The following is a 57671-nucleotide window of genomic DNA, read 5'->3' on the forward strand; positions in this document are numbered from 1 at the left end:
CGTGACACCCTGCGCTGACGTCGCCGTCGTCGGGGCCGGGCCCGCCGGGCTCGCCGCCGCCGTCACCGCCGCCGACCTCGGCCTGCGCGTCACCCTGCTCGACGCGGGCGAACGGCCGGGCGGCCAGTACTACCGCCACCCCGCGCCCGGCCTCGGCGCCACCCGCCCGCAGGCCCTCCACCACGGCTGGCGCCGCTTCGCCACCCTGGCCCGCCGCCTGGACGCCCACCGCAGGACCGGCCGCGTCGCCTGGCTCGCCGCCCACCACGTGTGGACGGCCCTACGCGACGCCGACACCACCTGGCGGCTGCACGCCGTCGCCGGACCCGAGGGCGCGCCGGCCACGGTGACCGCCCGCGCGCTCCTCCTCGCCACCGGCGCGTACGAGCGCCAACTGCCCTTCCCGGGCTGGACCCTGCCCGGCGTCGTGGGCGCGGGCGGCGCCCAGGCCATGCTCAAGTCCGGCCTCGTCCTGCCCGGCACGGGGGGTTCCCCCGCGCGAGCCGAGCCGGGAGCTCGGGTACGGGTCGTCGTCGCCGGCAGCGGGCCCCTGCTGCTCGCCGTCGCCGGGTCGCTCGCCGCCGCCGGCGCCCGCGTCCCGGCCGTCGTCGAGGCCGCCGACTACACCGCGTACGCCCGCGACCTGCCCGCCCTGCTGCGCAACCCGGGGAAGCTCGCCGAGGGCGCCCGCCACGGCGGCGCCCTCCTGCGCGGCGCGACCCGCCTGCTCACCCGGCACGCCGTCACCGCGGCCCACGGCACCGACCGCGTCGAGGCCGTCACCCTCACCCGCCTCGACCACGCGTGGCGGCCCGTGCCCGGCACCGCCCGCCGCGTCCCGTGCGACGCGCTCGCCGTCGGCCACGGCCTCGTCCCCCAACTGGAACTCGCCACCGGCCTCGGCTGCGCCACCCGCCGCACCCCCGACGGCACGCCCGCCCTCGACCTCGACGCCGACCAGGCCACGTCCGTGCCCGGCGTCTGGGCCGCGGGGGAGACCGGCGGCGTCGGCGGCGCGGACCTCGCCCTCACCGAGGGCGAGATCGCCGCCGCGGCCCTCGCCCGCGCGCTGCGCGGCACCCCCGCCGACCCGCGCCGCACCGCCGTCCTCACCCGCCGCCGGGCCCGCCTGCGCGCCTTCGCCGACGCGATGGCCGCCGCCCACCGCCCCGGCCCCGGCTGGGCCGACTGGCTCGACGGGGCCACCGAGGTCTGCCGCTGCGAGGAGGTGACGGCCGCGCAGGTCCGCGAGGCCGTCACCGACCTCGGCGCCCGCGACGCCCGCACCGTCAAGCTGCTCACCCGCGCCGGGATGGGCTGGTGCCAGGGCCGCGTCTGCGGCCAGGCCGTCGCCCTCCTCGCCGGGGAGGCGCCGGCACCCGACCGGCGCCCGCTCTCCTGCCCCGTACCCCTCGGCCACCTGGCCGCCCTGCCCGATCCGACCGCGCCCACCACCCTGCCCGACCGGTGCGACCCGTCCCCGCCGGGGCCGGCCGCCGAGCACCCCACCACCTGACGAGGAGCCTTTCCATGACCCGCACCAAGCCCTGGCACGGCATCATGGTCGCCACCGCGCTGCCCCTGCGCGACGACCTCTCCGTCGACTACGACGCCTACGCCGCGCACGTCGCCCGCCTGATCGCCGACGGCTGCGACGGCGTCGTCCCCAACGGCTCGCTCGGCGAGTACCAGACCCTCACCGACGAGGAGCGTGACCGCGTGGTCCGCGTCGCCGTCGAGGCGGCCGGCGACGGCGCGCGCGTCATGCCCGGCGTCTCCGCCTACGGCGCCGCCGAGGCCCGCCGCTGGGCCGAGCACGCCGCCGAGCAGGGCTGCGGCTCCGTCCTCCTCCTGCCGCCCAACGCCTACCGGGCCGACGACGCGACCGTCCGCGCCCACTACGCCGAGGCGGCCCGCGCCGGCGTCCCCGTCGTCGCGTACAACAACCCCCACGACACCAAGGTCGACCTCACCCCCGGACTGCTCGCCCGGATGCACGCCGACGGGCACGTCGTCGCCGTCAAGGAGTTCAGCGGCGACGTCCGCCGCGCCTACGAACTGGCCGAGCTCGCCCCCGACCTCGACCTCCTCGTCGGCGCCGACGACGTCCTCCTCGAACTCGCCCTCGCCGGCGCCGTCGGCTGGATCGCCGGCTACCCCAACGCCCTGCCCGGCGCCTGCGCCGCCCTCTACCGGGCGGCCGTCGCCCAGGACCTGGACCTCGCCCTGCCGCTCTACCGGGCCCTGCACCCGCTGCTGCGCTGGGACTCCAGGACCGAGTTCGTCCAGGCCATCAAGTTGTCGATGGACATCGCCGGCCGCCCCGGCGGCCCCACCCGCCCGCCGCGCTTCCCGCTCACCGAGGCGCAGACGGCCGCCGTCCGCGCCGCCACCGAGAAGGCCCTCGCCGAGGGCCTCGACTGACCGCCGGAGGACCCGCTGCGATGCGTACCCGACACGTCTTCCACGCCGTCGACTCGCACACCGAGGGCATGCCCACCCGGGTGGTCACCGGCGGGGTCGGGGTCCTCCCCGGCGCCACCATGGCCGAGCGCCGCCGCCACCTCGTCGAGGAGCTCGACCACCTGCGCACCCTCCTGATGTACGAACCGCGCGGCCACGCCGCGATGAGCGGCGCCCTCCTGCAACCGCCCACCCGCCCCGACGCCGACTACGGGGTGCTGTACATCGAGGTGTCGGGGGCCCTGCCCATGTGCGGCCACGGCACGATCGGCGTCGCCACCGTCCTGGTCGAGACCGGCATGGTGACCGTCACCGAACCCGTCACCACCGTCCGACTCGACACCCCCGCCGGGCTGGTCACGGTGGACGTCCGGGTGGAGGACGGCGCCGCGAAGGCCGTCACCCTCACCAACGTCCCCGCGTTCGCCGTCGCCCTCGACCGCGAGGTGGAGGTGCCCGGCCACGGCACGGTCCGCTACGACCTGGCGTACGGCGGCAACTTCTACGCCTTCGTCGACCTCGACCGTCTCGGCCTGCCCTTCGACCGGGCCCGCCGCGACGACCTCCTCGCGGCCGGACTCGCCGTGATGCGCGCCGTGAACGCCACGGACCGCCCCGTCCACCCGGAGGACCCGGCCATCGGCGGCCTCAAGCACGTGTACCTGGCCGCCCCCGGCTCCGACGCGGCGCACTCGCGGCACGCGATGGCGATCCACCCGGGCTGGTTCGACCGCTCGCCCTGCGGCACCGGCACGTCCGCGCGCATGGCCCAGCTCCACGCGCGCGGCGCGCTGCCGCTCGGCCGGGACTTCGTCAACGAGTCGTTCATCGGCACCCGGTTCACCGGCAGGCTCGTCGGGGAGACCACCGTCGGCGGCCTGCCCGCCGTCGTCCCCACCGTCACGGGGCGGGCGTGGATCACCGGCACGGCCCAGTACTACCTGGACCCCGACGATCCCTTCCCGGCGGGTTTCCTACTCTGAGGTGCCCGCGAAACGAACCCACGCACCACAGCAGCCCCGGAGGTAGTCCCATGGGTGGCCATCTGAAGCAACCCCACCTCATCACCGCGCAGGAGCGCCTGCGCGACCAGGTGGCCCACGCCCTGCGCGCCGCCCTCATCTCCGGTGAGCTCCAGCCGGGTCTCGTCTACTCGGCCCCGGCCCTCGCGGCGGACTTCGGCATCTCCGCCACCCCCGTGCGCGAGGCGATGCTCGACCTGGCCCGCGAGGGCCTGGTCGAGCCCGTCCGCAACAAGGGCTTCCGCGTCACCGAGGTCAGCGAGCACGACCTCGACCAGTACACCGAGCTGCGCGCGCTGATCGAGGTGCCGACCGTCGGCGCGGTGACGCGCTCCGCCGCCCCCGAGCAGCTGGAGGCGCTGCGTCCGGTCGCCGAGGAGATCGTGGCCTCCGCCCGCGACCACGACCTCATCGGCTACCTCGACGCCGACCGCCGCTTCCACCTCTCCCTGCTGGCGCTGCACGGCAACGACCGGCTGGTGGAGACCGTCGGCGAGCTGCGCAAGCGGGCCCGGCTGTACGGCCTGACCGCGCTGGACGAGCGAGGCATGCTCGTCGCCTCCGCCCGGGAGCACCTGGAGCTGCTCGACCTGATGCTCGCCGGGGACGCCCCGGCGGCGGAGGAGTGCATGGCCCGCCACCTCGGCCACGTGCGGTCCCTGTGGGCGGCCGAGGACCGCTGACCCGCCCGGTTCCCGGACGGGCCGGCGGGGGGCCCGGCCCGGCGGTGACGGCCGCTAGGGGGCGTCTCGCCGATCATGCCGGGCTCCCGGCGTCCGGTGCCGCGCCCCGCCGCGTTGTCGTCGGTCGCCGATGCTGCGCATCGGCTCCCTCCTCCGCCTTGCGATGCACGGCACCGGACGCCGCTCGCTGACCCGGCCTGATCGACGAGACACCCCCTAACCGTGGAGCGCGCCGATACCCGGCAGGAACGTGACGAGCAGCGGCACCGCGGGGACGAGCGCGCCGGTGACCGTGAGCCGCAGCCGCTGCCAGGGGGTGAGCCTCGGTGCCGCGGCCAGCAGCCGGTCGACGCGCTGCCGCGCCGGCGACAGAGGGGCCGGGCAGGGCCCGAACACGCCGCGGTGCTCGTTCAGTTCGACCAGGGCCAGGGCGATGGCGAGCCGGCCGTGGCGGCGGGACGCGCTGTCGTCGGCGGCCAGTTCCACCAGCCGGTGCACCTCGTCGCGGAAGGTGGCGAAGACCCGTACGCCCGGGAAGCCGTTGGCGAGCGCCGCCGAGCAGTGCAGCAGCCAGTCGTGGCGGGCCCGGGCGTGGCCCCGCTCGTGGGCGAGGACGGCGTCCAGCCGGTCGCCGCCCAGCCGCCGCAGGGCGGCGGTGGTGACGAGCAGCCGGGGCCGGCCGCCGGGGAGCCACGCGGCGTGCGGACGCGGGTCCTCCAGCACGGTGAGCGGCGCTCCGCCCGCCTCCGCCTCGCCGGGCAGCAGCGGCGCGCGGTGCGTCAGCCCGGCCCGCAGGTGCCGGCGGCGGGCGCGGGCCCCGAGGACCTCCCGGGCGAGCATGGCGGCCGTCCAGACGCCGCCGACGGCGAGCACCCCGGCCGTCGCGGCCGCCCACGCGTCACCGGCGCCCAGGCCGTACGCCGCCACCGCCGCGGGGGCGGGGGAGAAGAGGGGGCCGCGGACCGCGTGCCAGGCGGCCGCCGCGCTCAGCGCCATCGACAGGGCGCAGCACAGCAGCACCGCCCCCACCACGCACTGCCACACCCACAGCGCGACGACGGGTTCGCGGTCCAGCCACCGGGCGCGGGCGAGCGCGCGGGGCCCGGCGGCGGCGATCAGCACGCCGAGCGCGAGCAGGGCGACGGCGACGGTCATGGTTCAGCGGCCCCGTTCCGTCAGCCCGTACAGGTGTCCGTCGGTGCCGACGAGCTGCGCCCACCGGCTGCCCGCCCGCCAGGGCGCCTCCTGCGGCTCCACCAGGAACCGCACGCCGCGGGCGCGGAGTTCGGCGTGGGTCGCGTCGAGGTCTTCGCAGTCGAACCAGCCGTGCGCCATCCGCCCCGCCCGTTCGTGCAGCGCCTCCAGCAGGGCCGGCTCGACGGCGGCGAGCGCCACGCACGTGTGCGCGTGCGGCGGCCGGACCTCGACCCAGCGCCGGCCGTCGCCGTACGGGACGTCCGCGGCGAGCTCGAAGCCGAGCGTCCCCGTGAGGAAGTCCCGGGTCCGCTCCACGTCGGTGACGTAGAGCACGGACAGGCGCGGGTTGGTGATCAATGCGGGCCCTTTCCTCGGCGCCGGCGCCTGACTCAGCGGCCGGACAGGTGCGTGGGGGAGGAGCCGGGGACCCGGCTCCGCGGTGCGTCGGCGGTGGACGCGCCGACCGAGGGCGCGGCGGCCAGCGGGGGCCGCCGCCGTCGCACCCCCCGTCCGTGCGTGGTGCTGGGCGCGTCGAACGCCGCGGGACGCCCGCCCCGCAGCGCCGCCGCGACGACCCGCGGGCGCAGGCACGCCGCCGGGGTGGCGCTCAGGTGGGCCACTTCGAGGGTGGCGGTGGCGGCGGCCGGGCTGACGGAGGCGGCCAGGGCCACCCGGTCGAGGTAGCGCCGGGCGAGCCGCGCGGCCGGGCCCGGCGGGTCGACGTCGGCGACCGCGCAGGGGAACGCGAGGTCCGCGGCGGTCGCCGTCCGCCAGGCCCCGTCCACCTGCCGGGCCAGCGCGTGACGGAGCCGGTAGGCGACGCCGACCGTGCTGCCGTGGCTGCGCAGCATGGCGTCGAGGAGGACGGCGCACTGCGCGGCGACGGTCAACCCGTGCCCGTGGACGGGGTGGAACACCGCGAGCGCGTCGCCCATGACGAGGAACTGGTCGGGCAGGCGGCGGGTCCACTCGTAGCGCCGCCACCGGTTCTCGGTGCGGTTCGAGCGGTAGACCGGCCCGAGGGGCGTGGCGCTCTCCACGACCTCCCGCAGCAGCGGGTGGCGCAGCCGGCCGAGGGCGAGCAGGAGGTCGGCGTGCCCGGCCGGGGCGTGGGCCGACCCGTTCTCCGCGTACGAGACCATCCACTTCCCCCGGGCCAGCGGGGTGAGCGCCCCGTGCCGCGGGTTGTCCGGTGTGGCGGTGAGCAGCAGGCCCTTCCAGTCGACGACGTGGCCGACGGGCGGGGCGTAGACGGCGGTGGAGTAGCTCGCGCCCGCGTCGACGACGGACTCCCGGGGCGGTTCGTACCCCAGCTCGCGCAGCCACTGGGGCGCGGCGGAGGCGTAGCCGGAGGCGTCCACCACGAACTCGGCGCGCAGCAGCCGCGGTACGCCGGTGGGGCCGGTGTCGTCGCCGGCCCGGCGCAGGACCACGCCGGTGACGGTGTCGTTGCGGCCGCCCTCCAGGCCGACCACCTCGTGCTGCTGGAGGAAGCGGACCTTCCGGTCGGCGTGCAGCCGGTTGCGGACCACCGTGTCGAGGACGTCGCGGGAGCCGGCCAGGACGGCCAGGCCGCTGTCGAAGCGGGGCAGCCAGCCGCCCGGCCCGTACAGCAGGACGTCCCTCGGGACGTGGACGAGGCTCATGCCCGCGGCGAGGAGCTCCCCGGTGACGCCGGGGAAGAGCTGTTCCAGGGCGCGCAGCCCGGTGCCGGTCAGGGTGTGGGTGTGGCGGGACTGGGACACGCCGGGGCGCCACCTGGGGCCGCGCGGCAGCCGGTCGCGTTCGATGACCGTGACGCGGTCCATGTGGTCCACGAGCGCCCGCGCCGCGGTCAGTCCGGCGAAACCGGACCCGATCACGACGGCGTGGCCGTCACCGGTGTCGGGGCCGCGCGAAGTGGGGTCGAGGCTCATGTGCTGGCCCTCCTGGGTGCGTGGGAAGCATCGGGGCTCCGCTCGCGGAAGTGGTCCGGCGCCCGCGCGGGGCGCCGGCGCCGGCCGGCGGCAGCGGTCGCGGCCCCGCCGGGCCGGCGGCACGTCAGGCGTCCCGCCGGTCCGGTCGGCGGGACGGGTCCGGACCGGCGGGAGGGGTGACGCTAGTGGTGGCCGTGGCCGCTGGTGAGTTCCCGGTACTCCTCCGCGGTCACCTTCGGGATCTGGTTGCCCTCGCCGAAGTAGCCCTTGGAGAGCCTGGCCCGCAGCTTCTCCTTGCGGGTGGGCTTGCGCTCCACGCCGTTCTCGTCGACCGCCGGGGCGAGCGCCGCGACCGTGTACTGCTCGTGCGCGGTGAGCCGGTGCAGCTGGGCCTGGCTGAGCGCCTCGTGGACCTCGACGAACTCGCCGTGCGGCAGCCGCTTGATGATGCCCGTCTCCCGGCCGTGCAGCACCTTGTCGCGGTCGCGGCGCTGGAGGCCCAGGCAGATCCGTTTCGTGACGATGAAGACCAGGGGCGGCACCACGAAGAAGCCGATCCGCACGAACCAGGTGATCGCGTTGATGGAGAGGTGGAAGTACGTGGCGACGATGTCGTTGCCGCCGCCGATCATCAGCACGAAGTACCAGCTGATCCAGGCCGCGCCGAACGCCGTCCGCGTCGGGACGTTGCGGGGCCGGTCCAGGAGGTGGTGTTCGCGCTTGTCGCCGGTGAGCCACGACTCGAAGAACGGGTACACCGCGAGGACGCCCGGCACGATCACGAGCAGCAGCATCGGGACGAGCACGCCGAAGTTGAGGGTGTGCCCGGTCGGCAGCACCCACTCCCAGGCGGGCATGGCCCGGACCGCTCCCTCGGTGAAGCCCATGTACCAGTCGGGTTGCGCGCCGGTGGAGACGTGGTCCGGCCGGTAGGGGCCCACCGCCCACACGGGGTTGATGGTGAACGCGCCGGCGATGACCGCGATGACGCCGAAGACCAGGAAGAAGAAGCCGCCGGCCTTCGCCATGTACACCGGCATGAACGGCATGCCCACGACGTTGTTGTTGGTGCGCCCCGCCCCCGCGTACTGGGTGTGCTTGTGGTGGAAGACGAGGATCAGGTGGGCGACCACGAGGGCGAGCATGATGCCCGGCAGCAGCAGGATGTGGATGGCGTAGAAGCGGGGGATGATGTCGGTCCCCGGGAACTCCCCGCCGAAGACGAACATCTGGAGGTACGTCCCGACCACCGGCACGGCGAGGATCGCGCCCTCGACGAACCGCACGCCGGTGCCGGAGAGCAGGTCGTCGGGGAGCGAGTAGCCGGTGAACCCGGTGAACATGCCCAGGATGAACAGCAGGAAGCCGAAGAGCCAGTTGACCTCGCGCGGCTTGCGGAACGCGCCGGTGAAGAAGACGCGCATCATGTGCACGAACATGCCGGCCAGGAAGATCAGGGCCGCCCAGTGGTGGATCTGCCGGATCAGCAGACCGCCGCGGACGTCGAAGCTGATGTCCAGGGTCGAGGCGTACGCCTCGGTCATCCGCACGCCCTGCATCGGCACGTACGAGCCGTGGTAGACGACCTCGTTCATGCTCGGGTGGAAGAAGAGCGTCAGGTAGACGCCCGTCAGGATGATGATGATGAAGCTGTAGAGGCAGACCTCGCCCAGCATGAAGGACCAGTGGTCCGGGAAGATCTTGCGCATGTTGGTCTTGGCCAGGGAGTAGATCCCGAGCCGGCCGTCCGCCCAGTCGGCGACCCGCTCACCGGCGGGCGCCTTCCCCCGGCGGGGTTGTTCCGTGGTGGTACTCATCCGCGCTCCCAGAAGGTTGTCGACACCGGTCCGCGGCGGGCACCGCGGGGCCGGCAGGGCCGAAGTACCCGGGTCAACCGGGGGTGTTCCGCCGTTCCACCGTCGCCCGGTAGCGGGTCGTCACCGCCGCGAGCGTCGCGGTCTTGTCCCGGTCGGGACGTCTCACCATGGCCCGTTCGGCCCGGTCCATGTCCCGGTTGGCCTGCACGATCGCCGTGGTGGCGGGACGCCGCGCCGCCTCGTAGCGGTCCAGCGCGGTGACCGGGTCACCGTGCGCGGCGAGTTCCGCGGCGAGCGCCGCGGCGTCGAGGATCGCCTGCGAGGCGCCGTTCGCACCGATGGGGTACATCGGGTGGGCGGCGTCGCCGAGCAGCGTCACCCGGCCCTCGCCCCACCGCGGCAGCGGGTCCCGGTCCACCATCGGGTAGCGCAGGATGTGCTCGCTGCGGGCGAGCACCTGGCGCAGGTCGAGCCAGGGGAAGTCCCAGTGCGCCAGGTGGGGCAGGACGTCGTCGGCACCGCCCGGCCGGGTCGGGGAGCCGTCGCCGGCCGGGTCGCCGCCCGTCGGGTCGCCGCCCTTCGGGTCCTGCACCAGGCACACCCAGTTGAGCAGGGCCTTCCCGCGCCGGGCGTGCCGTGCCGAGACCGGGTAGGCGACCAGCCGGGTGGCCTGCTCGTCGGAGGCCACGATCATGGTGCGGCCGTCGAGGAAGCCGTCCAGTTCGGCCAGGCCGCGCCACATCTGCACCCCGCCGGTGGACAGGGGCGGCCCGTCGGGGTGGAGCCCGGCGCGCACCGCGGAGTGCAGCCCGTCGGCGCCCACGAGCACCCGCGCCTCCAGCTCCGGTCCGGTGGCGCCGCCCCGGCCCCGCACGCGGGCGAGGACGCCGCCGTCGACCTGCTCGAACCCGGCGAGCCTGCCGCCGGTGCGCACGGCGTCGTCGCCGAGCCGGTCGCGCACCGCGGCGAGCAGCATCATCTGCAGGTCGCCGCGGTGGATGGAGTACTGCGGGCACGGGTGCCCGGCGGCCACGCCGCGCGGCTCGTTCCACAGGGTCGCGCCGAGCTGGTCGACGTAGAGGTGCTCGCGGGTGGCGATGCCGGTGTCCGCCAGCTCCCCGCCCAGACCGAGGGCGGTGAGTTCGGCGATGGCGGCGGGCTGGATGTTGATGCCGACGCCGAGCGGCCGGATCTCCTCGGCGGCCTCCAGCACGGTCGCGCGGATGCCCCGCGCGTGCAGCGCCAGGGCGGCCGTGAGCCCTCCGATGCCGGCCCCGGCGATCAGTATGTCTGCGGTGGGGTTCGCCATGGTGACGTGTGCGCTCCCTGCGGTTCGGTTCGTGGAACGTGGGGACGGCGGTGCGTCGACATGGGTACGCCCCGCTGACCGGGATCAGCGGGGCGTACCCATGTCGTCCCGTGGCCCTGTGCCCTGGTGAGCCCGGAGTGCCGGAAGAAGGGAAGAAGGAGGTCGTGGTGCGGGCGTGACGGGTGATCCAGGCTAGCAGCGGGGACACACTCGGCGAGGGCGTGCAGAACGCGTAACTCTGCACACCAACAAGGGTGTTGCATGTCACGCGGGACCGCAGGACAGTGTCCGGGGCGGCGCCGGGCGGTGGTCACGGCGCGGTCCGTTCCCGCCCCGGCGCGCCCGCGCCGGGCTCGCCCGGCAGCAGTGCGGGGCGGACGGGCGGAAGCGGCGCGGTCACCCGGTCGAGCCCCGGCGGGGTCTCCCGGCCGGCGTTGGCCACCACCACCGCGACGTACGGCAGGACCACGCTCAACACCAGTGCCACCACGGCGACATGCCGCTCCGTGTTCCACAGGGCGGCCGCCACGACGACGGAGACCGTGCGCAGTGACATCGAGATCACGTAACGGCGTTGCCTGCCGCGTACGTCCTCCGCGAGGCCCTGGCGGGCCTGCGTGATCCGAAACACCTCTTGCTGCTTGCCGTTCCGCTTCCGCAACGCGGTCTCCCCCGCCCCCAGTCGTGCGCCGGGGCCGATTCCCCCGGACCGGATCTCCACGCCACGCTACGCCCGCGGGTCCTCGTGTTCGAGGGTCGGCGGGGGGCGTGCAAGTGAGGAAAGTGCTCAGTTGCACACCTCCGGCGCCACGCGGCGGAACGCCGTCTCCACGATCCCGGCGAGGTCGTCGGCGCGGATGCCCCAGACGGCCTGGCTGACGGCGCCCCAGGCCCGGCAGCTGCGCAGCGCGTACTCGCGGATCTGCGGCGCGTCCTCGCGCCGCACCGCTTCGACGTCCCGGCCCTGGAGGTGCTGGCCCAGCCCGAGGAGCGTCAGGTCCCAGCCCGCGCCGTTCGCGACCGCGCCGGCCGGTCCGCGGGTGCGCAGCAGTTCGTCGGCGACGTCGGCGCGCGAGGCGTGCCGCAGCTCCAGCAGCGTGCCGCCCGCCGGGTCCTCGGTGAGCCGCACCGCGACCTCCGTGACGGCCCCCTGCCCGTACTCCCACGTCGCCCTCAGGAGCCGCGGCCGGTCGCAGTGCAGCACCCGGCCCCGGGTGTGCCCGGCGACCTGGAAGACACCGCCGACCCGGAGGTCCCCGCTGACCGGGGCGAGCCAGCGGCGGATCCTGGCCGGATCCGTACACGCGCTCCACACCTCGTCGACCGGGGCGTCGTAGCTCCTGCGGAGGACCAGCGAGCGCCCCTCGCCCGCTCCCACCGGACCGTCGCTGATCTCCCGGTGGGCGGCGTTGATCTGGTCGAGGATTCCGCTCACAGCTCTTTCCCGTCGTCCGTCCGCGGCCCGCCACCCGGCGCCGCGGCTCCGTCCCCGTCGAGGCCCTCGCGCCGGCCCCGGACGAGTTCGGTACCGAGCGCGTCGAGGCGCTGCTCCCAGAACCGGCGGAAGTGGCCGAGCCAGTCGTCGATCTCCCGCAGGCGGTCGGGGGACACGGCGTAACGGCGGCGCGTCCCCTCGGGGTTGACGGTGGCGAAGCCGGTCTCCCGCAGGACCCGCAGGTGGTGGGAGACGGCGGGCTGGGAGATGCCGAACTCCCCGCGGATGGCCGTGCCGAGCTCGCCGGCCGACTGCTCGTCCCAGGCCAGCAGCTCCAGGATGCGCCGTCGCACCGGGTCGGCGAGGACCTCGAAGGCGTGCACGGCCCCAAAATATAGGCGGGCACTTATGTAAGAGAAGGTTGAATCAAGACACGTCCCGACCACCGGGGCGGACCCCGGCGGATCGGGCCTCGGGCCGACCGCCCCGGCCGGCGCCCCGGCGTTCCCGGGCCGCCCCGACGGCCCGACGGCCCGGCGAGCGGGAACGTCCGGGCCGCCCGGGAACGTCCGGTGATCGACGGGTTCACCGCCGGTCCCCCGGCCTCCCCACCAGCGCGGGCCGGTCGACCGGACGGGAGGAGGAGGGATTGTGACCGCGAAGGTCCTTGACTAGCGTTCTCGCGTGAAGTCAACGACGTGACCGACGAGTTCGACGAGACCGACGAGCCCACGGGGGGGCGACGCGTGCCGACCGTCGGTCGACGCACGCGGCTTCGGCGACGGTTCACCACCCGGTACACCCGCCGGCAGGAGCGGGGTCCGGGCGCCTTGCCGCCGGCGACGCGCGCACACCTCCGTGGAACAGAGCGCCCCACCGTCCGAGCCGCTCAGGCCAAGCCTGGGCGCGCAGTCGAGGGACCCACCGAGGAAGTTGCCGCCCGTGACACTCCACCCCGCACTCCCGCCGGACCGGATCGCGGAGAACCCCCTCCTCGACGCGCCCGACCGGCTCCGCGACCTGCCGTGCGAGATCGTCTCCATCGACGAGCTCATGCCCTCGCTCGCCCCGCGCGAACAGCGCGAGGACCCCTCCCACGTCCGCCTCCTCGCCGAGACCGGCGGCACCTGCGACCCCCTGCTCGTGCACCGGGCCACCATGCGGGTCATCGACGGCGCGCACCGGTTGAGGGCCGCCGTCATGCGGGGCCGCACCGCGGTCGAGGTCCAGTTCTTCGACGGCAGCGAGGAGGACGCCTTCGTCCTCGCCGTCCAACTCAACGTCCGGCACGGGCTGCCGCTGACCTTGGACGAGCGCCGGGCCGCCGCGGCCCGCGTCATCCGCAGCCACCCGCACTGGTCGGACCGCGTGGTGGCGCAGCGCACCGGCCTCAGCCCCAAGACCGTCGGCAAGGTCCGCGCGCGGGCCGGGGAGTACGCCGACGGGCCCGCCCGGCGCGTCGGCGGCGACGGGCGGGTGCGGCCGCTCAGCAGCGTCGAGGGCCGGCGCAGCGCCGCCGTCCTGCTCGCCGAGCACCCGGGGATGTCCCTCCGCGAGGTGGCCCGCAGGACGGGCCTGGCGGTGGGGACCGTACGGGACGTCAGGGACCGCCTGAACAAGGGCCGCGACGTCGTGCCCGACCGGTTGCGCGGCCCGGAGGACCGGCGCGGCGCCGACACGTGGCCGCCCGCAGCGGCGCCGCCCGGCGGCGCGCCGGCGTCCGGGGGTGCGTCCGGGGGTGCGGCCGGCGGGGCCCCGGCGCCCTCCGTACCGAGGGCCGGCGCCCGCCCGGTGGCGGCGCGGCCGCCGGCCGACCAGGCGGGCCGGGCGCGGGGCGAGGCCCGCGGGGCCCCGTTCGACCCCGCGACCGCCGTGCGCAGGCTCGCCCGGGACCCCGCGCTGCGCGCGACCGAGTCCGGCCGGCAGCTGCTGCGGATGCTCCTGGCGACCGAGCTGGCCCAGCCGCGGTGGGAGGAGATCGCCGAGGCGGTCCCCGCCCACTGCGTGCCGCTCGTCCGCGAGGTGCTCCTCAGGCGCTGCGAAGACCTGAGGAAACTCGCCGATTCGGTCCCGGGCGGCCCGGATTTCCCCCGATGAACACCCTTCTGACCCCTGGGCAATTCCACGCGGCAGTTGAACTCGGAGATTCCGGTTCATGTGCGCAGCCACAGCCTTGACACGCACGGGGTGGTCGTAAAAGCTAAGGATCGTCGCGGCTCGGGAAGTCGCCTCGGGGGATCGAAGAAAAGCGTCGACGCTCTGGTCGACGGGTCGGCCGGACAACGGACGGCCGCCATTCCTGCCGCCGGACGCGGCCGTATGCCGGATGGCCGCAGGCCGTGTTCCGCGTGCCGTCGGCGCACCCCCGCGAGGCGTTCCCGCCCGGCCGTGCCCCTTTCCGCCCCACCCGCCACGCGCAGTCGGAGGCCAGTCGTGTCCAACAGTGCCAACTTCCCGGGGACCGCCGAGGACGCTGAGCTCAGGAAGGTCAACCGGGCCACGGTCGAGACCTACATGAACACCCGCGGCGAGGACCGGCTGCGGCGCCACCTGCTCTTCACCGAGGACGGCGTCGGCGGCCTGTGGACCAACGACACCGGAGCGCCGATCGCCATCCGCGGCCGTGACCGCCTCGGCGAGCACGCGGTCTGGTCGCTGAAGTGCTTCCCCGACTGGGAATGGACGAACATCGAGATCTTCGAGACGCAGGACCCGAACTTCTTCTGGGTCGAGTGCGACGGCGCCGGCGCCATTCGCTTCCCCGGATATCCAGAGGGCCGGTACGAGAACCATTTCCTGCACTCCTTCCGCTTGGAGAACGGGAAGATCAAGCTGCAGCGGGAGTTCATGAACCCGTTCGAGCAGCTGCGTGCCCTCGGAATTCCCGTACCCGAGATCAAGCGTGAGGGAATTCCGACCTGACGGCGGTACGACCCGCCCACCACGCCCCGCCCCGCCGAGCCCCGCCACCGCCACCGCCGACGAGAACCGGCGCGCCAGTCGCCCTCGACCGATGGAGAACCGTGGACCACGTCATGCCCGAGATCGGGACGGCCACCGCGCCGCAGCAGCCCGAGTGGAGCGACACCGGCCAGGTCGAGCGCGTCGGCGAGGTGCTGGCGTCCCGCCCGCCGCTCGTCCGCGAGGCGGACGTGCGCACACTGCGCGCGCTCCTCGCGGAGGTGGCGGAGGGCCGGGCCCTCGTCGTGCAGGCCGGCGACTGCGCCGAGGACCCCGAGGAGTGCACCCCGGGCCACGTCGCCCGCAAGAGCGCCGCGCTCGACATCATGGCCGGAGCGCTGCGGATGCGCGCCCACGCGCCGGTGCTCCGGGTGGGCCGCATCGGCGGCCAGTTCGCCAAGCCCCGCTCCCGCGGCACGGAACGCGTCGGCGGGCTCACCCTGCCGGTCTTCCGCGGCCACATGGTGAACGGCCCGGAGCCGACGGCGGACAGCAGGCGGCCCGACCCGCTGCGCGTCCTCACCGGGTACATGGCGGCGAGCGACATCATGGACCACCTCGGCTGGCGCGGCCCGGCCCGCCGACCGGCCGCCGACCCGCCCGTGTGGACCAGCCACGAGGCGCTGCTCCTCGCGTACGAGATGCCCATGCTGCGCCGCGGCGCCGCGGGCGCGCTGTACCTCGGTTCCACGCACTGGCCCTGGATCGGGGAGCGGACCCGCCGCGCCGACGGCCCGCACGTCGCGCTCCTCGCCGCGGTGGCCAACCCCGTCGCGTGCAAGGTCGGCCCGACGACGTCGCCGGAGGAACTCGCCGCCCTCTGCGACCGGCTGGACCCGCAGCGGGAGCCGGGCCGCCTCACCCTCATCGCCCGGATGGGCGCCGACCTCGCCGCGGACCGGCTGCCGCGGCTAGTCGAGACGGCCAGGGCGGCGGGGCACCCGGCACTGTGGCTCTGCGACCCGATGCACGGCAACACCGTCACCACGCCGCAGGGCCGAAAGACCCGCCTGGTCGAGACCCTCCGGCGGGAGGTGCGCGCGTTCGTCGACGCGGTACGGGCGGCCGGGGGCGTCCCCGCGGGGCTGCACCTGGAGACGACGCCCGACGACGTCACCGAGTGCGCGGCCGACGCGGCGGACCTCGACCGGGTCGGCGACCGGTACACCTCCCACTGCGACCCGCGGCTCACGGTCGCGCAGGCGGCCTCGGTGATCTCGGCCTGGGACGCCGCCTGACGCCGCCTGACGCCGTCCGAGGCCGCCGGCGGGCCGCAGCCGACCCGACGACCGGGGGGCACGGCCCGGTGTGACGCGTCGGGCGACCCGCCCCGGACCGGCGCGACCGGCCCTCGTCCCCGCGCGGCCCGCGCGGCCCGCTCCCCGCGCGGCCCGCTCCCCGTCCCCGCTCGCCCCGGCCCCGGCCACCCCGGACCCGCCCGCCCAGCCAAGCGACCCCTCGCGCCCCGACCAGGCGACCCCTCCGCGCGATCCGACCAGGAGAGAAGACCATGCCCGGTATCCCGGCCATCGAGCCCTACCCCCTGCCCACGGCGGGCGACCTCCCGGCCAACACCGCCCGTTGGACCCTCGACCCCGACCGCGCCGTCGTCCTCGTCCACGACATGCAGCGCTACTTCCTCGCGCCCCTGCCGGCCACCCTGCGCGCCGAGGTCGTGGCGAACGCCGCCCAGGTCCGCGAACGCGCCGCCGCCCTCGGCGTCCCCGTCGCCTACACCGCCCAGCGCGGCGACATGAGCGACGAGGTGCGCGGCCTGCTCAAGGACTTCTGGGGGCCCGGCATGCGCGGCACCCCCGAGGACCGCCAGGTCGTCGACGCGCTCGCGCCCGCGCCCGGCGACTGGATGCTCGACAAGCTCCGCTACAGCGCCTTCTTCCGCTCCGGCCTGCTGGAGCGCATGCGCGCGGAGGGCCGCGACCAGCTCGTCCTGTGCGGTGTGTACGCGCACGTCGGCGTTCTCATGACGGCCGTCGACGCCTTCACCCGCGACATCCGCGCCTTCCTCGTCGGGGACGCCGTCGCCGACTTCGACGCCGCCCACCACCGCATGGCGCTCGACTACGCCGCCGGCCGGTGCGCGGTCGTCCTGTCCTCGAAGGAGGTGTTCGCGTGACCGGCCCGCACGCCGCGCCGCCACCGCGACCGACCACCGCCGAACTGCTCGACGCCGTCCTCGGCGAGAAGCCCCCCGCCTTCGCCCTGCTGCACCGGCCGGAGGCGAACGGCCCCGGGACGCTGGACGTCCTCGTCGGCGACGTGGCCCCCGTCGCCGACCTGGCCCGCATCCCGCTCCCCGACACCGACCTCGGCCCCGACACCGCCGAAGGCGCCCCCGGCCCCGGCGGCACGGGGGCACACGCCGGGCCGCGCCACGACGTGCTCGTCCTCGTCCCGTACCGGCAGATCCGCGAGCGCGGCTTCGACTGCGTCGACGACGGCGCGCCGCTGCTCGCGATGACGGTCCGCGACCAGCGGACGTCACCGGTCGCCGAGGTCCTCGACCGGATCCCGGACGGGCCCGTGACGGTCTCCGGCGGCCACTTCGACGTGGCCGACGACGACTACGCCGAGACCGTCCGCCGGGTCGTCAAGGAGGAGATCGGCGAGGGCGAGGGCGCCAACTTCGTCATCAAGCGGTCCTTCGTCACCGACATCGACGACTACACACCCCGCAGCGCCCTGGCGTTCTTCCGGCGGCTCCTGGAGGTGGAGTCCAACGCGTACTGGACGTTCGTCGTCCACACCGGCACGCGGACCTTCGTCGGCGCCACCCCGGAACGCCACCTCACCCTGTCCGGCGGCGTGGCCACGATGAACCCCATCAGCGGCACCTACCGCTACCCGCCGTCCGGGCCGACCCTGCCCGGGGTGCTGGACTTCCTCGCCGACCGCAAGGAGTCCGACGAGCTCTACATGGTCCTCGACGAGGAGCTCAAGATGATGTCACGCATCTGCGAGCCGGGGGTCCGCGTGGTCGGGCCGCGGCTCAAGGAGATGGCGCGCCTCGCCCACACCGAGTACGTCATCGAGGGCGCCTGCGACGGCGACGTGCGCGACGCGCTCCGCGAGACGATGTTCGCGCCGACCGTCACGGGCAGCCCCCTGGAGAGCGCCTGCCGGGTCATCGGGCGGCACGAGCCGGGCGGACGCGGCTACTACAGCGGGGTCCTCGCCCTCGTGGGCCGCGACGCGGCGGGCCGGCGGACGCTCGACTCGGCGATCCTCATCCGCACCGCCGACATCGACGCTGCGGGCCGGGCCCGCATCGGTGTCGGCGCCACCCTGGTACGCCACTCGGACCCGCTCTCGGAGGTCGCCGAGACCCGCGCCAAGGTGTCCGGGCTCCTCTCGGCGCTGTCCAGCGCCGGCCGGGTCCCGCTCGACGGCCACCCGGAGGTGCGGGGCGCGCTGGAGCGGCGCAACGCGACCATCGCCGCGTTCTGGCTCGGCACGGAGCCGGCCGCTGGCACGGCCCCGGGGGAGGACACCGCGCCCGCCACGGCCTCCGGCGTCACCGCACCCGCCACGGCCTCCGGCGGTACCGCACCCGCCACGGCGACGGCTTCCACCCTCACCGCCGTACACCGTCCGGCCCGCCTCGTCGGCCGCAAGACGCTCGTCGTCGACGCCGAGGACACCTTCACCTCGATGCTCGACCACCAACTGCGCACCCTGGGAACGGCGGTGACGGTGTGCCGCTGGGACGATGTCCCGCCGCTCGACGGGTACGACCTCGTCGTCCTCGGCCCCGGACCGGGCGACCCGCGCGCCGCCGACCACCCCAAGATCGCCGCCCTGGACGCCGCGGCCGGCGCGCTGCTCGCGGCACGGCGCCCGTTCCTGGCGGTCTGCCTCAGCCACCAGGTCCTCGCCACCCGCCTGGGCTTCCCGATCCGCCGCCGCGACACGCCCAACCAGGGCCTCCAGAAGCGGATCGACCTGTTCGGCACGGCCGAACGCGTGGGGTTCTACAACACCTTCGCCGCCCGCGCCGACACGGACGTCCGGCAGGTCGACGGCGTCGGCGCCGTACGGATCAGCCGCGACCCGGAGACCGGCGAGGTCCACGCGCTGCGCGGACCGCGCTTCTCCTCCCTCCAGTTCCACGCCGAGTCGGTACTCACCCAGAACGGGCCGCGCATCCTCGGCTCCCTCATCGAAAGGGCGATGTCGTGATGCCCGCTGCCGCCGCCGGCACCCTCGGCGCGACCCACCGCTACGTGGTGATCGACGCGTTCACCGACACCCCCCTGCGGGGCAACCCCGTCGCCGTCTTCTTCGACGCCGACGACCTCCCCGCCGCGCGGATGCAGAGCATCGCCCAGGAGATGAACCTCTCCGAGGTGACGTTCGTCCTCGCGCCGAAACGGGGCGGCGACGCCCACATCCGCATCTTCACCCCCGTCAACGAGCTGCCGTTCGCCGGCCACCCCCTCCTCGGCACGGCCGTCGCGCTCGGCGAGACGCATCCGGGGGACCGGCTGCGGTTGGAGACGGCCATGGGCGTCATCGCCTTCGAGTTGGAGCGGCCCGCCGGGGGAGCGCTGACGGCGCGGATGGAGCAGCCGATCCCCACCTGGCGGGAGTTCGACCGCACCGACGAGCTGCTGGCCGCCCTCGGCGTGCCCGCACCGGAGCTGCCCGTCGAGATCTACACCAACGGCCCGCGGCACGTCTTCGTCGGGCTGGAGAGCGTCGAGGCGCTGTCGCGGGTCGACCCCGACCACCGGGCGCTGGCCGCGTTCCCGGACATGGCGACCAACTGCTTCGCCGGCTCGGGGACGACCTGGCGCACCCGGATGTTCTCCCCGGCCTACGGCGTCACCGAGGACGCCGCGACCGGTTCGGCGGCGGGCCCGCTCGCCGTCCACCTCGCCCGCCACGGCCGCGCCGGGTACGGCCGCTGGATCGACGTCCACCAGGGCGTCGAGATGGGCCGGCACGCGCTGATGCGCGCCTTCGCGGAGGGCGCGGGCGACCGCGTGACCTCGGTGCGCGTCGCCGGGGCCGGCGTGCCCTTCGCACGCGGCACGATCCACGTCTGACCGGCCACCCGACCGACCGTCCGACCGACCGCCGTCGCCCTGGGGGAGAAGTGAGCAGCCAGTTCGAGAGCCTGACCGGAGCGGTCGACGACCCGTTCCCGGAGTACGACGCGCCGCCCGGCGAACCGATGGGGCTGGTGCGGGCCTGGGTGTCCGGCGCCGTCGAGGCGGGGGTGCGCGAGCCGCTCGCCCTGGCGCTCGCCACGGCGGACGCCCGGGGCCGCCCCTCCAACCGGACCGTCGCCGTCCTGGACGTGTCCACCGAGGGCCTGCTCTTCACCAGCCACAGCACCAGCCGCAAGGGCCGCGAGATCGCCGAGACGGGGTGGGCGTCGGGGCTCTTCTACTGGCGCGAGACGGGCCGGCAGTTGACCGTCTCCGGGCCGGTGGCGGTGCTGGACGGCGAGGAGGCGGACCGGCTGTGGGCGGCGCGGGCCGTGCCGCTGCACGCGATGACGACGGCGTCCCGGCAGAGCGACCCGCTCACCGACGTGGACGGCCTGCGCCGGGAGGCCGACCGGCTGGCCGAGGGCGGCGTGCCGCTGCCGCGGCCCGAGCGGTTCGTCGGGTACCGGCTGCGGCCGGACGCGGTCGAGTTCTGGTGCGCCGCCGCCGACCGGCTGCACCGGCGGCTGCGCTACGACACCACCCCGGCGGGCTGGCGGGCCGTACGGCTCCAGCCGTGACCACCCCCGCCCCGCGACCGACCGCCCGGCGACCGACCGACCCGCGACCCACCGGCGAGCCGACCCGCGAACTGACCCGCGAACGACCGGCCGACGGGCGACGCACGCCCGCACCGGCCTGACACACACATGGAGGCTGACGCATGACCGACACCACCGGGACGGACTTCGACGCGATCGTCGTGGGGGCCGGATTCGCGGGCATCTACATGACCCACAAGCTGCGTGACGGACTGGGTCTGCGGGTCCGCACGTTCGAGAAGGGCAGCGGCGTCGGAGGCACCTGGCACTGGAACCGCTACCCGGGGGCGATGGCGGACGTCGAGGCGTTCGTCTACCGCTACTCCTTCGACAAGGAGATGCTCCAGGAGTGGGACTGGAAGACCCGCTACATCCCCCAGGCGGAGATCCTCGCCTACCTGGAGGCCGTGGTGGAGCGCCACGACCTCGCCCGGGACATCCGGCTGGAGACCGGCGTCACGTCCGCCGTCTACGACGAGGACCGCGACATGTGGACCGTCACCACGACGGACGGCGCCAGCCACACCGCCCGCTACCTGGTCACCGCGCTGGGCCCCCTGTCGAAGACGAACCTCCCCGACATACCCGGCCGCGACACCTTCCGGGGCGCCATGGTGCACACCGGGGCGTGGCCGGAGGACCTGAGCGTCGACGGCAAGCGGGTCGGCGTCGTCGGCACGGGCTCGACCGGCACCCAGTTCGTCTGCGCCGCGGCGAAGACCGCCGGGCACCTGACGGTCTTCCAGCGCACCCCGCAGTACGTCGTCCCCTCCGGCAACGGCCCGGTGACCGAGGAGTACGTGGCCGGCGTCAAGGCCGACTACGACCGGATCTGGGAGCAGGTCCGCCAGTCCCGGGTGGGCTGCGGCTTCGAGGAGAGCCAGACGCCCGCCATGAGCGTCTCGGAGGAGGAGCGCCGCCGCGTGTTCGAGGAGGGCTGGCGCGTCGGCAACGGGTTCCGCTTCATGTTCGGCACCTTCGGTGACATCGCGGTCGACCCGGCCGCGAACGAGGCGGCGGCCGCGTTCATCCGGTCGAAGATCCAGGAGATCGTGAAGGACCCGGAGACCGCCCGGAAGCTGACGCCGACCGACTTCTACGCCCGTCGGCCCATCTGCAACGAGGGGTACTACGAGACCTTCAACCGGGAGAACGTCACCCTGGTCAGCGTCCGCGAGAACCCGATCAGGGAGATCACCGCGAACGGCGTGGTCACCGAGGACGGCGTCGAGCACGAGCTGGACGTCCTCGTCTTCGCGACGGGCTTCGAGGCGATGGACGGCGGCTACCAGGTCATCGACATCCGCGGCCGCGGCGGCGTGCCGATCCGCGACCACTGGGCGGAGGGCCCCAGCAGCTACCTGGGGGTCGCGGTCTCCGGCTTCCCGAACATGTTCATGGTGTACGGCCCCAACAGCGCCTTCAGCAACCTGCCGCCCGGCATCGAGACCCACGTCGAGTGGATCGCGGAGCTGATCGGGCTCGTCGAGAGCGGCGACGCCACCGCCATCGAGGCGACCGCGGCGGCCGAGGCGGGCTGGACGGCCACCTGCGAGGAGACGGCCGCCTACTCCCTCTTCTCCCGGGTCGACTCGTGGATCTTCGGGACGAACATCCCCGGCAAGAAGCGGTCGGTGATGTTCTACTTCGGCGGCCTGGCGGAGTACCGCCGGCGCCTGCGAGAGATCGCCGCCGCCGACTACGACGGCTTCACCCTCCACACCCCCCGCGCCCTCCCGATCCCGGCCTGACCCGCGACGCCACCGCCCGCCCCCACTGCCCCGAGGCGGGGGAGGGGGCGGGCGGTGGGCGCGCGCACTACTTCGGGTCGCGGGCGAAGAGGGACCTGGACCAGGCGTAGCCGAGCGCGGCCAGGCCCAGGGACCAGGCGACGGCCAGCCAGCCGTTGTGGCCGATCCCGCTGCCGAGCAGCAGCCCGCGCAGGGTCTCGATGGCCGGGGTGAAGGGCTGGTACTGGGCGATCGGCTGGAACCAGCCGGGCATCGAGTCGACCGGGACGAAGGCGCTGGAGATGAACGGCAGGAAGATCAGCGGCATGGCGTTGTTGCCGGCCGCCTCGGCGTTGGGGCTGGCCAGGCCCATCCCGACCGCGATCCAGGTGAGCGCCAGGGCGAACAGCGTGAGCAGCCCGAACGCCGCCGCCCACTCCAGCGCGGTGGCGTTCGTGGCCCGGAAGCCGATGGCCACCGCGACGGCCCCGACGAGGAGCACGCTCAGGACGCACTGCAGCACGCTGCCGACGACGTGCCCGACGAGCACCGACCCGCGGTGGACGGCCATCGTGCGGAAGCGGGCGATGATGCCCTCGTTCATGTCGGTGGCGACGGACACCGCGCTGCCGATCGTGGTGCCGCCGATGGTCAGCAGCAGGATGCCCGGCACGAGGTACGCGACGTACCGGGAGCGGTCCACCCCGCCGCCCATGCCGGCGCTCATCACGTCGCCGAAGACGTAGACGAAGAGCAGCAGCATGACGACCGGCGTGAGCAGCAGGTTCAGCGTCAGCGACGGGTAGCGGCGGGCGTGCAGCAGGTTGCGCCGCAGCATGGTGGAGGAGTCGCGCACGGCGAGGGTGAGGGAGCTCATCGCAGGTCCTTGCGGGGCTGGTGGGGGACGGTGGAGCCGGTCAGGGCGAAGAACACGTCGTCGAGGTCGGGGGTGTGCACGGTCAGCTCGTCCGCCTCGACGCCGGTGGCGTCCAGCCAGTCGAGGAGGGAGCGCAGTTCGCGCTGGCTGCCGTCGCTGGGGATGTGCAGCGCGAGTGCCTCGTCGTCGGCGGCGGCGCCCGGGACCGGGCCGAGGGCCGCCCCGGAGGTCGCCCCGCGCAGCGCGCCGGCGGCGTGCCGGTACGCGGACGGGTCGGAGAAGCGGAGCTTTACGTGCCGGCCCGGGACGAGCCGCTTCAGCTCCTCGGCGCTGCCCTCGGCGGCGATCCTGCCGCCGTTCAGTACCGCGATGCGGTCGGCGAGCTGGTCGGCCTCCTCCAGGTACTGCGTGGTGAGGAAGACGGTGACGCCGTCGGAGACGAGTTCGCGGATGATCTGCCACATGTTGTGGCGGCTGCGCGGGTCGAGGCCGGTGGTCGGCTCGTCGAGGAAGATGACCCGCGGGCCGCCGACGAGGGTCATGGCGATGTCGAGCCGGCGCTTCATGCCACCGGAGTAGCTCTGGGCGGGCTTCCGGGCGGCGTCGACGAGGTCGAACCGCTCCAGCAGCTCGGCGGAGATCCGGCGTCCCTCGCGCTTGGGCAGGTGGTGCAGGTCCGCCATGAGGAGCATGTTCTCCTCACCGGTGATCAGCCCGTCGACGGCGGAGAACTGCCCGGTGACGCCGATGGCGGCACGGACCCCGTCCGGTGAGGTGGCGACGTCGTGTCCGGCGACCTCGGCCCGCCCGCCGTCGGCGGTGACGAGCGTGGAGAGGATCTTCACGGCGGTGGTCTTGCCGGCGCCGTTCGGCCCGAGCAGCGCGAACACGGACCCGGCGGGCACGTGCAGGTCGATGCCGTCGAGGACGGTCCTTTCGCCGTACGCCTTGCGCAGGCCGACGGCGTGGACCGCGGCGGGGGCGGCGGACGGCGACGGGCGACCGGCGCCGGTTGTTGAGGTGGGCATGACAGAAGAAGGCATGGGCCCTCCCGTTCGGAGGTCGAGGTGTTCTCGGCGGTCGGGGCGTTCTCGGGTGCGGAGGCGTTCCCGGGTGTCCGGGTGTGACCGGTGACCGGTGACCGGTGACCGGTGACCGGGCGGCCGGGGCGGCCGGGGCGGCCGGGGCGGCCGGGGTGTCGTACGGAGGAGCCGGTCCGCCGGGGTGTCGTACGGCGGAGCCGGTCCGCCGGGGTGTCGTACGGCGGAGCCGGTCCGCCGGGGTCAGGGCCTGGCGCGGCGGACGTCGATGTTGCCGTACCGCGTACGGGCGCGGATCGTGACGGTGTCCTCGCCCTCCTGCGGGGCCCCGGACGAGGCGAGCGTGTTGCGGACCTGCCCGGAGGTCGAGCTGACGTCGAGCCAGGCGGCGCTGCCCTCGCGGACGCCGACCTCGATGGCGCCGTAGGAGGTCTCCAACCGGGCGGTGCCGCGCGCCACCTCCCCCACGCGCAGGGTGCCGTGGGCGGTGGTGGCGGTGACGGAGTCCTCGGCGCGGCCGATCTCGATGTCGCCGTTCGCGCCGCTCACCCGCAGTTCGCCGGTCGCGGCGCCGACGGTGGTGGTGCCGTGCGAGTTCTTCAGGACGGCGGGGCCGCCGACGAACCCGACGCGCATGCTGCCGGAGCTCGTGGTGATCTCGGCCGCGCCCTCCACCCGGTCGACGGCGATGGACCCGTGCGACGCGGTCAGCCGCAGCGGCCCGGTCGTGTCGAGGCGGACGTCACCGGACGAGGTCTTCACGTGGACCTCGCCGAGCCGCCCCTCGCCCAGCATCTGGGTCCAGGCGCCGGACATGTCGACGTGCGAGCCGGTGGGCAGTCCGACCGCCACGTCGACGACGCCGGTGCGGCCGAGGGGGTTGGACTTGGGCGTCCTGACGGTCAGTACGCCGTTCGCGTACGAGACTTCCGTCCGGTCGGCCACCCGCACGTCCGGCTCGCGCTTCGGGTCGCGGGGCCGGACCTCGACGACGGTGTCGAGCCGGTCGCCCGCGGTGAACGTGAGGGAACCGGCCTCCACGTGCGCCGTGGCCTTGATCGCTTCAGGGGTGTCGAAAGAAGGCATGACTGTCCCGTCCTCCTGGGTCTGCGGAACATCCGCGCTGGTGGGGCGCGTGTGAGTGAAGTGGTGCGGGCTGGGTGCGGTCAGCGCACCCAGCCCGTGAAGCTCTGTCCGTGGCTCCGGGCCCGCTGCGCCGTGCGCGGCCCGGCACCCCCGTCGACCGCGGCCGACACGGCGCGCACCAGCCACGCGTTGAGGGACAGCCCCTCGCGTGTCGCGGCCTCCTCGGCGCGCGCCTTGAGGGGCGCGGGCAGCCGCAGGTTGACGCGTGCGGTACCGCCCTCCTCGCCGTCGGCGGGGGTGGGCGTGTCGGCTTCGAGCGGCGGGGCCGGCTCCGCGGGGACACCGCCGTCGGTGGGCGGCGGCGTCACCACGAAGTCGGGGTCGAGCCCGCGCAGCCGCACGTCGACCGAGCCGGGCGCCAGCTCGCGGGTGATCTCGTCCATCGCGGCGGAGAGCACGTTGAGCAGCGTCAGCCGGGCCGCCGACTCCAGGGGGGCGGTAAGCCGCTCCGCCAGCTCGCGCGCTTCGCCCCCGCCGGCTTCGGCGGCCACCGCGAGTTCCCGGCGGAGGGTGTCGACATACGGGGTGAGGTCCATAGCGCCATCATGGCACCATATTGGCACCACGTGCAAGGCGGGTGGGCCAGCCGATCGAAGGGTGCGACGTGTGTACGCTGCTGACCTGGGTAAACGCACTGACGTCACGCTCGAAATCGGTGGCACCACAGACGCCAGGGCGCTCGCCGCGCCGCAGAGTGGCGCCGCGAAGTGCCACAGTGGCGCCATCGAAGGCGCAGCCGTCCGCCTGTGACGCCCCTGTGACGTGAACTGTGGCCCCCGTCACCCACCTCCGGTCGACGCCCTGATGGGATGACCGGATGAGCAGACCATCTCCCCTCCGCCGGGTCCTCGCGCCGACCGCGCCCCTCCCCGTCGTGTCACTCGCCACCGCCGCCCTGCTGCTCACCGCCTGCGGGACGGAGCGCACGGACGCGGGGCGCCCCGGCGCGAGTACGGCCGTGCCGCCGTCGTCGATGAGGGTCGACGACCCGGGCAAGGACGGCGTACGCGTCACCTCGCTGACCCTCGCACCTCCCTCCCCGTCCCCCTCGCCGAGCGCCGACTTCACCGTCTCCGCCGAAAGCCTCGACTCGGGCGTCTCCGCCACCTTCGAGGTGACCAACGACGGCACCGAGGCCCTCACCTACTCGATCGTCTTCACCTTCATGAGCGGCGACGGCGGCGCCATGGCCAATCCGACCGCGACCGTGCGCGACGTCGCACCCGGGAAGACCGCGTCAGCCACGGTCCGGGTCGGCGCGCTGCCCCCCACCACGCCGAGGATCACCCAGGTCAAGGTGGCGAAGGTGACCAAGGTGCCCGCGGCCGAGGCGCCGGCCGAGGCGGGCTCGTGCCCCTCCTCCGGCATCCGCGTCAGCGTCGACCAGGGCGACGCGGCGATGGGGCTGCGCGTCGTGGGCCTGCACCTCGACAACTGCGGCACGCGCCCCTACACCGTCGAGGGCTACCCGCTGCTGGAACTCCTGGGCGAGGACCGCGAACCCGTCGACGGCGTCACGATCCTCGACGGCAGCGGCGAGATCACCACCGGAGCCGGCCCCGACGAACGGCCCCGCCCCGTCACGCTCGCCCCCGGCGAGTCGGCGACCGCCGGCCTGGTCTGGCGCAACACCGTCGAGTCCGGCACACCGGTGGACGTCCCCTACGTCCGGGTCCGGGCGAAGGCGGGCGCCGACCCCGTGACGGTGACCCCGAACCTCGACCTCGGCACCACCGGGAAGCTCGGCGTCCGACCGTGGAAGAAGACGCAGCGCTGAGGCTGTCAGCCCATGGAACCGGGCCGGGAGAAGCGGCCACTCTCCGGAGACCGGCCGGCGCGGCGCAGGGTCGCGGGTGTGGTGCCGTACCAGCGGTGGACGGCGCGGCGCAGGGCGCGGGCGTCGGCGTAGCCGGTTCTGGCGGCTATCGCGTCGACGGTGAGGTCGGTGTCGTGGAGCATCCGTGTGATGTCGGCTCGGCGCAGGGCCTCGACCTCGTTCCTCCATGTGGTCCCGTGTGCGTCGAGGCGGCGCTGGAGGGTTCTGGTGCTGACGCCCATGCGCCGGGAGACGGTGGCCGGCTTGGGCGTTCCCTCGTGGTGGACGGAGGCGAGGGCGGCGCGGAAGAGGTCCAGCCAGTCGTGCAGGGGAACCGCGGTGGCCAGGCTCTGTTCGGCGTGCCTTCGCAGCACGCCCGACAGGCCGGGTTGGGCGTGGGGTGTCGGGGCCTTCAGGTCGGTGGCGAGGAAGGTGATCGAGCTGGTCGGTGCCTCGAAGTCGACGGCGCGGGTGCCGTACAGCTCGGTCAGGGCGCCGTGCCGGCGGGGAGCGCCGGCGGCCAGGGTGACGCGGAGGGGCACGAGACCGCGTCGTGCGGCCTCGCTGAGACGCCGCTGGTACAGGCCGAGTGCGTAGGCGCTGACGGCGCAGGCCGCCTCGTGGGTCAGATCGGCCTGGTTGACGTGGCTGACGGTGACGTGCTCGCCGTCCTCCGCGACTTCGAGGGTGTCCGTGCCGGTGTCGGCGACGGTGGCGAAGTAGGTGGAGGCGTCTCGGATCCCTTCCAGCGGGGTGGCCGCGGAGGTGATCAGGTAGTCCCAGACCCCGAGCGTGCCGATCCTCGACTGCTGTGCCAGCACCAAGGACAGCTCCGGCCACGGGGTGCGGACGGTGGTCAGTTCCGCGATGCGGTTGGCCGTGGCCGCGGGAATCCGGCACAGATCGTCGTTGAGGTGCTCGGAGGCCAGGCCCAGCAGGTGCGCGTATCCGGCCGGGGGCGTGTCGAGCAGACGTGCCGCCTTGACACTCAGACGGGTGAGGGCGGAGGACATCGTGCCCTGGTGCGCGGGTGGTACCACGGGGACGGAGCATAGCTTCCCGCGCTGTGGCGCCCGAGGTCCCCTCTGTGGCGCATGGTGTCCCGCTCGACGGACTGCCGGGCTTGTAGCGTCGACGACTGTCCGCATCCGACGCTTCCTCAGCCGGGCACGCCTCTCACGTGCTCCTCGGCTCGGGTGCGCATGTCCGTGGCGCCACGGGGGGCGCCACGGGATGGCCGTCGGGTGCACGGCCTGCCTGCAGTCTCGACAACGGGAGAAACGTTCAAGTGAATCTGTTCCACAAGCGCTCGGCGAAGGCCCTCGGCGTCGGTCTCGCCGCGGTCGCCCTGATGGTCGGCACGGCGACGAGTGCGGCGGCGGGGACGACCGTGCACGCCTACACCACCGACGACAACCCCGGTGGCCACGCGTGGCTGCGCCATGACGGCGAGCGGTTCTACGTCCAGGACGACGACGCGGACGGCTACCGTGCCTCGGGGTACCTGCGTTTCAACGGGACCACCCACCGCCTCGACGACGCCAACGGCGCCTCCACCGGTTCCAGCGCCGGGTGGGTGAGCAAGGACTTCGAGATCGCGGAGGACACCAAGTACGAGATCAGGGTCTGCCTGCGCGACGGCGCCGATGGTGCGGCGAAGTTCTGCAGCGCCTGGAAGGCCGGCTTGGCCTGAGGCCGTTCGCGGTTCCCGACGCCCGACGCCCGACGCCCGACGCCCGGAATCCGGAATCCGGAATCCGGGATCCGACTGGGGTGGCGTGGTGGCAGGACGGTGAAGTCCGCGGCCATCGTGCCGCAGCCCACCGAGGACCGACATCGGCGTGACGGCCCGCCGGGTCGGCCTCTGGTCACCCCGCCTGACTCACGCGTCCCCGGCGGGCGACCGCGTGCCCCTCCACGCGGCGCGCACGGGCCGGCGTCCGGATCCGCAGGCGGGACCGCCGGTGTCCGGGTCCGGCGACGACGGACCCGGATCGGCGGGTGACAGGGGCCGTTACCCGGCGTAGGTCTCGTACTCGGCGACCTTCGGCGTACCGGTGGACCCGGTGATCTCGAAGGTGATCTTCTGCAGCGACGTCCGCGCGAAGGAGATGACGCCCGCTCCGCTGCCGGAGGTCAGGACGGCGCCGGTGTCGGCGTTGACGAGCCTCCAGGAGCCGATGCTGCCGGCGGATCCGGCCGCCTCCCGTATGTGCACACGGGAGACCGCGGTGGGGGAGCTCCACTTGATCGAGACGGAACCGGTCGAGCCGGTCGGCGACCAGTAGGTGCTCAGGTCGCCGTCCCGTACGTTGCCGTAGCTGGTGCCGTCAGCCTTGCTGGAACCGTCGGAGCCGGCCCCGATGCTGAGATTGGTGCCGCTGGGGGGCGTGGGCGTCGGCGTGGGTGTGGGCGTCGGGGTCGGTGTAGGGGTCGGCGTGGGGGTCGGGGTCGGCGTCTGGGGTGAGCAGTTGCCGTCCGACACCCGCAGGCCCTTGTCGGCGCCTGCCGTACGGCTCACGACGTCCGGTACGCAGCCCGCGGCGTCCAGGCCGTAGGCGTACGGGATGCTGACGGTGGTGTTGGACCGCGGGTCGGGTCCGGCGGGGTTGTACTCGCCGCCGCGGGGCGACCAGGTCACGTTGTCGAAGACGTTGCCGCTGACCTGCCAGTATCCCGCCGCGTCGGTGTAGAAGGTGCCGAGGACGTCCTTGGAGTCCTCGAAGTAGTTGCCGTCCACCTTGGCGCGGGCCCCGGCCCGGGAGTTGATGCCCGAGTCGTTGAGGCTCTTGTAGTGGTTGTTGTAGATGTGGGCGATGCCCCCGCGCAGCAGCGGAGCACGGGAGTCGATGTTCTCGTACAGGTTGTGGTGGAAGGTGACGTAACCGTTGGAGGTGTCGGTCTCGCTGGAGCCGATGAGTCCGCCACGGCCGGAGTTGCGCAGGGTGCTGTAGGACAGCGTGACGTACTGGGTGTTGTCCTTCATGTCGAAGAGGCCGTCGTACCCCTCCGCCTCGCCGCCCGAAGCCTCCAGGGTGACGTGGTCGACCCAGACGTTGCGTACGTTGCTCTCCATGCCGATGGCGTCACCGCCGTTGGATGTGGGGGAGCCCGACTTCTTGACGTTCCGCACGGTCACGTTCTGGATGATGATGTTGCGGGAGTCGCGGATGTGGATGCCCAGTTGGTCGAAGACGGCTCCGCTTCCGACCCCGAGAATGGTGACGTTGCTGATCTGCTTGAGCTCGATGACTCCGTCGGCGGTGCTGCAGCTGCCGCCCGACACCTTGCTGGTGTTGGCGTGGTTGATCCTCCCCTCCACCTGGATGACGATGGGGGTGCTGCTGCTGGCCCGGCCGCACAGTGCCGCGTGGATCGCGGTTCCCGTGGTCGCCCGCACCGTCTGCCCGCCCGCCCCGCCGGTGGTCCCGCCGTTCTGGCTCGCGTAGCCGGTCGCGCCGGCGGCCGCCGCCGACGCCTTCGGCATCGGCAGAACCGCGCCCGCGGCGCCCGCGATGGCCACGGTGGCCAGCGCCGTACAGAGTCGTAGTCCGACCCTTCGTCTCATGGTGGCTTCCCTTTCGTCTTCACCTGTCGGCGCCGTGATGGCGGCACCGGTCGCCACCGTCGGCTCGGCCGGGCGACGGCGGATGGTTCGGGAAAGCGCTTTCTGGCCGCGAGAATAGGGTCCGCCCACTGGAGTGACAAGGTTCCGCGCACCGGTTGGTTCAGAAACGGGAACGGCGCATCCCTCAGAGGCGCCCAGCGGGCGCGCTGTTGACCGCCATTCAGATATGGACACGTGCCGGGCGGGGTTGTGTCCGACGTCGGAGCGTCCTGCGGTGGACCCTCGCCCCGCGCGCACCGCTCCCGCGACCTGCCGGCGGGAGGGGCGGCACCGCCATCGACGCGATCTTCGCGTGACCATGGCCGCCGGCGGAACTGTGAGCCCAGCGCAGCCCGCCGCCTGCCGCCGGCCCGAGTCCCGGAGAATCGCGGAAATGCCGCCGCCCCCCTCCTTGACCCGCTGAACAGCAGGTCAGGAAGGGTGCGACGGCACGGCATCCGTGGGTCAGATGTCCCGGAAGATCTCGATCTGCGCGCCCACCGAGTTGAGGCGTTCGGCGAGGTCCTCGTACCCCCGGTTGATGACGTAGACGTTGCGCAGCACGGACGTCCCCTCCGCCGCCATCATGGCCAGGAGGACCACCACGGCGGGGCGCAGGGCCGGCGGGCACATCATCTCGGCGGCGCGCCAGCGGGTGGGGCCCTCCACCAGGACGCGGTGCGGGTCCAGGAGTTGGAGGCGGCCGCCGAGCCGGTTGAGGTCCGTGAGGTAGATGGCGCGGTTGTCGTAGACCCAGTCGTGGATGAGGGTCTGGCCCTGCGCGGAGGCGGCGATGGCCGCGAAGAACGGGACGTTGTCGATGTTCAGTCCCGGGAACGGCATGGGGTGGATCTTGTCGATGGGCGCCTCCAGCTTGGAGGGGCGCACGGTCAGGTCCACCAGCCGGGTACGGCCGTTGTCCGCGGTGTACTCGGCGGAGCGGTCGTGGTCGAGGCCCATTTCCTCCAGGACCGCGAGCTCGATCTCCAGGAACTCGATGGGGACCCGGCGGATCGTCAGCTCCGACTCCGTCACCACGGCGGCGGCGAGCAGGCTCATCGCCTCGACCGGGTCCTCGGAGGGGGAGTAGTCGACGTCCACGTCGATGTGGGGGACGCCGTGGACGGTGAGCGTCGTGGTGCCGATGCCCTCGACGCGTACGCCCAGCGCCTCCAGGAAGAAGCAGAGGTCCTGGACCATGTAGTTGGAGGACGCGTTGCGGATGACGGTGGTGCCGTCGTGGCGTGCGGCGGCCAGCAGCGCGTTCTCGGTGACGGTGTCGCCGCGTTCGGTCAGGACGATGGGGCGGTCGGGGGAGACCGACGGGTCGACCTGGGCGTGGTACAGGCCCTCGGTGGCGGTGATGTCCAGGCCGAAGCGGCGCAGGGCGATCATGTGCGGCTCGATGGTGCGCGTGCCCAGGTCGCAGCCGCCGGCGTAGGGCAGCTTGAAGGAGTGCACGCGGTGCAGGAGCGGGCCGAGGAACATGATGATCGAGCGGGTGCGGCGGGCCGCGTCCGCGTCGATCGCCTCCATGTTCAGCTCGGTGGGAGGCACGATCTCCAGGTCGCGGCCGTCGTTGACCCAGCGGGCCCGGACGCCGATGGAGCTGAGGACCTCCAGCAGCCGGTAGACCTCCTCGATCCGCGCGACGCGGCGCAGGACGGTGCGGCCCTTGTTCAGCAGCGAGGCGCACAGCAGCGCCACGCAGGCGTTCTTGCTCGTCTTGACGTCGATGGCGCCGGAGAGGCGGCGGCCGCCGACCACCCGGAGGTGCATGGGTCCGGCGTAGCCCAGGGACACGATCTCGCTGTCGAGCGCCTCGCCGATGCGGGCGATCATCTCAAGGCTGATGTTCTGGTTGCCGCGCTCGATGCGGTTGACGGCGCTCTGGCTGGTGGCCAGCGCTTCGGCGAGCTGCGTCTGTGTCCAGCCGCGGTGCTGGCGGGCGTCACGGATGAGCCTGCCGATGCGTACGAGGTAGTCGTCTGCCATGGAGGCAGGTTATCTCACATATGAGATGACCTTCTCGTCGGGCTGGGCCATCCGCGTCGACCTGGCGTATCAGCGCATGTCAGGACGCGTTCTCGGGGCGCCGGTTGGCGGCCGGCGCCGGGTGAGGTCGCGTCACCCCTCTCTGGGTACCCCGGTTCGACCGTTTCTCTCGGAAAGCGTCCGAAGTTGCCCGAATCGGGCGGACGGCCCCTGCGGGTGCGTGCGTGCGGGTGCGTGCGTGCAGGGGCGCGGAGGGGTGTCGAGGCGAGGCCGGGGGCGAGGTGTCACGTGTTCACAAGCGCATCCCGTGCGGCAACGCACCCGTGGTCCACGGACGGCGAGCGACCTAAGTTATGCCGGAACATCACCACAAGCAACATGCCAGGGGAAACCCGGTAGGGATACAGCGATGTTGACCCGACTTGCCCGTCTCGCCATCAACCGGCCGAAATGGGTCCTCGTCGGCGCGCTACTGGTCGTGGTCGTCTGCGGCGTCTTCGGCGCGTCGGTGACGGACCGGCTGAAGGCCGGCGGGTACACCTCGCCGGACTCCCAGTCGGCCCGCGCCACGAAGCTCATCAACGAGCACTTCGACGGCGCCCAACCCAACCTCATCGTCGCCGTGACGACCGACGCGGGCGCCGACAGCGCCGCGGCCCGCGCCGCGGGCGCCGAGATCACCCGGTGGATGGGCGAGCGCGACGACATCGAGGGCGTGCAGTCGTACTGGAGCCTCGGCCCCGGCGCCGGGGCCGCTCTGCGCAGCGAGGACGGTGACAGCGCCCTCGTCACGGCGCGGATCGACGCCAGCGACACCGACCTGCCGAAGGTCGCGGAGCGGGTGAAGGAGGACCTGCCGCGGCCGGACGGGGTCACCGTGCTCGTCGGCGGCTACGGCCCGCTCACCGCCGAGATGGAGAGCCAGGTCACCCGGGACGCCACCATCGGCGAAGCCGTCGCCTTCCCCATCTCCCTCATCGTGCTCATGGTCGTCTTCGGCAGCCTCGTCGCGGCCGGCCTGCCCCTGCTCATCGGCGCGGTGTCCATCGTGACGACGCTCGCCATCCTGCGGCTGGTCACCACCTTCGCGGACGTGTCCATCTACGCCCTGAACATGACCACCGTGCTCGGGCTCGCCCTCGGCATCGACTACAGCCTCTTCATGGTGAGCCGGTTCCGCGAGGAGCTGCGCAACGGCCTCGACGTGCCCGCCGCCGTCCTGCGCACCGTCCAGACGGCCGGCCGCACCGTCATGTTCTCCGCGGTGACGGTGGCGCTCGCGCTCGCCGCGCTCATCGTCTTCCCGATGTTCTTCCTCAAGTCGTTCGCCTACGTCGGCGTCGCCGTCGTGATGGCCGCCGCCCTCGCCGCCGTCCTGGTGCTGCCCGCGGCCCTCACCCTGCTCGGCCACCGCGTCGACCGGTACGACGTCCGGGTCCCGCTGCGCCGCCGGTTCGGCCTGAAGCCCCCGCGGTGGGTGGCGCCCGAGGAGAGCCGCTGGTACCGCATGGTCGTGGCCGTCACGCGCCGCGCCGTGCCCGTCGCCGTGCTCACCACCGCCGCCCTGCTGGTGCTCGGCGCGCCCTTCCTGTCGTCCAAGTGGGGCTACCCCGACGACCGGGTGATCACCGCGTCCGCGGCGGAGAGCCGCCGGGTCGGCGACCTCCTGCGGGAGGGGTTCGCGCAGGACGCCGCCGCCTCCACGACGGTCGTACTGCCCGGCTACGACGGCGCCGCCGGCGAGCTCGCCCCGTACGCCACGGCCCTCTCCCGCGTCGACGGCGTGACGACCGTCGTCAGCGGCGGCGGCACCTTCGCCGACGGCGCGCGGGTCGGACCCGCCGCGGCCGGGATGGTGAACGACGCGGGCGCCGTCGTGCGCGTCGGCACCGCGGTCGACCCGTACTCCGACGACGGCGAGCGGCTGCTGGACGCCCTGCGCGACGTGCGCGGGCCGGCCGACGCGCTCTTCGCCGGCGCCGCCGCCGAGAACCAGGACGTGCTGGACGCGCTCACCGAGCCCCTGCCGTACGCGGCCGCGCTCATCGCGCTCACCATGTTCGTCCTGCTGTTCCTCTTCACGGGCAGTGTGGTGCTGCCGGTGAAGGCGCTGCTGATGAACACGCTGTCGCTCGCCGCCGCGTTCGGCGCGATGGTCTGGGTCTTCCAGGAGGGCCACCTCTCCGGCCTCCTCGGCTTCACCCCGACCGGCTACCTCGTCGCGAACATCCCGGTCCTGATGTTCTGTCTGGCGTTCGGCCTGTCCATGGACTACGAGGTGTTCCTCCTCTCCCGCATCCGCGAGGAGTGGCTCGCCTCCGGCCGCGCCACCACCGAGGACAACACGCACGCCGTCGCGATGGGCGTCGCCAGGACCGGACGGGTCTTCACCGCCGCGGCCCTCCTCATGGCCATCGTCTTCATCGGCATGGGCGTGTCGAAGGTGTCGTTCATGCAGCTCTTCGGGCTCGGGCTCGCCCTGACGGTCCTGGTGGACGCCGTCGTCGTCCGCTGTCTGCTCGCCCCGGCGATGATGCGGCTGATGGGCCGCTTCAACTGGTGGGCGCCGCCCGCGCTGAGCCGGCTGCACGCGCGCATCGGCCTCACCGAGGAGGCGCACCCGGCCGCGGCCCCGCCGGCCGGCCGGGGCGCGTCCGCCGGCGGCCCCACCGGCGGCAAGGACGCCGCCACCCGTGCCGATGCCGGCGCCGCCGCCGACGACGGCTCCGTACGGGCCGACGGCCGCTGAGCCGGCCGACCCGTCCCGCGGCCGCCCGGCCGCCCTGCCCCTCCCGCAACCGCCCCCGCACCGTGCGCGCCGTCGCCGGTCCGGGGGCGGACGCGTCCCGGGCCGCGCCCGGCCGGCCCACCGGTGAAGATCCTGTGATCTTCCGTCACGCCCCCGCCGCCGGGTGGGAGAAAGGGGCGGCGTCGTCGCGCTCCCGCCGACGGCGGGCCGTACGACCGGTGTTGTACCGTGAGCGGGCGGTTGCCGGGGGCAGCGAAGGGCACGGAGCGGTGGCAGAGTACTTGCTGTTGATCTACGAGGACGAGGCGCGGACGAGTGCCCTGGAGCCGGCGGCGGACGCCGCGCTCGTCGACGAGTTCCAGCGGTTCATGGCGCGCAACGCCACCCGGGTGCGGGAGGGCAGGCGGTTGGCGCCGACCTCCGCCGCCGTGTCCGCCCGCCGCGACCCCGACGGCGGGGTGCGGATCAGCGACGGCGCGTTCGTGGAGTCCAAGGAGGTCGTCGCCGGGTACTTCCTCGTCGAGGCCGCGGACATGGACGAGGCGCTCGCCGTCGCCGGGCAGGTCCCCGTACCGCACGGGGGCGTCGAGGTCCGCCCGATCCGCCCGGTTCCGGACGCCTGACATCGACCACCCCCGGATGGACGCGACCGTCGCGTCGGTGGTCGCCGACGCGCACCGCCGGCAGTGGGGCTTCGTGCTCGCCGCGACCGTACGCGTCACCCGCGACCTCGACCTGGCCGAGGAGTGCGTGCAGGAGGCGTACGCCCAGGCGCTCACGCAGTGGGCCGCCGACGGCGTGCCCGACCGCCCCGAGGCGTGGCTCACCACCGTGGCCCGGCGCCGCGCCGTGGACGTCGTCCGCCGCCGCGACACCCTCCGCGGCAAACTGCCGCTGCTCGCCGAGGACGGCACCGCGCCCCCCGCCGACCAGGACATCGCCGGCCGGGACATCCCGGACGACCGGCTGCGGCTGATCTTCACCTGCTGCCACCCGTCGCTCGACGTCGACACCCGCGTCGGCCTCACCCTGCGGCTGGTGTGCGGCCTGTCCACCGCGGAGACCGCCCGCGCCCTGCTCGTCACCGAACCGGCGATGGCCGCCCGCATCACCCGCGGCAAGAAGAAGATCAAGGCGGCCCGCATCCCGTACCGGGAACCGCCGCCGGAGGAACTGCCCGCGCGCGTGGACGCCGTCCTCGACGTCGTCCACCTGGTCTTCAGCACCGGCTACACCGCCCCGTCCGGCGACCGGCTGCAACGCCGCGACCTGGTCGAACGCGCCGAGCACCTCGCCCGCGTCCTGCACCGGCTGCTGCCCGGCCGGTCCGGACCGGCCGGGCTGCTGGCGCTCATCCTGCTGACGGACGCCCGGCGGCACACCCGCACCCGCCCCGACGGCTCCCTCGTGCCGCTCTCCGAGCAGGACCGCACGCGCTGGGACGCCGCGCAGATCCAGGAGGGGCTGCGGCTGGCCGGGGCGGCCCTGCGGCACCGGCCGCCCACCCGGTACGCGCTCATGGCCGCCGTCGCCGCCGTCCACGCGCGCGCCCCCGGCTGGGAGGCCACCGACTGGCACCGCATCGTCGACCTGTACGACACGATGCTGCGCGTGTGGCCGTCGCCCGTCGTGGCGCTCAACCGGGCCATCGCCCTCGGCCAGGCCCGGGGCCCCGCCGCCGGCCTGTCCGCGCTCGACGAGCTGGCCGCCGAACGGCAGCTGTCCGGCTACCAGTACCTCGCGGCGGCCCGCGCCGACTTCCTGCGGCGCCTCGGGCGCACCGGCGAGGCGCGCACCGCCTACCGCGAGGCGCTGCGCGTGACGGAGAACGCGGTGGAACGCGAGTTCCTGCGGTCGCGTCTGGACGAACTCGCGGAGGAGGGCAGCGAGGAACGCGGCGACTGATCGCACCGGATTGTCGATCCGGGCGTGCGCTCGTCCGACGTACGGGTGAGGAGCCTCAGAGGGAGGCCCCAGTCGTATGGGGGAGCGTTGACCAGCTCGGCCGAAGCCGTGGTCCCCGTCAGGACCGAGGCCCGTACGCACGCCCGCCCGGCAGCCGCGCCACCGCCCCGGGAACGGGTCCCGACGCGGGCGGCGCTGCGTTCCGTCGGCGGCGGACTCACCGCCGCGCCGGCCCCACCGCGCACCGGGCCGCCCCCGGCCGGTGACCCGCGCCCGGCCCCGCCCGCCCGGCAGCCCCGGCCCGCACAGCCCGATCCGGCGGAGCCCCGGCCCGCCGGGCCCGATCCGGCGGAACCCCGCCCCGCCGCGCAGTCCGCCCACGCCCCGGCCGCCGCGGTAGGCGCCACCACCGCACCCCCCGCCGACGCGTCCTGCGCGCCGCCCACCGACGCGTCCTGCGCGCCGCCCGCCGGGCCGGCCGTCACGCTCGCCGAGCGCAGGGCGCTGACCCACGCGTACGCCACCCGGTACGCCCGCGCCGGCAAGCAGGAGAAGTCACGCATCCTCGACCGGGTCTGCGCCGCCACCGGCTGGCACCGCAGCCACGCCCGCCGGGCCCTGCTGGACGCCTCCCGGCCCCGGCCCGCCAGGCCCGCACGCGGTGGCCGCACCCCCTACGACGCGGACGTCGTCGCCGCCCTGACCTTCTGCTGGACCATCCTCGACATGCCCGCGGGCAAGCGGCTCGCGCCGGTGCTGCCCGAGCTGGTGCCGGTACTGCGCCGCCACGGCGAGCTGGCCGTCGACGACGAGACCGCGGCGCTCCTGACGGGGATGTCCGCCGCGACGATCGACCGCCGGCTGGCGCCGCTGCGCCGAGGGTCCGGCGGCCCGGTCCCCGCCGCCCGCATCCGGCCCGGTTCGCTGCTGCGGGACGAGCCGCCCCTGCTCACCTGGACGGAGTGGGACCACACCAGGCCCGGTTTCCTGGAGGTTGCGGTCGTCCACCACGACGCGGGGGGCGGGCGGGGCGGCCACGGCGGACGGGACGGCCACCTGCTGACCGTCTCCGCGACCGACATCGCCACCGGCTGGTCCGAGAACCGCACCGTCCGGGCCGTCAACTGGCTGCCGTACGCCCTCGACGAGATCGCCGGGACGCTGCCCTTCCCCGTCCTCGGCATCGAGTCCGGAGACGGCGACGCCCGGACCGGGGAGATGCTGCTGCGGTGGTGCGAGCAGCGCCGGGTCACCCTCACCCGCGCCCGCCCGTCCCGGTCCGGGAACCACCACGTGGGGCAGAAGAACTGGAGCACGCTGCACGCGGTCGCCGCCGGCCACCGCTACGACACCCGCGCCCAGGCGCTGCTGCTCAACCGGATCTGGGCGGCGCTGTCGCAGCTGACGAACCACTTCTGTCCGCAGCAGCACTCGGTACGGGTGACCGGCCCCGACGGCCGGCGGCGCAAGGAGTACGACACGGCCACGCCGCTGCGGCGCACGCAACGGCATCCCGCCGTCAGCGCCGAGGACAAGGCGATCCTCGCCGACACCCACGCCCGCCTCAACCCGGCCGCCCTGCACCGGCGCGTCCGGGCACTGACGGGACGCCTCCACCTGACGGCGGAGGGCGCGGCGGTACGGGACGCCACCGGGGAGCGCCCCGGCGACCGGGCACCCGGCGCCGCCTCCTGACACCGACCCGCGCCCCCGGCCACCGCGACACGGGCCCACCGGCCACCGGCCCACCGGCCACCGGCCCACCGGCCACCGGCCCACCGGCCCACCGGCCACCGGGCCACCGGCCCACGGGAAAGGCGGCCCCGCCTCACCGGCTCCGCTGGGTCGCGTCGAGCGCCATCGCCGTGAGCCGTTCCCGCGCGGGGCGGGTCGCGCCGCTGCGCTCCAGGGCGGCGACGGCCCGGTCGCGGCGGCGGGCGATCTCGCGTTCCACGTGCGCGACCGCGCCCAGGCCGACGAGGATGGCGCGGACCGAACCGAGGTCGTCCTCGGAGAGGTCCGTGCCGATCCTGCCGCGCAGGAAGCGCGCCGCGGCCGGGTCCCGGTCGTCCGCCCGCCTCAGCGCCGTGGCGAGCAGCACCGTCCGCTTGCCCTCGCGGATGTCGTCCCCCGACGGCTTGCCGGTCACCTCCGGATCGCCGAAGACGCCCAGCACGTCGTCGCGCAGCTGGAAGGCGATGCCGATGTCGGTGCCGAAGGCCCGGTACGCGGCGACGAGGCCCGGGTCGGCGCCCGCGGCGGCCGCGCCGATGTGCAGGGGCCGCTCCACCGTGTACGAGGCGGTCTTGTACCGGTCCTTCAGCAGTGCGGCGTCGGCGCTCTCGTCGCCGCGGGCCTCGGCCGTCAGGTCGAGGAGCTGTCCGCACAGGACCTCGGTGCGCATCGCGGACCAGACCGGGTCGACGCGGGCCAGGCCGCCGGCCGGCAGCCCCGCCGTGCGGAGCATGTCGTCGGCCCAGACGAGGGCGAGGTCGCCGACGAGGAGGGCGGCGCCCGTGCCGTACGCGTCCGGGTCGCCGGACCAGCCCCGCTCCCGGTGCCGGTCGGCGAAGGCGACGTGCGCCGCGGGGAAGCCGCGGCGGGTGCGCGACGCGTCGACGATGTCGTCGTGGATCAGCGCCGAGGCGTGCAGCAGCTCCAGCGCCGCGCAGGCCCGCAGCACCGCCGGCGCGGTCGGGCCGTCCGGGTCGCCGCCGGCGCCCAGCCAACCGGTCCACGCGAACGTCGGCCGTAACCGCTTGCCGCCGCGCAGGACGTACTCCTCCAACTGGGCGACCGCCGTGGCGTAGCCCTCGCCGATCACCTCGGCCGCGGCCCGGCGCTCGGCGAGGAACGCCCGCAGGGCCGTGTCGACGGCCGCCGTGCCGGCCGTGGCCTCGCGGTGCTCGACGGTCATGCGCGGCTCACCGCCCGATCAGGACGAACGCGGCGAGCACCACGGTCGCCCAGCTCAGCAGGGAGGAGTGGTACGGCCCGAGGAGCGACTTGCCGTGCAGGTCGGCGACGGCCTCGTGGAGCGGCGCCCGACGCACGTCGCGCACGACGCCGTCGAGGAACCGGATGCTCAGCAGCCAGGCGGCGACGAACGGCAGCAGCCCCCACGAGAAGCCGAACGCCACCGGCACCGAGACGAGGATCAGTGCCCCGCCCGCGACGAGCATGGCGAACTGCACCCGGAAGGCCCGCACCAGCCCGAGGGCACGCACGTACGTGCGGACGCCGAAGCGCCCGTCCACGAGGTAGTCCTCACCGTGGCTGGTGACGAAGAGCGAGGTGAGGGCCAGGGCGAAGCCGAGGACGGCGGTGACCGACCCCCACTCCAGCGGGTGGCCGAAGGACCAGAGCACGAACAGGCCCGGCAGGAACACGCAGCCGTTCTGCAATGCCGCCAGCTGCCACAGCCCGGCGCTCTTGAGGTGCAGCGGCGGCAGTGAGTACTGGAAGCCGATGAGCCCGGCGGCGAGCGCCGGCAGCAGCATCTGCCACTGCTGGGCCCGCACGGTGAGGTAGACGGCGAGGGTCGCGCAGACGACCGTGGACACGGCGATGTGCGCCACGACGCGCGGCACACCGAGCCCGTACACGGCGTCCGACTGCCGCGATTTGAGCTGCCGGTCCTGCTCGCGGTCGGCCAGGGCGTTCGTCATGTTCGCGACCTGGAGGCCGGAAATCACGTAGACGAGGGTGAGGAGCGCGTCGAGCGACGCGAATTCCGCCCAGGAACGCGCCCCCAGGAAGGCCGGTGTGAGGACGAGCGGAACGTAGACGGGGAGGAATTCGTAGCGGCGGATGACGAGGGCGTACTTCAGGCGCGCGGCCAGCGGGGCACGCTCGCCGGGCACACCCCGCGGGTCGGTCAGAATGGCGGCGAATTTCGCACCGAGTGTCGTCGCGGTGCCGGTGCTCGACATGAGTCCGTCCCTTCTGCGATCGGAGGGAAGCGTGGGATGTGTCCCGGCGGGCGGCCCCGCGCGCTCAGGCGGCGCCGAAGACGGAGGCCACCGAGTAGACGCCCGGCGCGGGCTTGCCGAGGGCGGCGGTCCTGCGGCCGTACTCCTGGGCGGCGGGGTCGGCGAGGGTCGCCTGGATGTCGTCCTGGCCGCGCCACTGGGCGAGGTTCACGACCTTGGTGCCGTCCTTGCCGGCGAGCACGGTCGCCGAGACGAAGCCGGGTCGGTGCCGGAACACCTTCTCGACGCCTTCGTTGAGGAGCGCCACGAGTTCGTCCTGCTTCGAGGGCTCCACCTCGAAGACGTTGATGAGGGTGAGCAGATTGTCTTCCGCGCGAATCACCGTTTCGGTCATGCGCGGAAACTAACAACGGCGCAAACCCCCGGACAACGCCCGCGTTGACTCACGGCACATGCGCGCAAAGGGCGGTGCGCGGAATTCCGTTTCTTCCCGCACCGAGCCCGCCGCGCCGCCGCGGACCTCGACGGGCCGGGGCCCGCGGCTGCCCGGCGGAGGGCGGTGGCGGGGCCGCGCCGGACCGGCGGCCCGCCCTGGGGGCGGATCCGGTCGCGCCCGGGCATGACCGCGCAGCGGTGATGTACTAGAGTTATCTCGACATCGAGATATCTGCTGACGACGCACCGCGGTCGCCCGTGCCGGTAAGGGTCACCTAACTGAGCCTTACCTTAGCGGATCGGCGAGAAGCCCTGGCGGCAGGATGCGGTTGAACGCGCACATTGATGAAGGAGACTGTCGTGTCGGCGAACAGCTTCGACGCCCGCAGCACGCTGCGCGTGGGCGACGAGTCGTACGAGATCTTCCGGCTGGACAAGGTGGAGGGCTCCGCCCGCCTCCCGTACAGCCTCAAGGTCCTGCTGGAGAACCTGCTCCGTACCGAGGACGGCGCGAACATCACCGCCGACCACATCCGGGCCCTCGGCGGCTGGGACTCCCAGGCCCAGCCCAGCCAGGAGATCCAGTTCACCCCGGCCCGCGTGATCATGCAGGACTTCACCGGTGTGCCGTGTGTCGTGGACCTCGCCACCATGCGCGAGGCCGTCAAGGAGCTCGGCGGCGACCCGTCGAAGATCAACCCCCTGGCCCCGGCCGAGCTGGTCATCGACCACTCCGTCATCGCCGACAAGTTCGGCACCGCGGAGGCGTTCGGCCAGAACGTCGAGCTGGAGTACGGCCGCAACAAGGAGCGCTACCAGTTCCTGCGCTGGGGCCAGACCGCCTTCGACGAGTTCAAGGTCGTCCCGCCCGGCACCGGCATCGTCCACCAGGTCAACATCGAGCACCTGGCCCGCACCGTCATGGTCAGGAACGGCCAGGCGTACCCCGACACCCTCGTCGGCACCGACTCCCACACCACCATGGTCAACGGCCTCGGTGTGCTCGGCTGGGGCGTCGGCGGCATCGAGGCCGAGGCCGCCATGCTGGGCCAGCCGGTCTCCATGCTGATCCCGCGCGTCGTCGGCTTCAAGCTGACCGGCGAGCTGCCCACCGGCACGACCGCCACCGACCTGGTGCTGACCATCACCGAGATGCTGCGCAAGCACGGCGTCGTCGGCAAGTTCGTCGAGTTCTACGGTGAGGGCGTCGCCGCCACCTCCCTCGCGAACCGCGCCACCATCGGCAACATGTCGCCGGAGTTCGGCTCCACCGCCGCGATCTTCCCGATCGACGACGAGACGCTGAAGTACCTCAAGCTCACCGGCCGCTCCGAGCAGCAGGTCGCGCTCGTCGAGGCGTACGCCAAGGAGCAGGGCCTGTGGCTGGACCCGGCCGCCGAGCCGGACTTCTCCGAGAAGCTGGAGCTCGACCTCTCCACGGTCGTCCCCTCCATCGCCGGCCCGAAGCGCCCGCAGGACCGCATCGTCCTCGCCGAGGCCGCCGAGCAGTTCAAGGTCGACGTCCTCAACTACGTCGAGGCGGGCGTCACCGGCGGCGACGACCGCAAGCCGGGCGTCCCGCAGCAGGAGCAGCCGCACGGCGTGGCGTCCCCGGTCGACGAGGCGAGCGCCGAGTCGTTCCCCGCCTCCGACGCCCCCGCCTACGGCCACGACGACAACGGCGCCGGCGCCCCGCAGCACGACGAGGCCACGGACCGGGCGGTCCCGTCCAACCCGGTCACCGTGACCGCCGCCGACGGCTCGACGTACGAGATCGACCACGGCGCCGTCACCGTCGCCGCGATCACCTCCTGCACCAACACCTCGAACCCGTACGTCATGGTCGCCGCCGCGCTCGTGGCGAAGAAGGCGGTCGAGAAGGGCCTGACCCGCAAGCCGTGGGTCAAGACCACCCTCGCCCCGGGCTCGAAGGTCGTCACCGACTACTTCGACAAGGCGGGCCTCACCCCGTACCTCGACAAGGTCGGCTTCAACCTCGTCGGCTACGGCTGCACCACCTGCATCGGCAACTCCGGCCCGCTGCCGGAGGAGGTCTCCAAGGCCGTCAACGACCACGACCTCGCGGTCACCTCGGTCCTCTCCGGCAACCGGAACTTCGAGGGCCGCATCAACCCCGACGTCAAGATGAACTACCTGGCGTCCCCTCCGCTGGTCGTCGCGTACGCCCTCGCCGGCTCCATGAAGGTGGACGTCACCAAGGACGCCCTCGGCACCGACCAGGACGGCAACCCGGTCTTCCTGAAGGACATCTGGCCCTCCGAGGCCGAGGTGAACGACGTCGTCGCCAACGCCATCGGCGAGGACATGTTCAACAAGTCCTACCAGGACGTCTTCGCGGGCGACGCCCAGTGGCAGGCGCTGTCGATCCCGACCGGCGACACCTTCGAGTGGGACCCGCAGTCCACCTACGTGCGCAAGCCCCCGTACTTCGAGGGCATGACGATGGAGACGACGCCGGTCGCCGACATCACCGGCGCCCGCGTCCTCGCCAAGCTGGGCGACTCGGTCACCACCGACCACATCTCCCCGGCCGGCGCCATCAAGGCCGACACCCCGGCCGGCCAGTACCTCACGGAGCACGGCGTCGAGCGCCGCGACTTCAACAGCTACGGCTCGCGCCGCGGCAACCACGAGGTCATGATCCGCGGTACGTTCGCCAACATCCGCCTGCGCAACCAGATCGCGCCGGGCACCGAGGGCGGCTACACGCGCGACTTCACGCAGGACGGCGGCCCGGTGTCGTTCATCTACGACGCCTCCCGCAACTACATCGACCAGGGCATCCCGCTGGTCGTGCTCGCGGGCAAGGAGTACGGCTCCGGCTCGTCCCGCGACTGGGCCGCCAAGGGCACCGCGCTCCTCGGCGTGAAGGCCGTCATCGCCGAGTCGTACGAGCGCATCCACCGCTCGAACCTCATCGGCATGGGCGTCCTGCCGCTCCAGTTCCCGGAGGGCGCGACCGCCGAGTCGCTCGGCCTGACCGGCGAGGAGACCTTCTCCATCGCGGGCGTCACCGAGCTGAACGAGGGCACCACGCCCCGCACGGTGAAGGTCACCACCGACACCGGCGTCGAGTTCGACGCGGTCGTCCGCATCGACACCCCCGGCGAGGCGGACTACTACCGCAACGGCGGCATCATGCAGTACGTGCTGCGCAACCTGATCCGCGGCTGAGCCACCCCACCCCGCGCCGGAGGGCCGCACCCCGTCTCACACGGGGTGCGGCCCTCCGGCCGTCACCGGTCCGGTCCCCTGGGGGCGGCGCGGTGCTCACGCCGCTGCCGGCGGGGCCGTCCCGCCCACCCGGTCCAGCAGCCCTTCGGGCGTCGGGTACGGGGCCTCCCGCGGCAGCAGCCGCCGGGCGCCGTCCAGGTCGCCCGCGCGGACCAGGGCGTGGACCTCGTGGGCGAGCGGCGTGACGTCGGTGATCGACACCGTCCACTCGTCCGCGTACCGCCGGGTGGCCTCGCCGGCCAGGCCCAGCTGGAGGGAGCGGTACGGCAGCGGGCGCAGGCGCAGGTCGCGCTCCGGGTCCCACTGCACGCGGGCGGGGGCGTCGCGCAGCTCGCGCCGCCACGCCTCCGGGGAGGCGTGCAGGCCGGGGCGGTGGTGTGACAGGCACGCGCGGCGCAGCGCCCACTCGAACCCGGCCCGGTCGATCTCGACGGCGAGGACGGTCTCCTGGGCCTCCTTCGTGGCCCAGCCGCAGCGGTACATCATCCACAGGAACGACGGCTTGACCCACGTCATCCGGTCCCGCTTCCAGGAAGCCGGGAACCTCCCCTCACGCGCGGCCGGCAGGCCGATGGCGGGGGAGTACGCCTGGTAGACGGTGACGGTCGTGTCCGTGTGGAGCGCGCGGACGACGCGCTGGTGCGGTTCTTCCATGGCCCCAGGCTCCCGCCGTCCGCGGGGCGCGGGCCAGTGATTTATCCACCCGCCCGCGCCCACCCGCCCGCGCCCCGACACCGGCCGGGTTCAGCCGCGGGGCGGCGGAGCCAGCAGTTCCACCTCCGCCAGCTCCCGGCCCGTACCGGAGGCGACCAGTCGGTAGGACGTGTACGTCCCCGGCCGGGCCGCCGTGAACACGCGCGTCTGGCGGTCCCAGCGGAAGACCTCGCCCGACCGCCGGTCCACCTCCCGCCAGCGGGCGCCGTCCGCCGAGCCCTCCAGCACCCAGCCGTCCGGGGCGGTCGCCGCCGCCGCGGAGGTCAGGGTGTACTGGACCGCGCGGACCGGCCCCGGCACCGGCAGGTCCACCGCGCCCGACACCGGCCCGGCCGTCGCCGAGGTGTCGTCGAACAGCGGACCGGTCCCCGACAGGGCGTCACGCCGGGGAGCGGGCACGCGGTCGTCCCGGGTGACGGAGGAGGGCGCCGCGTCCGCCCCCGTGCCCCACGTCGAGGGCCGCGGCCCCATGTCGAACTCCAGCGTCCCGCCCTCGGCGAGGAGCCGGTGCGGCAGCGCGGTCGACGTCCAGCGTTCGCCGTTGACGCGCAGCCCCTGCACGTAGACGTTCCGGGGGCTGTTGCGGGGGGCCTTGACGACGAGGACCGCCCCGGCGTCGGTGCGCACCGTCGCCTTGGTGAACAGCGGCGACCCGACGGCGTACTCGCCGGCGCCCATCACCAGCGGGTAGAAGCCGAGCGCGGAGAACAGGTACCAGGCCGACTGCTCGCCGTTGTCCTCGTCGCCGTGGTAGCCCTGCCCGATCTCGCTGCCCACGTACAGCCGGGACAGCACCTCGCGGACCTTCTCCTGCGTCTTCCACGGCTGCCCCGCCGCGTCGTACATGTAGGCGACGTGGTGGGCGACCTGGTTGGAGTGGCCGTACATGCCCATCCGCACGTCCCGGGCCTCCGTCATCTCGTGGATGACGCCACCGTACGAGCCGGCGAACTCGGGCGAGCCCGTCTCCGGCGTCCCGAAGTACGCGTCGAGCTTCGCCGCGAGGCCCGCGCGCCCGCCGTACAGGTTCGCCAGGCCCCGGCTGTCCTGCGGGGCGGTGAACGCGTAGCCCCAGCCGTTGGTCTCGGTGTAGTCGTACCCCCACACCCGCGGGTCGTAGGAGGCCGACGGCACCCGCCACCGGCCGCGCGCGTCCCGCCCCTGGAAGAAGCCGGCCTCCGCGTCGAAGAGCGCCACGTACCCGCGCGCCCGGTCCAGGAAGTACGCGGCCTCCTCCGCGTAGCGCGCCTCACCGGTCCTGCGGTGCAGCTCGCGCGCCATCCGGGCGAGGCCGAAGTCGTTGACGTACCCCTCCATCGACCAGGACAGGCCCTCGTGCGTCTCCGTCGAGGCGTACCCCGTGAACGGGGAGGTGGCCATGCCCTTGCGGCCCACGCCCCGGCCCGGAGGGAGCACCGTCGCGTTCTTCAGCGCCGCCTCGTAGGCCGCCTCCGCGTCGAAGCGGACGCCCTTGACGTACGCGTCGGCGAACGCCACGTCCGACGACGTGCCGGTCATCAGGTCGGCGTACCCGGGAGACGACCAGCGGGAGATCCAGCCGCCGTCCCGGTACTGCTGGACGAAGCCGTCCACCAGGGCGCCCGCCCGGCGGGGGGTGAGGAGGGAGTACGCGGGCCAGGTCGTGCGGTAGGTGTCCCAGAAGCCGTTGTTGACGTACACCTTCCCGTCGACGATCCTCGCGCCGGTGTGCGTCGGGGTGTCGGGGCCGGTCTGCGGGGAGAACGGGCTGGCGTAGCGCCACCGGCCGTCGACCCGCTCGTGGCCGGAGTTGGGGTAGAGGTACAGCCGGTACAGGCCGGAGTAGAGCGTCGTGAGCTGGTCGCGCGTCGCGCCCTCGACGCGCACCCGGCCGAGGACCTCGTCCCACTGCGCCCGCGCCGCGGCGACGACCCGGGCGAACGGGGTGCCCGCCGGGATCTCTGCGGCGAGGTTGCGCCGCGCCTGCTCCACGCTGATCAGCGACGTCGCCATCCGCAACCCCACCGTCCGGTCCGGGCCCGCGTCGAACCGCAGGAATCCCCGGACGCCCTCCGCCGACGAGGCGGTGACCGGCGCGTCGAACACGCCGTGGACGAACATGCGGGTCGCGCCCGTCGACAGGCCGCTCTTCACGTCCGAGTAGCCGGTGAAGGAGCTCGTGGCCGGGTCGAGCGTCAACCCGCCCTCCTGCGTGATGTTGTCGAACACCACCGACGCGTCGTCGCCGGGGAACGTGAACCGCATCGCCGCCGCGTGGTCCGCCGGGGCGATCTCCGCCGTGAGGCCGTTCTCGAAGCGCACGCGGTAGTGGTGCGGCCGCGCCGACTCGTTCTCGTGGCGGAACTCCAGTGCGCGGGCCGTCCGTTCGGTGGGCGGTGCCCCCGGTCCCGGCGCGGCCGACGGCATCACCTGGAACGTCTGCCGGTCGCCCATCCAGGGGCTCGGCTCGTGGCTGGCGCTGAACGCCTGGAGGGCGGGCAGGTTGTTCGCGGTGTTGCCGCGCGCGTACTCGTACAGCCAGCTCTTCGACGCGGCGTTCGTCACCGGCGTCCAGAAGTTGAAGCCGTGCGGCACGGCCGTCGCGGGGAAGGTGTTGCCGCGCGAGAAGGAGCCGCTGGAGTGGGTGCCGCGCACCGTCGAGACGTACGCGGAGGGCTCGGCGCCGACCGGTTCGGGTGCCGCGCGGCGCAGCGCGATGTCGTCGATCCACCCCTGGAAGCGGGCCGGCCCGCGCGGCGCGTCGTACGCGACCAGGATCCGGTCCACGACGCGGCCGGCCGCGACCGCGCCGATGCCGGAGGTGACCTGGTTCCACTGGTTGGCGTAGAGCCGCTTCGCGGCGGCCTGGCCGCGCGGGGTGAGCGCCCCGCCGTGGCTGTCGGTGGCGCCCAGGTCGCTGAGGTAGGTGCCGTCGGTGAACGCCAGGTCCACCGCGACGTGCGTCGCCGGGTACGAGAGGTCGGCCCCGGTACCGCCGGGTCCGGCCGGCAGGGTGGGGTGGACGCGGTACGACAGCTCCGTGGCGGGGCCGACCGCGACGTGCACGTCGAGGACCTTGTTGTACGAGTGGCCCGGCCCGGCCGTCCGGTGCGTCCCGGCGTACCGCAGCGCCCGCAGGCCGGTGAAGCCGGCGTGCGCCTTGGCGGTGGGCGAGCCGGCCGGGCCCCGGTCGACGTGGCTGCGCATGGTCGGGGGCGCGGGTGCCGCGCCGTCCCCGTCGGAGAGGTGGACGTCGGCGAGCTGCAGGGTGGCGGGGGCGCCGTTGTTGGCGGTGATTTCCAGCCGGTAGTGCGCGTACCGGGCCGTGTTGGCGAAGTGGTACGTACGTGTCCGGAAGCGCTCCGCGAACGTCTCGCCCGCGCGCGTGTCGAGGGCCGTCCACCGCGTGCCGTCGGCGGAGCCGTGGAGCGTCCAGTCCCTCGGGTCGCGTTCCGCGTGGTCGTTGGCGGAGGTGAAAGCGTAGGAGACGACCGGAATCGGTTCTTCCAGCGTGAATTCGAGCCAGGCGGTCGAGGCGAAGGTGAGCCATTTCGTGGTGGGTTCGGCGTCGAGGAGGTTCTCCTTCGTCTCGCCGGCCTGCGCGTGCTCCCCGCTGGCCCGCACCCCGGTGACCCGGTCCGTCACGTCGCCGGGGATCCCGGTGGCGAAGGCGCCGTCCACGCCCCGCGCCCGCTCCCGGCCGTCCGGGCCGGTCTCGACGGTGTCGCGCCAGTCGGGCGGGGCCTCGTCCGGTTCGAACGAGGAGCCGAACTCCGTTGCGGGGGCGGCCGGTCGGGCCGGTGACGCCTGTACGGCCGGGGGCGCCCCGGCCACGAGCAGCGAGACGGCCGCCAGGACGGCGGCCGTGCGAAGAGGTCGTAACCGCATCCGTCGCTACCTCCCGATCGCGCGCGGACAACGTTGTCAACTCGATGGCGCGGGGACCAGTAGGGAGGCAGGGGGAGGGAGGTGTCAAGGGTTCGCGCGGGGCAGGGCGGCGCGATTCATTCCTTCCGGTGATCGAATCGAGCTTCGATTCACGCCGCGCTGTGAGGAATTCCCCCGAGGTCTCAACTAGGGAAAGACTCCTGCCGAATACTGTTATCGATCTTGCCCCGTCGACCAGAAGTGGACTATACCTGTCGGCGTCCGCGCCGGCCGTCCCGAGACGGCCGGGCGGTGCGCTGCTCCCTGCACGAACCGGCACGACCCAGCTGCACGAGACCGCGGTGGCGGGGCCCTTCGCCTCTGGCGAGTCGTACGGGCGACCGGCGCACCGCCTGAGTCCTGGAGAAGGCGAGGACTTGAGCATGGGATCCACCTCCGCCCGCAACGACGGCGACGACGGCTCCACCCCCGAGGGCGGCACGGGCCGCGCGGGCCACGGCCGCCGAGAACTCCTCCGGCGGTCCGCCGCGCTCGGCCTGATCGCCGTGCCCGCCACGGGCCTGCTGTCCGCCTGCGCGACCGGGGGCGGCGGTGGCGGCGGCGACGGCGCGACCGCGCCCGCCGGCGAGAAGACCGACAAGAACCCGCTCGGCGTCAAGGAGGGCGCCCCGCTGGAGGCGTTCATCTTCAAGGGCGGCCTCGGCGACCAGTACGCCAAGGACGCCGAGGCCGACTACAAGGCCACGTACAAGGCGGACGTCAAGCACACCGGCACCCAGCAGGTCGGCCCCAAGCTCACCCCGCGCTTCGCCGGCGGCAACCCTCCCGACGTCATCGACAACTCCGGCGCCGACCACCTGGACATGAACAAGCTCTCCACGCAGGGCCAGCTCCAGGACCTCGCCGCGCTCCTGGACGCCCCGTCCCTGGACGACCCGGCGAAGAAGGTCCGGGACACCATCCACCCGAGCACCGTGGAGAAGGGCAGGCACGGCGATACCTTCGACGTGCTGTACTACGCCTTCACCATCTACGGCACCTGGTACTCGCAGAAGCTGCTGGAGTCCAGGGGCTGGGCGTACCCGAAGACCCTCGACGAGATGGTCGCCCTCTGCGGCGAGATCAAGAAGGCGGGCATCGCGCCCTGGACGTACGCCGGGAAGTATCCGTACTACGTCCACTTCAACCTCTTCGCCCAGATCGCCAAGATCGGCGGCATGGAGAAGTGGACCGCCATCGACAACCTGGAGCCGGGCGCCTGGACCTCCAACGACGCGGTCCGCCAGGTGGTGGAGCACTACGAGGAGCTGGCCGCGAAGAAATACTTCCTGGAGGGCAGCCAGGGCCTCACCCACATCCAGTCGCAGACCGCGTGGAACCGGGGGAAGGCCGTCTTCCTCCCCAACGGCTCCTGGGTGGAGAACGAGTCGGCGCCCACGACCCCCGACGGTTTCGGCATGGCGGTGGGCGCGCTCTTCGACGGCACCGGCGACGCGATGCCGCACGGCACCCTGCGCGCCGAGCCGAGCGAGCCGTACATCGTCGCGGCGAAGGGGGCCAACCCGGTCGGCGGCATGGAGCTGCTGCGCATCATGCTGTCGCGCAAGCACGCGCAGAACTTCGCGACCAAGGTGAAGTCGCTGACCTGCGTCGTGGACGCCACCGAGGGCATGTCCCTCTCGCCGGGGCTCGCCTCCGCCAGCAAGGTCTTCAAGGAGGCCGGCGACAACCTGATCAGCCTCCAGCTCCAGGAGTGGTACCCCGCGCTCACCGACGAGAAGATCGGCGGCCTCACCGGGCAGCTCCTCGCCGGCGAGCTGAAGGCCGCCGACTGGATCAGGAAGACCCAGGCGGAGGCCGACCGGGTGGCCAAGGACCCGTCCGTCACGAAGTTCAAGCGCACCGCCTGACCGCGACCGGCGGCCGGCCGTCCCGGCATCGGTCGTCCCGGCACCGGGCCGGCCGCGCGCGCCGGCGCGGCCGGTCGCCGGCGCCGGGACGGCCGATACCGGGCGCCGGCCACCGTTGCCGGTCGCCGATCGCTGGTGACCGGTTGCTGGTGACCGGTCGCCGGGTGCCGGTCACCGTACGCCGGTCGTCGGTCGGCTGATGAGGGGAAGGGGCCGCGAGCTCCATGCAACACGGCAAGTACCGATTCATCCTGGGCTTCCTCGCCCCACCTCTGCTCGTCTACGCCGTCTTCGTCGTCTCGCCGTTCGTGCAGGCCTTCCAGATCTCGCTGACGGACTGGTCGGGACTGGTCGGCACGGCCCGCTTCGTCGGCGCGGACAACTTCGTCCGGCTGTGGGGGAGCGAGGAGTTCTGGAACGCGCTGCGCCACAACGTCTACATGCTGGTGTTCGTCCCGCCGGTGACGCTCGCGCTCGGCCTGTTCTTCGCGTTCATGCTCAACGTGGGCGGCAGGCGGCGGCCGAATCAGGTCGTCGCCGGCGTGGCGGGCTCCCGCCTCTACACGTTCGTCTTCTTCCTCCCGCAGGTCATCTCCATCACGATCATCGCCGTCATCTGGTTCAACATCTACAACCCCGACCCGGACGACGGCATGCTCAACTCCCTCCTCGGCGCCGTCGGTCTGGAGGGGCTGCAGAACGCCTGGCTGGGGGAGAAGAGCCTCGCGCTGTGGTGCATCAGCGCGGTCATGGTCTGGGGGCACGTCGGCTTCTTCGTCGTGCTGTTCTCCGCCGCGATGGCCTCCGTCCCCCGCGACGTCTACGAGGCGGCCCTGCTGGACGGCGCGGGCCGGTCCGTGACCTTCTTCCGGATCACGCTGCCGCTGCTCTGGGACACCGTGCAGACCGGCTGGGTGTACATGGGGATCATCGCCCTGGACGCCTTCGCCCTGGTCCAGATCATGTCGGTGAACATGGGCGGACCGGACGGCGCCACCGACGTCATGCCGCTGCGGCTCTACCTGACCGCCTTCCGCGACAGCCAGTACGGCTTCGCGGCCGCGATGGGCGTCGCGATGCTCGTCGTGACGATGGCCTTCGCCGTGCTCACGCTGCGCTTCGCGCGCCGTGAGCGGATCGAGTACTGAGGGGAGCGGCTCGTGACCACCGACGAGATCCGCAAGACCGACGGGCCGGCACCGGGCCCCGCCGCCCAGCCGCCCCCGCCCGCCCACCGGCCGCCCGCGGGGCCCGGGCGCGCCGGGGCCCGCCCGGCCGAGGGCGGCGTCCTCAACGTCTTCTCGCACGGCATCCTCGTGCTGTGGGCGCTGATGGTCGGCGTCCCGCTGCTGTGGGTGCTGTGGAGCGCCTTCAAGGACAGCAACGGCATCCTCACCGACCCGTGGGGGCTGCCGACGGTCCTGCACTGGGAGAACTGGTCCAACGCCTGGAACGAGGCGAACATGGGCCGCTACTTCCTGAACACGGCGGTCATCGTGGGCGGCTCGGTCACCGGCACGATGGTGCTGGGTTCGATGGCCGCGTACGTGCTGGCCCGCTTCACCTTCCCCGGCAACCGGCTGGTCTACTACCTGTTCGTCGCCGGGATGTCCTTCCCGGTGTTCATGCTGGTCATCCCGCTCTTCTTCGTGATGCGGGACTTCCCCGGGACCTCGCTGCTGGCGACGTACCACGGGCTGATCCTCGTCTACATCGCGTACTCGCTGCCCTTCACCGTCTTCTTCATGACGGCGTTCTTCCGGACGCTGCCCACCTCGGTGGCGGAGGCGGCGCTGATCGACGGCGCCTCGCACACCCGCACCTTCTTCCAGGTCATGCTGCCGATGGCGAAGCCCGGACTGATCAGCATCGGGATCTTCAACTTCCTGGGCCAGTGGAACCAGTACCTGCTGCCGATGGTGCTGAACCAGCAGGAGGACAAGTACGTCCTGACCCAGGGCCTGGCGATGATCGCCCTCCAGCAGGGGTACGAGAACGACTGGGGCGCGCTCATGGCCGGCATGGTGATCGCGATGCTGCCCGTGCTCGTCGTGTACGCGGTCTTCCAGCGGCAGGTGCAGGCGGGGCTCACCTCCGGCGCCCTGAAGTAGCCGGAGCGCCGGGAGCACCCGCGGCGGCCGACACCCATGCGGGCCGTGACACTGCCCACGAGCCGTGACACGTACGACCCGTGAACCGCCCGTCGGAGCCCGAGGGCCCCGGCGGGCGGTTTCTTTCTGTCTGGATGCCGACATTCCGGGCTTATGGCGACATTATCCGCTCATCGGAGCTTCGTGATGCTCAAGGTCTTGACGGAGGCCAACGCGAAAGGCTCAGCTTAGAGTTCACATGTTGGAGAAAACGGCAGGAGTGAGAGAGTCGATGGAGACTCCGGGGTCGCAGACGTCTCTGCATCGCGCCAACCTCGAACGGGTCGTGCGCGCCGTCCGTATGGCCGGTTCCCTCACCCAGGCGGAGATCGCCCGGGCGACGGGGCTGTCCGCCGCCACCGTCTCCAACATCGTGCGGGAGCTGAAGGACGGCGGCACGGTCGAGGTCACCCCGACCTCCGCGGGCGGCCGCCGCGCCCGCAGCGTCTCGCTCAGCGGTGACGCCGGGATCGTCATCGGCGTCGACTTCGGCCACACGCACCTGCGCGTCGCCGTCGGCAACCTGGCCCACCAGGTGCTCGCCGAGGAGGCCGAGCCGCTCGACGTGGACGCCTCCTCCGCCGAGGGCTTCGACCGGGCGGAGCACCTGGTCAAACGGCTGATCGAGACCACCGGCATCGGCCCGGACAAGGTCATCGGCGTGGGGCTCGGCGTCCCCGGTCCGATCGACGTCTCCTCCGGCACGCTCGGCTCGACCTCGATCCTGCCGGGCTGGAGCGGGATCAACCCCAGCCGCGAGCTGTCGGCCCGCCTCGGCGTCCCCGTCCACGTCGACAACGACGCCAACCTCGGCGCCCTCGGCGAGCTCGTCTGGGGCGCCGGCCGGGGCGTCCGCGACCTGGCCTACATCAAGGTGGCCAGCGGCGTCGGCGCCGGGCTCGTCATCGACGGGCAGATCTACCGCGGCCCCGGCGGCACCGCGGGCGAGATCGGGCACATCACGCTCGACGAGTCCGGCCCCGTCTGCCGCTGCGGCAACCGCGGCTGCCTGGAGACCTTCACCGCCGCCCGGTACGTCCTGCCGCTGCTCCAGCCCGGCCACGGCCCCGACCTGACCATGGAACGGGTGGTCCGGCTCGCCCGCGAGGGCGACCCCGGCTGCCGCCGCGTCGTGGCCGACGTGGGCCGCCACATCGGCAGCGGCGTCGCCAACCTCTGCAACCTCCTCAACCCCAGCCGGGTCGTCCTCGGCGGCGACCTCGCGGAGGCCGGCGAGCTGGTCCTCGCGCCCATCCGGGAGTCCGTCTCGCGGTACGCGATCCCCAGCGCCGCCCGGCACCTCTCCGTGGCGCCGGGTGCCCTCGGCGGGCGCGCCGAGGTGCTGGGCGCGCTCGCCCTCGTGCTGAGCGAGATGGGCGATTCGACCCTTCTGGAGGGCGCGGCCCCGGCTGTCGGGAAGGCGACTACGCCTGCGTTCACTTAGATAACGCATGGCACCGTTGTCATCTCGTTAACAATTCACTCCTTGACGATGGCCTAGCGGCCGAGTTGACTCACAGCCACCTCGGCCGCAGTGTCGCGGCCACGTCAGGGAGGCAAACCCAATGAACGCAATGACGCGACGCGTCGTCATAGGTACGGCCGCGGTGTCCATGGCCGTGTCCCTCGCCGCCTGCGGCAAGGCGGGCGACGGCGGCTCCGCCGGCGGTGGCGACGGCGGTGACGGCAAGACCATCGGTCTGCTCCTGCCCGAGAACAAGACCACGCGCTACGAGACCTTCGACCGCCCGATCATCGAGGCGAAGATCAAGGCGCTCTGCTCGGACTGCGAGGTCAAGTACAACAACGCCGCGCAGGACACCGAGACCCAGAAGAAGCAGTTCGACGCGCTCGTCACGCAGGGCGTCAAGGTGATCATCCTCGACGCGGTCGACTACAAGGCCACCAAGACCTGGGTGCAGCAGGCCGAGAAGAAGGGCGTCAAGGTCGTCGCGTACGACCGGCTCGCCGAGGGCCCCATCGCCGCCTACGTCTCGTACGACAACGAGAAGATCGGCCGCCTCCAGGGCGAGGCCCTCGTCAAGGCGCTGGGCGCCGGGGCGAAGGACGCCGACGTCGTCATGATCAACGGCTCGCCCACCGACCCGAACGCCCCGCTCTTCAAGAGGGGCGCGCACAGCGTCCTGGACAAGCAGGTCGGGAAGATCGTCTACGAGCAGGACATCCCGGACTGGTCCCCGGACGAGGCCAACAAGAAGATGGGCGCCGCCGTCGACTCGCTCGGCAAGGACGGCTTCCAGGGCGTCTACTCCGCCAACGACGGCATGGCCGGCGGCATCATCACCGCCCTCAAGAAGCAGGGCGTCAAGGTCCCGGTCGGCGGCCAGGACGCCGAGCTCGCCGGTCTGCAGCGCATCCTGAAGGGCGAGCAGTCCTTCACGATCTACAAGCAGATCAAGCCCGAGGCCGAGACCACCGCCGAGATCGCCGTGGCGCTCCTCAAGGGCGAGAAGTTCGACCACCTCACCCCGACCAAGGTCACCAGCCTCACCGGCGAGTTCAAGAACATCCCGGCGAAGCTCTACGACGCGCAGATCGTGACCAAGGACAACATCGCCGACACGATCATCATGGACAAGGTCTACCAGGCCGCCGACATCTGCACGGCCGAGTACAAGGCCGCCTGCGAGGCCGCCGGCATCAAGTAGCCGGTACCCCTCCCCGCTCCGCGCGCGGGGCCCGTCCCGGACGGGCCCCCACGAGGCCCGTTCGACCCGGGCCCCCGCACCGGTCCGGTGCCCGCCCCCTCATCACGCCCCGCGGCGGCGGGCGGGCGCCGGACTCCCTCGCACCCCTTGTGCTCCAACGCACCACCATCCCCGTCCGTCGGGCGGGTGAAGGAGATGATTCACGTGTCCGCTACGCCCGTGCTGGCGTTGCGCGGAGTCTCCAAGCGGTTCGGCGCCGTCCAGGCGCTCACCGACGTAGACCTGGAGATCCACGCCGGAGAGGTCGTCGCCCTGCTCGGCGACAACGGCGCCGGCAAGTCGACCCTCGTCAAGACGATCTCGGGGGTCCACCCGATCGACGAGGGCACCATCGAGTGGGAGGGCCGTCCGGTCCGGGTCGCCCGGCCCAACGACGCCCAGGAACTCGGCATCGCCACCGTCTACCAGGACCTCGCCCTCTGCGACAACCTCGACGTGGTCGCCAACCTCTTCCTCGGCACCGAGCTGCGCCGCGCCTCCGTCCTCGACGAGATCGCGATGGAGAAGCGCGCCAAGGAACTCCTCGACACCCTCTCGATCCGCATCCCGAGCGTGCGCATCCCGGTCGCCTCCCTCTCCGGCGGCCAGCGCCAGGTCGTGGCCATCGCCCGCGCCCTGATCGGCAACCCCAAGATCGTCATCCTGGACGAGCCGACCGCCGCGCTCGGCGTCGAGCAGACCGCACAGGTGCTCGACCTCGTCGAGCGGCTCCGCGAGAACGGCCACGGCGTCATCCTCATCACCCACAACATGGCCGACGTCCGGGCCGTCGCGGACCGCGCCGCCATCCTGCGCCTCGGCCGCAACAACGGCGTCTTCGACGTCCGAGGCACGTCCCACGAAGAGATCATCGCCGCGATCACCGGTGCCACGGACAACGCCGTCACCCGTCGCCAGGCCCGCAATGCCACGAAGGAGGACGCGAAGTGAGCGACCTCACCAAGACCCCCCGCGGCGCCCACGCCGCGGACGACGCCGAGCGGCCCGCGGCGCCCGTACCGGCCGTCGACCCCCGCCTCCTCGTCCGCGAGCAGGGCCTCAAGGGCTACTGGACCGAGTTCACCCGCAAGGTCCGCGGCGGCGAGCTCGGCTCCCTGCCCGTCTTCATCGGCCTGATCGTCATCGCGGTCGTCTTCCAGTCGCAGAACGCCAACTTCCTGTCGGCGAGCTCCGTCGCGAACATCGCGGTGTACAGCGCCGGCCTCGGCATCATGTCGGTCGGCATCGTCTTCGTCCTG

47 protein-coding genes (2 of these 47 only partly in view) are annotated in these 57671 nt (G+C 73.3%); 27 read left to right on the top strand and 20 right to left on the bottom strand.

Features of this window, described 5'->3' with window-relative positions; genetic code table 11:
* The 5 genes in view from LPA54_RS02945 to LPA54_RS02965 are tightly spaced (at most 50 nt apart) and all read left to right on the top strand, a layout consistent with a single transcriptional unit that may run on beyond the window.
* Positions 1-18 carry the final stretch of a (2Fe-2S)-binding protein gene (locus LPA54_RS02945; protein ID WP_228973474.1) on the top strand. It extends 303 nt beyond the left edge of the window, so 18 of the gene's 321 nt are visible here — the last part of the coding sequence; its start codon lies beyond the left edge, outside the window; it ends in the stop codon at positions 16-18.
* Positions 2-1516, top strand: coding sequence for an NAD(P)/FAD-dependent oxidoreductase (locus LPA54_RS42590; RefSeq protein WP_228973475.1), 1515 nt, complete (start codon positions 2-4; stop codon positions 1514-1516). Before LPA54_RS02945 ends, LPA54_RS42590 begins: the two co-directional genes overlap by 17 nt.
* A gap of 14 nt (positions 1517-1530) precedes the next feature.
* The gene (locus LPA54_RS02955; RefSeq protein ID WP_228973476.1) at positions 1531-2424 is read left to right on the top strand and encodes a dihydrodipicolinate synthase family protein; all 894 of its coding nucleotides are present in this window, start codon (positions 1531-1533) and stop codon (positions 2422-2424) included.
* 20 nt (positions 2425-2444) lie between these two features.
* On the top strand, positions 2445-3446 hold the full coding sequence (locus LPA54_RS02960) for a proline racemase family protein (RefSeq protein ID WP_228973477.1): 1002 nt from the start codon (positions 2445-2447) through the stop codon (positions 3444-3446).
* 50 nt (positions 3447-3496) lie between these two features.
* Positions 3497-4168 carry a GntR family transcriptional regulator gene (locus LPA54_RS02965; RefSeq protein ID WP_228973478.1) on the top strand — a complete coding sequence of 224 codons (672 nt, stop codon included), beginning with the start codon at positions 3497-3499 and terminating at the stop codon, positions 4166-4168.
* Between the two features lie 216 nt (positions 4169-4384).
* Here LPA54_RS02965 and LPA54_RS02970 read toward each other — a convergent pair whose 3' ends face one another.
* From LPA54_RS02970 to LPA54_RS03005, 8 genes are all read right to left on the bottom strand, one after another.
* Positions 4385-5323, bottom strand: a complete 939-nt coding sequence (locus LPA54_RS02970) for a M56 family metallopeptidase (protein WP_228973479.1) — start codon at positions 5321-5323, stop codon at positions 4385-4387.
* Positions 5324-5326: 3 nt separating this feature from the next.
* On the bottom strand, positions 5327-5722 hold the full coding sequence (locus LPA54_RS02975; RefSeq protein ID WP_228973480.1) for a VOC family protein: 396 nt from the start codon (positions 5720-5722) through the stop codon (positions 5327-5329).
* Positions 5723-5754: 32 nt separating this feature from the next.
* On the bottom strand, positions 5755-7281 hold the full coding sequence (locus LPA54_RS02980; RefSeq protein WP_228973481.1) for an NAD(P)/FAD-dependent oxidoreductase: 1527 nt from the start codon (positions 7279-7281) through the stop codon (positions 5755-5757).
* 182 nt (positions 7282-7463) lie between these two features.
* On the bottom strand, positions 7464-9098 hold the full coding sequence (locus LPA54_RS02985) for a cytochrome bc complex cytochrome b subunit (protein ID WP_228973482.1): 1635 nt from the start codon (positions 9096-9098) through the stop codon (positions 7464-7466).
* A gap of 73 nt (positions 9099-9171) precedes the next feature.
* On the bottom strand, positions 9172-10407 hold the full coding sequence (locus LPA54_RS02990) for an FAD-dependent monooxygenase (protein ID WP_228973483.1): 1236 nt from the start codon (positions 10405-10407) through the stop codon (positions 9172-9174).
* 310 nt (positions 10408-10717) lie between these two features.
* Entirely contained in the window at positions 10718-11068 is a 351-nt protein-coding gene (locus tag LPA54_RS02995) for a DUF3099 domain-containing protein (RefSeq protein ID WP_228973484.1), read from the bottom strand.
* Between the two features lie 126 nt (positions 11069-11194).
* Positions 11195-11842, bottom strand: a complete 648-nt coding sequence (locus tag LPA54_RS03000; RefSeq protein ID WP_228973485.1) for an SRPBCC family protein — start codon at positions 11840-11842, stop codon at positions 11195-11197.
* The gene (locus LPA54_RS03005) at positions 11839-12225 is read right to left on the bottom strand and encodes a helix-turn-helix transcriptional regulator (RefSeq protein WP_228973486.1); all 387 of its coding nucleotides are present in this window, start codon (positions 12223-12225) and stop codon (positions 11839-11841) included. The genes LPA54_RS03000 and LPA54_RS03005 overlap by 4 nt, the downstream gene beginning before the upstream one ends.
* Positions 12226-12784: 559 nt before the next feature.
* Between LPA54_RS03005 and LPA54_RS03010 the strand changes: the two genes are divergently transcribed.
* The 8 genes from LPA54_RS03010 (at position 12785) to LPA54_RS03045 (ending at position 22327) form a co-directional block, all read left to right on the top strand.
* Entirely contained in the window at positions 12785-13939 is a 1155-nt protein-coding gene (locus LPA54_RS03010; RefSeq protein WP_228973487.1) for a ParB N-terminal domain-containing protein, read from the top strand.
* A 336-nt stretch (positions 13940-14275) separates the two neighbouring features.
* The gene (locus LPA54_RS03015; protein ID WP_228973488.1) at positions 14276-14764 is read left to right on the top strand and encodes a PhzA/PhzB family protein; all 489 of its coding nucleotides are present in this window, start codon (positions 14276-14278) and stop codon (positions 14762-14764) included.
* 101 nt (positions 14765-14865) lie between these two features.
* The gene (locus LPA54_RS03020; protein WP_228973489.1) at positions 14866-16041 is read left to right on the top strand and encodes a 3-deoxy-7-phosphoheptulonate synthase; all 1176 of its coding nucleotides are present in this window, start codon (positions 14866-14868) and stop codon (positions 16039-16041) included.
* A gap of 272 nt (positions 16042-16313) precedes the next feature.
* Positions 16314-16937 (top strand): isochorismatase family protein, encoded by a 624-nt coding sequence (locus LPA54_RS03025; protein WP_228973490.1) that lies wholly within the window; start codon positions 16314-16316, stop codon positions 16935-16937.
* Entirely contained in the window at positions 16934-19000 is a 2067-nt protein-coding gene (locus tag LPA54_RS03030) for an anthranilate synthase family protein (RefSeq protein ID WP_308112791.1), read from the top strand. The genes LPA54_RS03025 and LPA54_RS03030 overlap by 4 nt, the downstream gene beginning before the upstream one ends.
* On the top strand, positions 19000-19869 hold the full coding sequence (locus LPA54_RS03035) for a PhzF family phenazine biosynthesis protein (RefSeq protein WP_228973491.1): 870 nt from the start codon (positions 19000-19002) through the stop codon (positions 19867-19869). The genes LPA54_RS03030 and LPA54_RS03035 overlap by 1 nt, the downstream gene beginning before the upstream one ends.
* A 50-nt stretch (positions 19870-19919) precedes the next feature.
* Positions 19920-20555, top strand: a complete 636-nt coding sequence (phzG, locus tag LPA54_RS03040; protein WP_228973492.1) for a phenazine biosynthesis FMN-dependent oxidase PhzG — start codon at positions 19920-19922, stop codon at positions 20553-20555.
* Between the two features lie 143 nt (positions 20556-20698).
* Entirely contained in the window at positions 20699-22327 is a 1629-nt protein-coding gene (locus LPA54_RS03045) for an NAD(P)/FAD-dependent oxidoreductase (protein WP_228973493.1), read from the top strand.
* 67 nt (positions 22328-22394) lie between these two features.
* Here LPA54_RS03045 and LPA54_RS03050 read toward each other — a convergent pair whose 3' ends face one another.
* The 4 genes from LPA54_RS03050 to LPA54_RS03065 form a co-directional block, all read right to left on the bottom strand.
* Positions 22395-23183: an ABC transporter permease gene (locus LPA54_RS03050; RefSeq protein ID WP_228973494.1), complete on the bottom strand. Its 789-nt coding sequence runs from the start codon at positions 23181-23183 to the stop codon at positions 22395-22397.
* On the bottom strand, positions 23180-24226 hold the full coding sequence (locus LPA54_RS03055) for an ATP-binding cassette domain-containing protein (protein ID WP_228973495.1): 1047 nt from the start codon (positions 24224-24226) through the stop codon (positions 23180-23182). The genes LPA54_RS03050 and LPA54_RS03055 overlap by 4 nt, the downstream gene beginning before the upstream one ends.
* Before the next feature lie 240 nt (positions 24227-24466).
* Entirely contained in the window at positions 24467-25309 is an 843-nt protein-coding gene (locus LPA54_RS03060) for a DUF4097 family beta strand repeat-containing protein (RefSeq protein ID WP_228973496.1), read from the bottom strand.
* 80 nt (positions 25310-25389) lie between these two features.
* Positions 25390-25905 carry a toxin-antitoxin system HicB family antitoxin gene (locus tag LPA54_RS03065; RefSeq protein WP_228973497.1) on the bottom strand — a complete coding sequence of 172 codons (516 nt, stop codon included), beginning with the start codon at positions 25903-25905 and terminating at the stop codon, positions 25390-25392.
* 281 nt (positions 25906-26186) lie between these two features.
* Here LPA54_RS03065 and LPA54_RS03070 point away from each other — a divergent pair, with 281 nt between their 5' ends.
* Positions 26187-27146 carry a DUF4232 domain-containing protein gene (locus tag LPA54_RS03070; RefSeq protein WP_228973498.1) on the top strand — a complete coding sequence of 320 codons (960 nt, stop codon included), beginning with the start codon at positions 26187-26189 and terminating at the stop codon, positions 27144-27146.
* Positions 27147-27151: 5 nt separating this feature from the next.
* On the opposite strand, the gene LPA54_RS03075 is transcribed toward LPA54_RS03070, so the two are convergent.
* Positions 27152-28225 carry an AraC family transcriptional regulator gene (locus tag LPA54_RS03075; protein ID WP_228973499.1) on the bottom strand — a complete coding sequence of 358 codons (1074 nt, stop codon included), beginning with the start codon at positions 28223-28225 and terminating at the stop codon, positions 27152-27154.
* Between the two features lie 248 nt (positions 28226-28473).
* Here LPA54_RS03075 and LPA54_RS03080 point away from each other — a divergent pair, with 248 nt between their 5' ends.
* Entirely contained in the window at positions 28474-28878 is a 405-nt protein-coding gene (locus tag LPA54_RS03080) for a hypothetical protein (protein WP_228973500.1), read from the top strand.
* Positions 28879-29199: 321 nt separating this feature from the next.
* Here the strand turns inward: LPA54_RS03080 and LPA54_RS03085 are convergent, their stop codons facing one another.
* Positions 29200-30753, bottom strand: coding sequence for a polysaccharide lyase family 1 protein (locus LPA54_RS03085; protein ID WP_228973501.1), 1554 nt, complete (start codon positions 30751-30753; stop codon positions 29200-29202).
* A 504-nt stretch (positions 30754-31257) separates the two neighbouring features.
* Positions 31258-32787: a UDP-N-acetylglucosamine 1-carboxyvinyltransferase gene (locus LPA54_RS03090; RefSeq protein WP_228973502.1), complete on the bottom strand. Its 1530-nt coding sequence runs from the start codon at positions 32785-32787 to the stop codon at positions 31258-31260.
* A gap of 409 nt (positions 32788-33196) precedes the next feature.
* On the opposite strand from LPA54_RS03090, the gene LPA54_RS03095 reads away from it, so the two are divergent.
* From LPA54_RS03095 to LPA54_RS03110, 4 genes are all read left to right on the top strand, one after another.
* A complete protein-coding gene (locus LPA54_RS03095; RefSeq protein ID WP_228973503.1) occupies positions 33197-35536 on the top strand; it encodes an MMPL family transporter in 2340 nt (779 codons plus the stop codon).
* Between the two features lie 269 nt (positions 35537-35805).
* Complete coding sequence (locus tag LPA54_RS03100) at positions 35806-36159, top strand: YciI family protein (RefSeq protein ID WP_228973504.1); 354 nt, start codon at positions 35806-35808, stop codon at positions 36157-36159.
* Between the two features lie 16 nt (positions 36160-36175).
* Positions 36176-37441 (top strand): RNA polymerase sigma factor, encoded by a 1266-nt coding sequence (locus LPA54_RS03105; protein ID WP_228973505.1) that lies wholly within the window; start codon positions 36176-36178, stop codon positions 37439-37441.
* Positions 37442-37528: 87 nt separating this feature from the next.
* Positions 37529-39136, top strand: a complete 1608-nt coding sequence (locus LPA54_RS03110; protein WP_228973506.1) for a hypothetical protein — start codon at positions 37529-37531, stop codon at positions 39134-39136.
* Between the two features lie 133 nt (positions 39137-39269).
* Here the strand turns inward: LPA54_RS03110 and LPA54_RS03115 are convergent, their stop codons facing one another.
* From LPA54_RS03115 to LPA54_RS03125, 3 genes are all read right to left on the bottom strand, one after another.
* The gene (locus LPA54_RS03115) at positions 39270-40358 is read right to left on the bottom strand and encodes a polyprenyl synthetase family protein (protein WP_228973507.1); all 1089 of its coding nucleotides are present in this window, start codon (positions 40356-40358) and stop codon (positions 39270-39272) included.
* A gap of 7 nt (positions 40359-40365) precedes the next feature.
* Positions 40366-41373 carry a UbiA family prenyltransferase gene (locus LPA54_RS03120; RefSeq protein WP_228973508.1) on the bottom strand — a complete coding sequence of 336 codons (1008 nt, stop codon included), beginning with the start codon at positions 41371-41373 and terminating at the stop codon, positions 40366-40368.
* A 64-nt stretch (positions 41374-41437) separates the two neighbouring features.
* Positions 41438-41767, bottom strand: coding sequence for a putative quinol monooxygenase (locus tag LPA54_RS03125; protein ID WP_228973509.1), 330 nt, complete (start codon positions 41765-41767; stop codon positions 41438-41440).
* 401 nt (positions 41768-42168) lie between these two features.
* Between LPA54_RS03125 and LPA54_RS03130 the strand changes: the two genes are divergently transcribed.
* Complete coding sequence (locus tag LPA54_RS03130; protein ID WP_308112792.1) at positions 42169-45003, top strand: aconitate hydratase; 2835 nt, start codon at positions 42169-42171, stop codon at positions 45001-45003.
* Positions 45004-45099: 96 nt separating this feature from the next.
* Here the strand turns inward: LPA54_RS03130 and LPA54_RS03135 are convergent, their stop codons facing one another.
* Both LPA54_RS03135 and LPA54_RS03140 read right to left on the bottom strand, forming a co-directional pair.
* Entirely contained in the window at positions 45100-45717 is a 618-nt protein-coding gene (locus LPA54_RS03135) for a DUF4291 domain-containing protein (RefSeq protein ID WP_228973511.1), read from the bottom strand.
* 90 nt (positions 45718-45807) lie between these two features.
* Complete coding sequence (locus tag LPA54_RS03140; RefSeq protein WP_228973512.1) at positions 45808-49644, bottom strand: GH92 family glycosyl hydrolase; 3837 nt, start codon at positions 49642-49644, stop codon at positions 45808-45810.
* 422 nt (positions 49645-50066) lie between these two features.
* Here LPA54_RS03140 and ngcE point away from each other — a divergent pair, with 422 nt between their 5' ends.
* From ngcE to LPA54_RS03175, 7 genes are all read left to right on the top strand, one after another.
* A complete protein-coding gene (gene ngcE, locus LPA54_RS03145) occupies positions 50067-51554 on the top strand; it encodes an N-acetylglucosamine/diacetylchitobiose ABC transporter substrate-binding protein (RefSeq protein WP_228973513.1) in 1488 nt (495 codons plus the stop codon).
* Positions 51555-51778: 224 nt separating this feature from the next.
* Positions 51779-52702, top strand: coding sequence for a carbohydrate ABC transporter permease (locus LPA54_RS03150; RefSeq protein WP_228973514.1), 924 nt, complete (start codon positions 51779-51781; stop codon positions 52700-52702).
* 12 nt (positions 52703-52714) lie between these two features.
* The gene (locus LPA54_RS03155) at positions 52715-53665 is read left to right on the top strand and encodes a carbohydrate ABC transporter permease (RefSeq protein WP_228973515.1); all 951 of its coding nucleotides are present in this window, start codon (positions 52715-52717) and stop codon (positions 53663-53665) included.
* A 271-nt stretch (positions 53666-53936) separates the two neighbouring features.
* The gene (locus tag LPA54_RS03160; protein WP_228973516.1) at positions 53937-55148 is read left to right on the top strand and encodes an ROK family transcriptional regulator; all 1212 of its coding nucleotides are present in this window, start codon (positions 53937-53939) and stop codon (positions 55146-55148) included.
* Positions 55149-55278: 130 nt separating this feature from the next.
* The gene (locus LPA54_RS03165; RefSeq protein ID WP_228973533.1) at positions 55279-56373 is read left to right on the top strand and encodes a substrate-binding domain-containing protein; all 1095 of its coding nucleotides are present in this window, start codon (positions 55279-55281) and stop codon (positions 56371-56373) included.
* A gap of 195 nt (positions 56374-56568) precedes the next feature.
* Entirely contained in the window at positions 56569-57363 is a 795-nt protein-coding gene (locus tag LPA54_RS03170; protein ID WP_228973517.1) for an ATP-binding cassette domain-containing protein, read from the top strand.
* Positions 57360-57671 carry the 5' portion of a sugar ABC transporter permease gene (locus tag LPA54_RS03175; protein ID WP_228973518.1) on the top strand. It continues 987 nt past the right edge of the window, so only the first 312 of its 1299 coding nucleotides appear in the window; its start codon is at positions 57360-57362; the stop codon falls past the right edge of the window. Before LPA54_RS03170 ends, LPA54_RS03175 begins: the two co-directional genes overlap by 4 nt.

Source organism: Streptomyces sp. DH12 (genome assembly GCF_020873895.1).
Taxonomy (GTDB): Bacteria; Actinomycetota; Actinomycetes; order Streptomycetales; family Streptomycetaceae; genus Streptomyces.

Coding starts and splice junctions, on each gene's coding strand:
- LPA54_RS02955 (WP_228973476.1), top strand. CDS start 1,531: ATGACCCGCACCAAGCCCTGGCACGGCATCATGGTCGCCACCGCGCTG.
- LPA54_RS02960 (WP_228973477.1), top strand. CDS start 2,445: ATGCGTACCCGACACGTCTTCCACGCCGTCGACTCGCACACCGAGGGC.
- LPA54_RS02965 (WP_228973478.1), top strand. CDS start 3,497: ATGGGTGGCCATCTGAAGCAACCCCACCTCATCACCGCGCAGGAGCGC.
- LPA54_RS02970 (WP_228973479.1), bottom strand. CDS start 5,323: ATGACCGTCGCCGTCGCCCTGCTCGCGCTCGGCGTGCTGATCGCCGCC.
- LPA54_RS02980 (WP_228973481.1), bottom strand. CDS start 7,281: ATGAGCCTCGACCCCACTTCGCGCGGCCCCGACACCGGTGACGGCCAC.
- LPA54_RS02985 (WP_228973482.1), bottom strand. CDS start 9,098: ATGAGTACCACCACGGAACAACCCCGCCGGGGGAAGGCGCCCGCCGGT.
- LPA54_RS02990 (WP_228973483.1), bottom strand. CDS start 10,407: ATGGCGAACCCCACCGCAGACATACTGATCGCCGGGGCCGGCATCGGA.
- LPA54_RS03025 (WP_228973490.1), top strand. CDS start 16,314: ATGCCCGGTATCCCGGCCATCGAGCCCTACCCCCTGCCCACGGCGGGC.
- LPA54_RS03035 (WP_228973491.1), top strand. CDS start 19,000: ATGCCCGCTGCCGCCGCCGGCACCCTCGGCGCGACCCACCGCTACGTG.
- LPA54_RS03045 (WP_228973493.1), top strand. CDS start 20,699: ATGACCGACACCACCGGGACGGACTTCGACGCGATCGTCGTGGGGGCC.
- LPA54_RS03050 (WP_228973494.1), bottom strand. CDS start 23,183: ATGAGCTCCCTCACCCTCGCCGTGCGCGACTCCTCCACCATGCTGCGG.
- LPA54_RS03055 (WP_228973495.1), bottom strand. CDS start 24,226: ATGCCTTCTTCTGTCATGCCCACCTCAACAACCGGCGCCGGTCGCCCG.
- LPA54_RS03060 (WP_228973496.1), bottom strand. CDS start 25,309: ATGCCTTCTTTCGACACCCCTGAAGCGATCAAGGCCACGGCGCACGTG.
- LPA54_RS03065 (WP_228973497.1), bottom strand. CDS start 25,905: ATGGACCTCACCCCGTATGTCGACACCCTCCGCCGGGAACTCGCGGTG.
- LPA54_RS03070 (WP_228973498.1), top strand. CDS start 26,187: ATGAGCAGACCATCTCCCCTCCGCCGGGTCCTCGCGCCGACCGCGCCC.
- LPA54_RS03085 (WP_228973501.1), bottom strand. CDS start 30,753: ATGAGACGAAGGGTCGGACTACGACTCTGTACGGCGCTGGCCACCGTG.
- LPA54_RS03090 (WP_228973502.1), bottom strand. CDS start 32,787: ATGGCAGACGACTACCTCGTACGCATCGGCAGGCTCATCCGTGACGCC.
- LPA54_RS03095 (WP_228973503.1), top strand. CDS start 33,197: ATGTTGACCCGACTTGCCCGTCTCGCCATCAACCGGCCGAAATGGGTC.
- LPA54_RS03105 (WP_228973505.1), top strand. CDS start 36,176: ATGGACGCGACCGTCGCGTCGGTGGTCGCCGACGCGCACCGCCGGCAG.
- LPA54_RS03115 (WP_228973507.1), bottom strand. CDS start 40,358: ATGACCGTCGAGCACCGCGAGGCCACGGCCGGCACGGCGGCCGTCGAC.
- LPA54_RS03120 (WP_228973508.1), bottom strand. CDS start 41,373: ATGTCGAGCACCGGCACCGCGACGACACTCGGTGCGAAATTCGCCGCC.
- LPA54_RS03125 (WP_228973509.1), bottom strand. CDS start 41,767: ATGACCGAAACGGTGATTCGCGCGGAAGACAATCTGCTCACCCTCATC.
- LPA54_RS03135 (WP_228973511.1), bottom strand. CDS start 45,717: ATGGAAGAACCGCACCAGCGCGTCGTCCGCGCGCTCCACACGGACACG.
- LPA54_RS03140 (WP_228973512.1), bottom strand. CDS start 49,644: ATGCGGTTACGACCTCTTCGCACGGCCGCCGTCCTGGCGGCCGTCTCG.
- ngcE (WP_228973513.1), top strand. CDS start 50,067: ATGGGATCCACCTCCGCCCGCAACGACGGCGACGACGGCTCCACCCCC.
- LPA54_RS03150 (WP_228973514.1), top strand. CDS start 51,779: ATGCAACACGGCAAGTACCGATTCATCCTGGGCTTCCTCGCCCCACCT.
- LPA54_RS03160 (WP_228973516.1), top strand. CDS start 53,937: ATGGAGACTCCGGGGTCGCAGACGTCTCTGCATCGCGCCAACCTCGAA.
- LPA54_RS03165 (WP_228973533.1), top strand. CDS start 55,279: ATGACGCGACGCGTCGTCATAGGTACGGCCGCGGTGTCCATGGCCGTG.
- LPA54_RS03170 (WP_228973517.1), top strand. CDS start 56,569: ATGATTCACGTGTCCGCTACGCCCGTGCTGGCGTTGCGCGGAGTCTCC.